Source organism: Synechococcus sp. CS-1329 (genome assembly GCF_025128055.1).
Taxonomy (GTDB): Bacteria; Cyanobacteriota; Cyanobacteriia; order PCC-6307; family Cyanobiaceae; genus Regnicoccus_A.
In genome coordinates, this window is record NZ_JAHLYS010000043.1 from 1 (window position 1) to 53,754 (window position 53,754).

General features: G+C 67.2%; 56 protein-coding genes and 1 tRNA gene. 33 read left to right on the forward strand and 24 right to left on the reverse strand.

Annotated features, from left to right (window positions below; all coding sequences use genetic code 11):
* Positions 1-96: 96 nt before the first annotated feature.
* Positions 97-168: transfer RNA gene (locus tag KQ304_RS11175), tRNA-Lys, on the reverse strand.
* Between the two features lie 119 nt (positions 169-287).
* Between KQ304_RS11175 and KQ304_RS11180 the strand changes: the two genes are divergently transcribed.
* From KQ304_RS11180 to KQ304_RS11210, 7 genes are all read left to right on the forward strand, one after another.
* Positions 288-791, forward strand: coding sequence for a gamma carbonic anhydrase family protein (locus tag KQ304_RS11180; RefSeq protein ID WP_259737160.1), 504 nt, complete (start codon positions 288-290; stop codon positions 789-791).
* A gap of 86 nt (positions 792-877) precedes the next feature.
* Positions 878-1,000 carry a photosystem II protein Y gene (locus tag KQ304_RS11185; protein WP_094555684.1) on the forward strand — a complete coding sequence of 41 codons (123 nt, stop codon included), beginning with the start codon at positions 878-880 and terminating at the stop codon, positions 998-1,000.
* The gene (gene trmFO, locus KQ304_RS11190; RefSeq protein WP_259737161.1) at positions 1,000-2,376 is read left to right on the forward strand and encodes an FADH(2)-oxidizing methylenetetrahydrofolate--tRNA-(uracil(54)-C(5))-methyltransferase TrmFO; all 1,377 of its coding nucleotides are present in this window, start codon (positions 1,000-1,002) and stop codon (positions 2,374-2,376) included. The genes KQ304_RS11185 and trmFO overlap by 1 nt, the downstream gene beginning before the upstream one ends.
* Positions 2,377-2,491: 115 nt before the next feature.
* Entirely contained in the window at positions 2,492-3,559 is a 1,068-nt protein-coding gene (locus tag KQ304_RS11195) for a choloylglycine hydrolase family protein (RefSeq protein WP_259737162.1), read from the forward strand.
* 73 nt (positions 3,560-3,632) lie between these two features.
* Positions 3,633-5,153 (forward strand): carotenoid isomerase, encoded by a 1,521-nt coding sequence (gene crtH, locus KQ304_RS11200; RefSeq protein ID WP_259737163.1) that lies wholly within the window; start codon positions 3,633-3,635, stop codon positions 5,151-5,153.
* Between the two features lie 80 nt (positions 5,154-5,233).
* Positions 5,234-5,467 (forward strand): hypothetical protein, encoded by a 234-nt coding sequence (locus KQ304_RS11205; RefSeq protein ID WP_259737164.1) that lies wholly within the window; start codon positions 5,234-5,236, stop codon positions 5,465-5,467.
* A gap of 5 nt (positions 5,468-5,472) precedes the next feature.
* Positions 5,473-6,021: a hypothetical protein gene (locus KQ304_RS11210; protein WP_259737165.1), complete on the forward strand. Its 549-nt coding sequence runs from the start codon at positions 5,473-5,475 to the stop codon at positions 6,019-6,021.
* Here the strand turns inward: KQ304_RS11210 and KQ304_RS11215 are convergent.
* Positions 6,000-6,737 carry a response regulator transcription factor gene (locus tag KQ304_RS11215; RefSeq protein WP_259737209.1) on the reverse strand — a complete coding sequence of 246 codons (738 nt, stop codon included), beginning with the start codon at positions 6,735-6,737 and terminating at the stop codon, positions 6,000-6,002. The genes KQ304_RS11210 and KQ304_RS11215 overlap by 22 nt on opposite strands.
* Positions 6,738-6,912: 175 nt before the next feature.
* Between KQ304_RS11215 and KQ304_RS11220 the strand changes: the two genes are divergently transcribed.
* Positions 6,913-7,179 (forward strand): DUF6761 family protein, encoded by a 267-nt coding sequence (locus KQ304_RS11220; RefSeq protein ID WP_259737166.1) that lies wholly within the window; start codon positions 6,913-6,915, stop codon positions 7,177-7,179.
* A gap of 56 nt (positions 7,180-7,235) precedes the next feature.
* Here KQ304_RS11220 and grxD read toward each other — a convergent pair whose 3' ends face one another.
* From grxD to KQ304_RS11240, 4 genes are read right to left on the reverse strand one after another with little or no spacing between them, the layout of a single operon-like run.
* Positions 7,236-7,559: a Grx4 family monothiol glutaredoxin gene (grxD, locus tag KQ304_RS11225; RefSeq protein ID WP_259737167.1), complete on the reverse strand. Its 324-nt coding sequence runs from the start codon at positions 7,557-7,559 to the stop codon at positions 7,236-7,238.
* A gap of 42 nt (positions 7,560-7,601) precedes the next feature.
* The gene (locus KQ304_RS11230; protein ID WP_259737168.1) at positions 7,602-7,844 is read right to left on the reverse strand and encodes a BolA family protein; all 243 of its coding nucleotides are present in this window, start codon (positions 7,842-7,844) and stop codon (positions 7,602-7,604) included.
* A gap of 55 nt (positions 7,845-7,899) precedes the next feature.
* The gene (locus tag KQ304_RS11235; protein ID WP_259737169.1) at positions 7,900-8,436 is read right to left on the reverse strand and encodes a hypothetical protein; all 537 of its coding nucleotides are present in this window, start codon (positions 8,434-8,436) and stop codon (positions 7,900-7,902) included.
* Between the two features lie 28 nt (positions 8,437-8,464).
* Complete coding sequence (locus KQ304_RS11240) at positions 8,465-9,235, reverse strand: 1-acyl-sn-glycerol-3-phosphate acyltransferase (protein WP_259737170.1); 771 nt, start codon at positions 9,233-9,235, stop codon at positions 8,465-8,467.
* A gap of 162 nt (positions 9,236-9,397) precedes the next feature.
* Here KQ304_RS11240 and KQ304_RS11245 point away from each other — a divergent pair, with 162 nt between their 5' ends.
* Both KQ304_RS11245 and KQ304_RS11250 read left to right on the forward strand, forming a co-directional pair.
* Positions 9,398-10,147 (forward strand): pyridoxine 5'-phosphate synthase, encoded by a 750-nt coding sequence (locus tag KQ304_RS11245; protein ID WP_259737171.1) that lies wholly within the window; start codon positions 9,398-9,400, stop codon positions 10,145-10,147.
* Positions 10,144-10,482, forward strand: coding sequence for an MgPME-cyclase complex family protein (locus KQ304_RS11250; RefSeq protein WP_259737172.1), 339 nt, complete (start codon positions 10,144-10,146; stop codon positions 10,480-10,482). The genes KQ304_RS11245 and KQ304_RS11250 overlap by 4 nt, the downstream gene beginning before the upstream one ends.
* 6 nt (positions 10,483-10,488) lie before the next feature.
* Here KQ304_RS11250 and KQ304_RS11255 read toward each other — a convergent pair whose 3' ends face one another.
* Positions 10,489-10,644: a hypothetical protein gene (locus KQ304_RS11255; protein WP_259737173.1), complete on the reverse strand. Its 156-nt coding sequence runs from the start codon at positions 10,642-10,644 to the stop codon at positions 10,489-10,491.
* A gap of 136 nt (positions 10,645-10,780) precedes the next feature.
* Entirely contained in the window at positions 10,781-11,122 is a 342-nt protein-coding gene (locus tag KQ304_RS11260; RefSeq protein ID WP_259737174.1) for a hypothetical protein, read from the reverse strand.
* 102 nt (positions 11,123-11,224) lie between these two features.
* Here KQ304_RS11260 and KQ304_RS11265 point away from each other — a divergent pair, with 102 nt between their 5' ends.
* From KQ304_RS11265 to KQ304_RS11280, 4 genes are read left to right on the forward strand one after another with little or no spacing between them, the layout of a single operon-like run.
* Positions 11,225-11,905 (forward strand): metallophosphoesterase, encoded by a 681-nt coding sequence (locus KQ304_RS11265; RefSeq protein WP_259737175.1) that lies wholly within the window; start codon positions 11,225-11,227, stop codon positions 11,903-11,905.
* Between the two features lie 10 nt (positions 11,906-11,915).
* Positions 11,916-15,290 (forward strand): exodeoxyribonuclease V subunit gamma, encoded by a 3,375-nt coding sequence (locus KQ304_RS11270; protein ID WP_259737176.1) that lies wholly within the window; start codon positions 11,916-11,918, stop codon positions 15,288-15,290.
* Complete coding sequence (locus tag KQ304_RS11275) at positions 15,287-19,174, forward strand: UvrD-helicase domain-containing protein (protein WP_259737177.1); 3,888 nt, start codon at positions 15,287-15,289, stop codon at positions 19,172-19,174. The genes KQ304_RS11270 and KQ304_RS11275 overlap by 4 nt, the downstream gene beginning before the upstream one ends.
* Positions 19,171-20,874: an ATP-dependent RecD-like DNA helicase gene (locus KQ304_RS11280; protein WP_259737178.1), complete on the forward strand. Its 1,704-nt coding sequence runs from the start codon at positions 19,171-19,173 to the stop codon at positions 20,872-20,874. Before KQ304_RS11275 ends, KQ304_RS11280 begins: the two co-directional genes overlap by 4 nt.
* On the opposite strand, the gene KQ304_RS11285 is transcribed toward KQ304_RS11280, so the two are convergent.
* A complete protein-coding gene (locus KQ304_RS11285) occupies positions 20,864-23,032 on the reverse strand; it encodes a glutamine synthetase III (protein WP_259737179.1) in 2,169 nt (722 codons plus the stop codon). The genes KQ304_RS11280 and KQ304_RS11285 overlap by 11 nt on opposite strands.
* A 131-nt stretch (positions 23,033-23,163) precedes the next feature.
* Between KQ304_RS11285 and KQ304_RS11290 the strand changes: the two genes are divergently transcribed.
* Together KQ304_RS11290 and KQ304_RS11295 are read left to right on the forward strand one after the other, a co-directional pair.
* Positions 23,164-23,421: a hypothetical protein gene (locus tag KQ304_RS11290; protein WP_259737180.1), complete on the forward strand. Its 258-nt coding sequence runs from the start codon at positions 23,164-23,166 to the stop codon at positions 23,419-23,421.
* A gap of 6 nt (positions 23,422-23,427) precedes the next feature.
* Complete coding sequence (locus KQ304_RS11295) at positions 23,428-23,793, forward strand: phosphomannose isomerase type II C-terminal cupin domain (RefSeq protein WP_259737181.1); 366 nt, start codon at positions 23,428-23,430, stop codon at positions 23,791-23,793.
* Positions 23,794-23,958: 165 nt separating this feature from the next.
* On the opposite strand, the gene KQ304_RS11300 is transcribed toward KQ304_RS11295, so the two are convergent.
* Positions 23,959-24,153: a hypothetical protein gene (locus tag KQ304_RS11300; RefSeq protein ID WP_259737182.1), complete on the reverse strand. Its 195-nt coding sequence runs from the start codon at positions 24,151-24,153 to the stop codon at positions 23,959-23,961.
* On the opposite strand from KQ304_RS11300, the gene KQ304_RS11305 reads away from it, so the two are divergent.
* On the forward strand, positions 24,065-25,942 hold the full coding sequence (locus tag KQ304_RS11305) for a DEAD/DEAH box helicase (RefSeq protein ID WP_399229244.1): 1,878 nt from the start codon (positions 24,065-24,067) through the stop codon (positions 25,940-25,942). The two genes, KQ304_RS11300 and KQ304_RS11305, sit on opposite strands and share 89 nt — an antisense overlap.
* Before the next feature lie 41 nt (positions 25,943-25,983).
* The gene (locus tag KQ304_RS11310) at positions 25,984-26,346 is read left to right on the forward strand and encodes a hypothetical protein (protein ID WP_259737184.1); all 363 of its coding nucleotides are present in this window, start codon (positions 25,984-25,986) and stop codon (positions 26,344-26,346) included.
* Between the two features lie 64 nt (positions 26,347-26,410).
* Here the strand turns inward: KQ304_RS11310 and KQ304_RS11315 are convergent, their stop codons facing one another.
* Complete coding sequence (locus tag KQ304_RS11315) at positions 26,411-26,611, reverse strand: hypothetical protein (protein ID WP_259737185.1); 201 nt, start codon at positions 26,609-26,611, stop codon at positions 26,411-26,413.
* A 341-nt stretch (positions 26,612-26,952) separates the two neighbouring features.
* Here KQ304_RS11315 and KQ304_RS11320 point away from each other — a divergent pair, with 341 nt between their 5' ends.
* The 3 genes from KQ304_RS11320 (at position 26,953) to KQ304_RS11330 (ending at position 30,586) form a co-directional block, all read left to right on the forward strand.
* Entirely contained in the window at positions 26,953-28,749 is a 1,797-nt protein-coding gene (locus KQ304_RS11320; RefSeq protein WP_259737186.1) for an ABC transporter ATP-binding protein, read from the forward strand.
* A 58-nt stretch (positions 28,750-28,807) separates the two neighbouring features.
* Positions 28,808-29,449 carry a ParB/Srx family N-terminal domain-containing protein gene (locus KQ304_RS11325; RefSeq protein WP_259737187.1) on the forward strand — a complete coding sequence of 214 codons (642 nt, stop codon included), beginning with the start codon at positions 28,808-28,810 and terminating at the stop codon, positions 29,447-29,449.
* A 267-nt stretch (positions 29,450-29,716) separates the two neighbouring features.
* The gene (locus KQ304_RS11330; RefSeq protein ID WP_259737210.1) at positions 29,717-30,586 is read left to right on the forward strand and encodes an LCP family protein; all 870 of its coding nucleotides are present in this window, start codon (positions 29,717-29,719) and stop codon (positions 30,584-30,586) included.
* 3 nt (positions 30,587-30,589) lie between these two features.
* On the opposite strand, the gene KQ304_RS11335 is transcribed toward KQ304_RS11330, so the two are convergent.
* Both KQ304_RS11335 and psbP read right to left on the reverse strand, forming a co-directional pair.
* On the reverse strand, positions 30,590-31,723 hold the full coding sequence (locus KQ304_RS11335) for an FAD-binding oxidoreductase (protein WP_259737211.1): 1,134 nt from the start codon (positions 31,721-31,723) through the stop codon (positions 30,590-30,592).
* A gap of 12 nt (positions 31,724-31,735) precedes the next feature.
* Positions 31,736-32,320, reverse strand: coding sequence for a photosystem II reaction center PsbP (gene psbP / locus KQ304_RS11340; protein WP_259737188.1), 585 nt, complete (start codon positions 32,318-32,320; stop codon positions 31,736-31,738).
* A 124-nt stretch (positions 32,321-32,444) separates the two neighbouring features.
* Between psbP and recR the strand changes: the two genes are divergently transcribed.
* Positions 32,445-33,014: a recombination mediator RecR gene (gene recR, locus KQ304_RS11345; protein WP_259737212.1), complete on the forward strand. Its 570-nt coding sequence runs from the start codon at positions 32,445-32,447 to the stop codon at positions 33,012-33,014.
* A 17-nt stretch (positions 33,015-33,031) separates the two neighbouring features.
* On the forward strand, positions 33,032-33,934 hold the full coding sequence (gene lipA / locus KQ304_RS11350) for a lipoyl synthase (protein ID WP_259737213.1): 903 nt from the start codon (positions 33,032-33,034) through the stop codon (positions 33,932-33,934).
* Here lipA and KQ304_RS11355 read toward each other — a convergent pair whose 3' ends face one another.
* Positions 33,935-34,231, reverse strand: a complete 297-nt coding sequence (locus KQ304_RS11355) for a hypothetical protein (protein WP_259737189.1) — start codon at positions 34,229-34,231, stop codon at positions 33,935-33,937.
* 325 nt (positions 34,232-34,556) lie between these two features.
* On the opposite strand from KQ304_RS11355, the gene KQ304_RS11360 reads away from it, so the two are divergent.
* Both KQ304_RS11360 and KQ304_RS11365 read left to right on the forward strand, forming a co-directional pair.
* On the forward strand, positions 34,557-35,492 hold the full coding sequence (locus tag KQ304_RS11360) for a phycobilisome rod-core linker polypeptide (RefSeq protein ID WP_259737190.1): 936 nt from the start codon (positions 34,557-34,559) through the stop codon (positions 35,490-35,492).
* A 151-nt stretch (positions 35,493-35,643) separates the two neighbouring features.
* Positions 35,644-35,994: a hypothetical protein gene (locus tag KQ304_RS11365; RefSeq protein WP_259737191.1), complete on the forward strand. Its 351-nt coding sequence runs from the start codon at positions 35,644-35,646 to the stop codon at positions 35,992-35,994.
* Here KQ304_RS11365 and KQ304_RS11370 read toward each other — a convergent pair.
* Positions 35,924-37,096 (reverse strand): fatty acid desaturase, encoded by a 1,173-nt coding sequence (locus KQ304_RS11370; RefSeq protein ID WP_259737192.1) that lies wholly within the window; start codon positions 37,094-37,096, stop codon positions 35,924-35,926. The two genes, KQ304_RS11365 and KQ304_RS11370, sit on opposite strands and share 71 nt — an antisense overlap.
* Before the next feature lie 107 nt (positions 37,097-37,203).
* On the opposite strand from KQ304_RS11370, the gene KQ304_RS11375 reads away from it, so the two are divergent.
* Positions 37,204-37,452 carry a hypothetical protein gene (locus KQ304_RS11375; protein ID WP_399229230.1) on the forward strand — a complete coding sequence of 83 codons (249 nt, stop codon included), beginning with the start codon at positions 37,204-37,206 and terminating at the stop codon, positions 37,450-37,452.
* Positions 37,453-37,473: 21 nt separating this feature from the next.
* Here KQ304_RS11375 and KQ304_RS11380 read toward each other — a convergent pair whose 3' ends face one another.
* Positions 37,474-38,124 (reverse strand): HAD family phosphatase, encoded by a 651-nt coding sequence (locus tag KQ304_RS11380; protein ID WP_259737193.1) that lies wholly within the window; start codon positions 38,122-38,124, stop codon positions 37,474-37,476.
* A 47-nt stretch (positions 38,125-38,171) separates the two neighbouring features.
* Here KQ304_RS11380 and acs point away from each other — a divergent pair, with 47 nt between their 5' ends.
* A complete protein-coding gene (acs, locus tag KQ304_RS11385) occupies positions 38,172-40,139 on the forward strand; it encodes an acetate--CoA ligase (protein WP_259737194.1) in 1,968 nt (655 codons plus the stop codon).
* A 30-nt stretch (positions 40,140-40,169) separates the two neighbouring features.
* Here acs and KQ304_RS11390 read toward each other — a convergent pair whose 3' ends face one another.
* The 6 genes from KQ304_RS11390 to KQ304_RS11415 all read right to left on the reverse strand — a co-directional run bounded on the left by KQ304_RS11390 (position 40,170) and on the right by KQ304_RS11415 (position 44,695).
* Entirely contained in the window at positions 40,170-40,472 is a 303-nt protein-coding gene (locus KQ304_RS11390; RefSeq protein WP_259737195.1) for a DUF805 domain-containing protein, read from the reverse strand.
* Between the two features lie 81 nt (positions 40,473-40,553).
* Complete coding sequence (locus KQ304_RS11395; RefSeq protein WP_259737196.1) at positions 40,554-41,327, reverse strand: DUF1350 family protein; 774 nt, start codon at positions 41,325-41,327, stop codon at positions 40,554-40,556.
* A gap of 5 nt (positions 41,328-41,332) precedes the next feature.
* Positions 41,333-41,803 (reverse strand): peroxiredoxin, encoded by a 471-nt coding sequence (locus KQ304_RS11400; protein WP_259737197.1) that lies wholly within the window; start codon positions 41,801-41,803, stop codon positions 41,333-41,335.
* A 29-nt stretch (positions 41,804-41,832) separates the two neighbouring features.
* Positions 41,833-43,518, reverse strand: coding sequence for a glutamate synthase-related protein (locus KQ304_RS11405; protein ID WP_259737198.1), 1,686 nt, complete (start codon positions 43,516-43,518; stop codon positions 41,833-41,835).
* 54 nt (positions 43,519-43,572) lie between these two features.
* A complete protein-coding gene (locus KQ304_RS11410; RefSeq protein WP_259737199.1) occupies positions 43,573-44,250 on the reverse strand; it encodes a fructokinase in 678 nt (225 codons plus the stop codon).
* A gap of 70 nt (positions 44,251-44,320) precedes the next feature.
* Positions 44,321-44,695, reverse strand: a complete 375-nt coding sequence (locus KQ304_RS11415) for a hypothetical protein (RefSeq protein WP_259737200.1) — start codon at positions 44,693-44,695, stop codon at positions 44,321-44,323.
* Positions 44,696-45,196: 501 nt separating this feature from the next.
* Between KQ304_RS11415 and KQ304_RS11420 the strand changes: the two genes are divergently transcribed.
* The 6 genes from KQ304_RS11420 (at position 45,197) to KQ304_RS11445 (ending at position 49,814) form a co-directional block, all read left to right on the forward strand.
* On the forward strand, positions 45,197-46,117 hold the full coding sequence (locus KQ304_RS11420; protein WP_259737201.1) for a 3'-5' exonuclease: 921 nt from the start codon (positions 45,197-45,199) through the stop codon (positions 46,115-46,117).
* A 111-nt stretch (positions 46,118-46,228) separates the two neighbouring features.
* Positions 46,229-46,486, forward strand: coding sequence for a hypothetical protein (locus KQ304_RS11425; RefSeq protein ID WP_259737202.1), 258 nt, complete (start codon positions 46,229-46,231; stop codon positions 46,484-46,486).
* A gap of 2 nt (positions 46,487-46,488) precedes the next feature.
* Positions 46,489-48,117, forward strand: a complete 1,629-nt coding sequence (locus tag KQ304_RS11430) for a Na/Pi cotransporter family protein (RefSeq protein WP_259737203.1) — start codon at positions 46,489-46,491, stop codon at positions 48,115-48,117.
* Positions 48,118-48,169: 52 nt separating this feature from the next.
* Positions 48,170-48,322: a hypothetical protein gene (locus tag KQ304_RS11435; protein ID WP_259737204.1), complete on the forward strand. Its 153-nt coding sequence runs from the start codon at positions 48,170-48,172 to the stop codon at positions 48,320-48,322.
* Positions 48,319-49,422: a magnesium/cobalt transporter CorA gene (gene corA, locus KQ304_RS11440; RefSeq protein WP_259737205.1), complete on the forward strand. Its 1,104-nt coding sequence runs from the start codon at positions 48,319-48,321 to the stop codon at positions 49,420-49,422. Before KQ304_RS11435 ends, corA begins: the two co-directional genes overlap by 4 nt.
* Before the next feature lie 119 nt (positions 49,423-49,541).
* Positions 49,542-49,814 (forward strand): Nif11-like leader peptide family natural product precursor, encoded by a 273-nt coding sequence (locus KQ304_RS11445; protein WP_259737206.1) that lies wholly within the window; start codon positions 49,542-49,544, stop codon positions 49,812-49,814.
* A gap of 26 nt (positions 49,815-49,840) precedes the next feature.
* Here the strand turns inward: KQ304_RS11445 and KQ304_RS11450 are convergent, their stop codons facing one another.
* Both KQ304_RS11450 and KQ304_RS11455 read right to left on the reverse strand, forming a co-directional pair.
* Positions 49,841-53,038, reverse strand: coding sequence for a cyclic nucleotide-binding domain-containing protein (locus KQ304_RS11450; protein ID WP_259737207.1), 3,198 nt, complete (start codon positions 53,036-53,038; stop codon positions 49,841-49,843).
* 85 nt (positions 53,039-53,123) lie between these two features.
* On the reverse strand, positions 53,124-53,540 hold the full coding sequence (locus tag KQ304_RS11455) for a hypothetical protein (protein ID WP_259737208.1): 417 nt from the start codon (positions 53,538-53,540) through the stop codon (positions 53,124-53,126).
* Positions 53,541-53,754: the final 214 nt, after the last annotated feature.

Here is a 53,754-nt window from a genome sequence, read left to right on the forward strand (position 1 = left end):
AACTTTCGGCTGAGCCTGGCTCTTGGCCAAGTTCCCAGCCGCGCAAGCAGTTTGATCCGAAAAAAAGCTGGCAACTGAATGGGTCGCCTGACTGAATGGGTCGCCTGAGATTCGAACTCAGGACCAATCGGTTAAAAGCCGAGTGCTCTACCGCTGAGCTAGCGACCCGCCCTGATGGGCTGCCCTTGCGGACACCCTTGGAACGTATCACCCAGGGGGCACCTCCTCCAAGGGAGCATGGTCGGGTCATCAGGGGGCGCTGATCCCCCGGTTGCCCCCACGCCGCCATGTCCTCCGCACCCTGGCCCGAACCCAGCGTTCACCCCGAGGCCTGGGTGTCCCCCTCGGCGGTGGTGATCGGCGATGTGAGCCTCGGCGCCGGCGCAAGCCTCTGGCCGATGGCAGTCGCCCGGGGCGACCTCTGCAGCATCCGCATCGGGGCCAACAGCAACGTCCAGGACGGCGCCGTGCTGCACGGCGATCCCGGCCAGCCGGTGCTGATCGGCGAGGGGGTGACCATCGGCCATCGGGCCGTGGTCCATGGCGCCACCCTGGGTGACGGCTGCCTGATCGGCATCGGCGCCATCGTTCTCAATGGGGTGCGGGTCGGTGAGGGGGCTTTGGTGGCCGCTGGGGCGGTGGTGACCCGCGATGTGCCCCCTCGCACCCTGGTGGCGGGCATCCCGGCACAGGCCCGGCGCAGCCTGAGCGCAGAGGAGGCCGCCGAGCAGTTCCAGCACGCCCTGCGCTACAGCCAGCTGGCCGCCGTCCATGCCGGTCGCGCCGCCTGATTGCTGCGATTTGGATCAACAGCCCAGCTGCCCTTCGGGAGCGGCGGCTGCGGTCCGTAAGATCTGGATACCAAGACTCCCTGACGATGGACGCACGGCTGCTGCTGGTTACCGCCCCGATCCTGCTGGCCGTGGCCTGGGCTGTGTTCAACATCGGCCGTGCGGCTGTCGGTCAGCTGCAACTGATGCTCAAGCGTTCCCGCGCCTGATGGTGCTGGTGATCGGTGCCGGCCTCGCCGGCACTGAAGCGGCCTGGCAGATCGCCCAGGCGGGCCTGCCGGTGCGGCTGGTGGAGATGCGCCCCGTGCGGCGCTCCCCCGCCCACCACAGCGCCGAATTCGCTGAGCTGGTGTGCAGCAACAGCTTCGGTGCCCTCTCCAGTGATCGGGCCGCTGGATTGCTGCAGGAGGAATTGCGCCAGCTGGGTTCACTGGTGATCGGCACCGCCGACGGCCACGCCGTTCCAGCCGGTGGTGCACTGGCTGTGGATCGCGGTCGCTTCAGTGCCGATCTCACCCGCATCCTTGAAACCCATCCCCTGATCCAGGTGGAGCGTGCCGAGCAGTTGCAGCTGCCGGGGCCGGAAGAGATCACCGTGCTGGCCACCGGCCCGCTCACCAGCGATGACCTGGCCGAGGATCTGCGCCGTTTCACCGGCCGCGGCGACTGTCATTTCTTCGACGCCGCCAGCCCGATCGTGGCGGGCGAGAGCATCGATCTGGAGGTGGCCTTCCGCGCCAGCCGCTACGACAAGGGCGATGCCGACTACATCAACTGCCCGATGGACCGGGAGCAGTACGAGCGGTTCCGGCAGGCCCTGCTGGAGGCCGAGCAGGCCGAACTCAAGGATTTCGAGCAGGAGAGCGCCAGCTTCTTCGAGGGCTGCCTGCCGATCGAAGAGCTGGCCCGCCGTGGCGAGGAAACCATGCGCTACGGCCCGCTCAAACCGATCGGCCTCTGGGATCCACGCTGGGGCGACCTCCACGACCGCGAGCTGCGTCGCGCCAAGCGGGCCCATGCCGTGGTGCAGCTGCGTCAGGAAGACCGCGACGGTCGCCTCTGGAACCTGGTGGGCTTCCAGACCAACCTGAAGTGGGGCGAACAGAAACGGGTGCTGCGGCTGATTCCAGGCCTGGAAAACGCCGAGTTCGTGCGCTTCGGGGTGATGCACCGCAACACCTTCCTTGAATCTCCCCAGCTGCTGGATCCCACCCTGCAGTTCCGGCAGCGGCCCACCCTGCTGGCAGCCGGACAGATCACCGGCACCGAGGGCTATGCCGCTGCGGTGGCCGGCGGCTGGCTGGCGGGCACCAACGCCGCCCGCCTCGCCCATGGCCAGAGCCCGATCGCCCTGCCACCCACCACCATGATCGGCGCCCTCACCCATTTCATCGCCGAGGCCCCCAGCGCCAGGTTCCAGCCGATGCCCCCCAACTTCGGCCTGATGCCCGAGCTCAGCGTGCGGGTGCGCGAGAAGCGGGCCCGCTATGGCGCCTACCGCGACCGGGCCCTGGCTGATCTCAGGCCCTTCTGCACCCAATCTGAGCTGGAGTCACAACAGCAACGCCGATTGCAGATGGCCTGATATTGAGGCCTGTGGCTTTTCACTTAGGCTTTGATTTCGCCACCAAATCTCTATGATCAGCCTTCAATCCACTTTCGTAGTTGCACTCTCGGGCACGGCACTGCTCTCCCTGAGCATGGGGCAACTGGCCAAAGCCTGCACCGGGGGAGCACTGACGGCCGCTGACGGAAGCGTGGTTGTGGGGCGCACGCTCGAGTTCGGCAAACCGCTCGACTCCCAGATTGCCGTGTGGCCAGCCGGCAGCAAGTTCGTCGGATCCAGCAATCGCGGCCAGGGATTGAGCTATCGCTCACGCCACGGATTCGTGGGAGCAACAGTAGCTCAATACTCCGACATGATCCTCGATGGTCTCAACGAGAAGGGGCTGAATGTTGGCCTGTTTTATTTCCCTGGCTTTGCCCAGTACACAACTGATGCCAAAGCAAGGCCAGCCCGGACCCTGGCACCGGCCCAGCTGGGCACTTGGCTGCTGGCCAACTTCGCCACGGTGGAGGAGGTCAGAGCCGGTCTCAACAATGTCGATGTCACCGCCCAGGTGATCAGCTTGCTGGGTGAGGTCCCCGATGTGCATTTCAAGGTGCAGGATGCCAGCGGCAAGAGCATCGTGATCGAACCCCGCGAGGGTCGTCTGCTTGTGCACGACAATCCCTCTCGGGTCCTGACCAATTCCCCCACCTTCCCCTGGCACATCACCAATCTCACCAACTATCTGACGACCAGCAGCGCCTACCCGGCGCCACTGACACTCGGGGCACCCGGTGCGGGCCAGACCAAACTGACCCCCTTCGGTATGGGTGCCGGTGGCTTTGGACTGCCCGGTGATTTCAGCCCGCCTTCCCGCTTCGTTCGGATGGTGTTCCTCACTCACAATGCCAAGCAGACACCAAACTCCAGAGCAGCGGTGTCCAGCTTGTTTCACATCCTCAACAACTTCGACATCCCGCTGGGAGCAGCCCAACCACCTGCTGGCACTGCAGAATCGAATCCCGATTTCACCACCTGGACATCTGTTTCCAACCTCAGAGATCTCACCTTCAACTGGAAAACCTTTGGTGATCAGCAGGTCAAAACCCTGAGCCTGCGTCAGGCCCTCGATGCCGCCAATGGTCAGCTGAAGCTGCTGCCGATGGGACCCCAGCAGCCGGATGCCGTCAGTCCCACACTGGAGGTTCGCGTGAACTGAGGGCGGCGCTGAGCGGGCGGGCACCAACGCTGGGCCCGGTCCTAGGGTCGCGCCCAACGGCTTCAGGTGAACGGTGGAAAGTCTGGCCTGGGACGCCGTGGTGATCGGCTCCGGCATCGGCGGCCTGGTGACGGCCACCCAGTTGGCGGCCAAGGGCGCCCGGGTGCTGGTGCTGGAGCGCTATTTGATTCCGGGCGGCAGCGGCGGCAGCTTCGAGCGGCAGGGCTACACCTTCGATGTGGGTGCCTCGATGATCTTCGGCTTCGGCGAGAAGGGGCACACCAACCTGCTCACCCGCGCCCTGGCGGATGTGGGCGAACGCCAGGAGACCATCCCCGATCCGGCCCAGCTTGACTACCACCTGCCCGGTGGGCTGAACGTGGCGGTGGATCGCGACTACGACAGCTTCATCCAGCGGCTCTCGGCCCTGTTTCCCCACGAGGCCAGCGGCATCCGCCGCTTCTACGACGCCTGCTGGAGCGTGTTCCGCTGCCTCGATGCGATGCCGCTGCTCTCGCTGGAGGATCCGGCCTACCTGGCGAAGGTGTTCGTGCGGGCGCCGCTGGCCTGCCTTGGCCTCGCCCGCTGGCTGCCGGTGAATGTGGGCGATGTGGCCCGCCGGCACATCAAGGATCCGGCGCTGCTGAAGTTCATCGACGTGGAGTGCTTCTGCTGGTCGGTGATGCCGGCGGATCGCACGCCGATGATCAATGCCGGCATGGTCTTCTCCGACCGCCATGCCGGTGGGATCAACTACCCCCGCGGCGGTGTGGGCTCGATTGCCCGCCACCTGGTGCAGGGCCTTGAGCACCATGGCGGCGCGATCCGCTACCGCTCCCGCGTCACCCGCGTGCTGATCGAGGACGGCAAGGCCGTGGGGGTGGAGCTGGCGGGCGGTGAAACGATCCGGGCCCGGCGGGTGATCTCCAACGCCACCCGCTGGGACACCTTCGGGGGTCTGGTGAAGGAGGCCCAGGTGCCGGCCGCCGAGCACACCTGGCGGCGGCGCTACAAGGCTTCGCCCTCGTTCCTCTCCCTGCATCTTGGGGTGAAGGCTGAGGTGATTCCCGCCGGCAGCCACTGTCACCACCTCGTGCTGGAGGAGTGGAGCGCCATGGAGGCGGAACAGGGCACGATCTTCGTCTCGATCCCCACCCTGCTGGATCCGGCCCTGGCGCCGCAGGGAAAGCACATCGTCCATGCCTTCACCCCCTCCAGCCTGGAGGCCTGGCAGGGGCTCTCCCCTGGCGACTACCGCGCCGAGAAGCAAGCGGCAGCGGATCGGCTGATCCAGCGCCTGGAGGCGATCCTGCCGGGCCTGGGGGCCGCCATCAGCCATCGGGAGGTGGGCACCCCCCGCAGTCACCGCCGTTTCCTCGGCCGCCACCAAGGCAGCTACGGACCGGTGCCGGCCCTGCGCCTGCCGGGGCTGCTGCCGATGCCCTTCAACCGCAGCGGCATCCCCGGCCTCTATCTGGTGGGTGATTCCTGCTTCCCCGGCCAGGGGCTCAATGCAGTGGCCTTCAGCGGGTTCGCCTGCGCCCACCGCGTCGGCGCCGACCTGGGCCTCAACCCCTGGGCGCTGCCTGAGTGAGCGGCCATCACGGCCAGGCCAGGCTCGCGCCCATCGTTCCCGCTCCATAGGCTGAGCTCCCTTTTGATGGTTCTCTCCCCATGGGCTCCGCTCCCGCTCCCAACCACGAGGATCTCGCCCGCTACCTGGAGCAGAACGACGCCCTCACCAAGCCCTGGCTGATGCTGCAACTGCGCCTGAGTCGGCTCAAAGAGGAGAAGGATTCCATGGGTGCCGACGAATACCTGCGCCGGGTGCAGGATGCCCACAGCGATCTGATGCGGCTGGGCAGCTTCTGGCGCGGCCGTGAAGCCGAACTGTTCGGCCACAGCTGAGCGCCATGGCCTCGAACCCACCAGGAGCCCCACCGGATCAGCCCCAGACCTACCCGGTGGCTCCGCTGATTCGCTTCACCCTGCTGGGGTTGTATCTGGCCCTGGTGTTGCCCCTGCCGCTGCTGGCCACCCCCAGCCTGAGGCCCTGGCTCACGGCCGCCCTGCCGCTGGGACTGGTGCTGGTGGCCGCCCTGCTCAGCGAGCGGGTGAGGCTGGATCAGGAGGGCATCACGGTGGGCCATCCCCGCTGGTGCGCCTGGCTGCTGCGCCGGGGCTGGCAGCTGCCCTGGCAGCAGCTGGAGGATGTCACCAGCGTCGGCACCAGCCAGGGTGGACGGGTCTATTACCTGCGGGCCCAGGATGGCCGCCGGCTGCTATTGCCCCAGCGGGTGGCCCGCTTCCCAGCCTTCCTGCTGCAGGTGCAACGCACCAGTGGCCTCGACCTCTCAGCTGTGGGCCGCATCTCACCCCCCTGGACCTACTGGGCCCTGGCGGGTCTTACTGGGGCCATGCTGCTGGGGGAACTGGCGGCTCAGTTGCTACTGGCGGCCTGAGACCGCACGCTGCCGGCCGGACTGAGCGAAGGCTCAGGCGCTTCAGGGAGGGTTTCAAGGCTGAAGCGATAGCCCTGCTGGCGCACGGTTTCGATGCCGCCACCTTCGCCAAGGCCGGCCAGCTCCAGCTTGCGGCGCAGGGTGAGCACCTGGGTGTCAACGGAGCGGGGACCGCCACTGAAGGGGGGCCAGGCCATGCGCAGCAGCTCCTGACGGCTGCGGACCATGCCCGGCGGCATCAGCAGGGCACAGAGCAGGGCAAATTCCCGCGGACTCAGCTCCACCGGTTGATCGCGCAGGGTGACCTGACGCAGCAGCAGATGCACCTCCAGCGGTCCAACGCAGACCCGCTCCTGCAGGCCGGTGCCACTGCGGCGCAACAGGCTGCGGCAGCGGGCCGCCAGCTCCTCGAGGCCGAAGGGTTTGCGCAGCACGTCGTCGGCACCGGCATCCAGCAGGGTCACCACCGGATCCGCGCCGCTGCGGGCCGTGAGCACCATCACCGGCGAGCGCAGATGGGCCGCCAGGCGCAGGGCTGAACTCTCTTCGAGCAGTTCAGCGCTCACCAGCAGATCGGGAGTCTGGTCGTCGCAGAGCTGCAGGGCTTCGGCCGCCGTGGCCACAGCCGCCGCCAGATAGCCATCCTGACGCAGCCGCTGGGCCAGCACCGTGCGCAAGGTGGGATGGGGATCAACCACCAGCACCCGCTTCAACATCGCAGCACCACCGGAACGGGGTTCCAGCGTCAGCTTGACGGGCGTGGGATCTCTGGAATCAGGCGTTGGTGTGAGCTCCACACGCGGCCACGGGTGAGTCCCTAGGCTACCCGATACACCCCGGGAGCAGTCGGTATCCATCGATGCCACCCCCGTCCAGACAGCCTGTGCCCCAATGACCGCGCTGCAGAATCCCGACTCCATTCGTCACTTTCAGTCGCTCTGTGACGCCTGCCAGGATCTGGCCAGCCGTTACCACAGCCCCTCCGAACTCAGGCTCTACGCGGATGGCTATCTGCATGCCCTGCGCCGCGGTTCAGTGCTGCAACCGCTGGATCAGCGCCGCCTCGAAGACCTGATCGAGCGCTGGATCATGGATCCCTCCAGCTTCATCGGCCCCGACGGCAACATCAGCACCCTGTTTGAAGCCAGTCGCCATTGAAGGCCCACCGATCGATGGGCCCCGGAAGGCGATGGAACTGCCGCTTGCTGGGATCTTCAGCTGGCCAGAGCCACCGAAAGCGTTTCGCGCAGCTCTCCGGAGTTGTACATCTCGATCAGGATATCTGAGCCACCGATGAACTCACCGTTCACATACACCTGGGGGATGGTGGGCCATTCCGAATACTCTTTGATGCCCTGACGCACTTCAGGATCAGAGAGCACATCGAAGGTTTCAAATGGCAGGCCCAGGGAGTTGAGGATCTGAACCACATTGTTGGAGAACCCGCACTGGGGCATCAGCTTCGAGCCCTTCATGAACACCACGATCGGGCTGCTGCTCAGGAGGCTGTCGATGCGTTGCTTGACGGCGCTGTCCATGGATGCCAGGGGTGAAAAAGTTGGAAGAATGAGGGGGGCGGATCAGCCCACGCTTAAGGGTGTGGTGGTCTGCAGGGCGAGGGCATGGATGGCCTCGCTGGCCAGCTCCCGGCGCAGGGCGGCATACACCAGCTGGTGCTGCTTGATCCTCGAGAGACCGGCGAAGGCGGTAGAGACCACTTTCACCTGAAGGTGATCGCCACCACCGGTGAGATCCTCCACCTCCACCTCGGCATCGGGGAGGCTGGCGCAGATCGCTTCTTTCACCTGCTCCGATTGCACCATGACCAGGAATCCATCCGCACAAACGCGAATCTAGAAGCCAGAGCGCTGGCCTGCCTTACGGGGTGGCCGGGACGTCACCGCCGCCGGTGTAGGGGATGGTGACGAAGCCCAGTTCCACCAGGGTCTGATAGGCGCGGCGCCCCTCCTCACGGGTGGGGGTCATCACCTTCACCACTTCCACCAACAGGGGCACAGCCACCTCCGGCTGGTTCTGGCGACGCAGCAGGGCCGCCAGGCGCAGGTTCGACTGGGCGAGCAGCTCCAGCGACTCCCGGCCCTTCTGGTCCATCTCGCGGGGGATGCGCGCATCGAGGCCCCGGAAGGAGCCGCTCAGGTCGCGGTAGAAACCCAGCAGACGCAGGCTGGCATCTCGGGCCTGGTCGTAGTCCTTGCGGGCAGAGGCCAGATCACCCCGGGCCACGGCCGCATCCCCGCGGCTGAGCAGATCCTTGACGGCCTGGAGGTTGAAGGTGCCCGTGGGACCCTCGAGCACCTTCGGGGGCTCACCCTGGGCCTGGACGGGAAGGGCCGGGGCGAGGGGGAGCAGAGCTGCCGCCAGGACAAGCCCGAGGGCAACGTGGGGCCTGCGCACGGAGTCAACACCGAATGTCGGTGGGACTCTACGGGGAACCGAAGGGACGGCCCACGGCAACGCGGGCCGCTTCCTCAGCTGATTGCATCGCCAGTGCCAGCCGCTCATTGAGGGCGCGAACCGCGGCGCGACCGCCTTCTCCTCCCACCCTCAAGGCAGGAGCAAAAGCCAGCGCGGCCCGGCCCCGGCAGCGCGGGGGGGCATGGCTGTAGCCGAGTCCCACCGGAACGACCCGCACGTCCACCCCCTGGCTGGCGGCCAGCACCGCCAGCCGCCCCAGGCCCTGGTGCAGGCGGATCGCTTCGTCCTGGCGGCGGATCTGACCTTCGGGAAACACGACCAACTGCTGCGAGGCGGCCAGCAGATCAACGGCGTAGCGCAGGGAGCTGGTGCCCGGCCGGCCCTGATCAATCGGGAAGCAGCCCAGGCGATCAAGGAACCAGCCCTGCAGTCCCCTCATCTCCGTGACGGTCACCATGAAGCGGCAATCGCGGCCACTGACCCGGCGGCCGGCGGCATGGGGCAGCAGCAGCGCATCCCAGCGAGCCCGATGGGTGGGGGCCAGCAGCACCGGACCCTCCAGGGGCAGGTGCTCGGATCCCAGCACCTCAATCGAGCTGAAGAATCCCTGCAGGGCGATGTCCTGGGTCACCAGCATCGCCAGCGGCGACAGCAACGGACTGATGCCCCGGCAGACGCTGCTCTCCCGGGCCACCAGGCTGGAGCCGCGCTTCGGATCAGGGCGCCTGGGCTCGGTCTTCGCTGGTCCCTCGATCACTTCCGTCGTCTCGGCCGTCACCTGAAGCCGCTGTCACCAATCGCTGCAAGTTAGAGGGCGCCGCCCTGCTTCGTTTCGGGCCACGGGCAGTTGCCTCTGCGGTCGAGCCAGCCCCCGCCGGGGCCCCTGAAGCCTCAGGACCGATCCATAGGATTAAAGACTCATCAAGCCCCAGAGCGAGCCATGGCCAGCCTTGGCGTGAACATCGATCACATCGCCAACGTGCGTCAGGCTCGCCGGGCCCTGGAACCGGATCCAGTCACCCTGGCCCTGCTGGCGGAGCTGGGCGGCGCCGATGGCATCACCGTGCACCTGCGCGAAGACCGGCGCCACATCCAGGAGCGCGACGTGGAGTTGCTGCGAGCCACGGTGCGCAGCCGCCTCAACCTGGAGATGGCCGCCACCCCTGAAATGGAGGCCATCGCCCTGCGGATTCGCCCGGACATGGTGACCCTGGTGCCGGAACAGCGTCAGGAGGTGACCACCGAAGGCGGCCTGGATGTGGTGAGCCAGCTCGGCAGCCTCCAGGCCCTGGTGAGCCGCCTGCAGGCTTCAGCCATTCCCGTGAGCCTGTTTGTGGATCCCGACGGCCATCAGCTGGAGGCCTGCCAGGCCAGCGGCGCCCGCTGGGTGGAGCTGCACACCGGCGCCTACGCCGAGGCCGCCTGGGCTGAGCAGCCGCGACAACTGGCGCGGCTGGAAGAGGGCAGTTTCGTGGCCCGCTCCCTGGGCCTGCGGGTCAACGCCGGCCATGGGCTCACGTATCAGAACGTGGAGCCGATCGCCGCGATCGAGGGCATGGAGGAGCTGAACATCGGCCACACGATCGTGGCTCGGGCCCTGGCAGTGGGGTTGCAGAGCGCCGTCAGGGAGATGCGCGCTCTGATTCAGAATCCCCGTCGCGACCCCCTGTTCAGCGGCAGCACCCCATGAGCGCCTCCCCAGCCACCACCTATCACTTCATCGCCGCCAGTGAGCAATTCCTGACGGTGGAGGAACCCCTGGAGGAGGTGCTGCGCGAGCGGGTGCGCAACTACGGCGAAGTGGGCAAGGAGATTGATTTCTGGCTGCTCAAGCGGCCCGCCTTCCTGAGTGCACCCGAGCTCTCAGCGCTGGCCACCACCGTGCCTAGCCCTGCGGCGGCCGTGGTTTCCACCGACCCCAAGTTCATCGAATTTCTCAAGCTACGACTGGAATTCGTGGCCAAGGGCAGCTTCCAGGCCCCCAGCTCCAGCATTGAAGATCCCCTGGCCCAACAGGCGATCTGAGCGGCCTCAGGCCAGCTGCTTCTGCTTGTTGATCACCCAGCCATCCAGCAGCTGGATCTGCATCGGATTGAGAGCGGCATCGGCGAGAAGCCGCTCCCTCAGACGCGCAAGATCGTCGGGATGCAGCTCTCCATTTTTTTGCCAGTGGAGATCCGTGGTCATCAAGGTGTTGAGCTGCTGACGTGCTGATCAATCCATCGTGTCAGCTCACCCCCACACAAACCGGACTCAAATCCGATGATTTCCTTGAGCTCTTGAAATCCTGAAGTGATCAGCTCAAACCGGGAGCCACACCCGCTCAGAACAGGCCAAGGAAGCGGCGACGGGGTTCCGGCTCAGCCCCACCGGTTTTGGGGGCACGGCCCTGGCCCCCGTCCTGCTGGTAGCGGGGAAGGTTGTCGCCGATGGTGAGCAGCGCCTCTTTGTTCTTCCACCAGATCCAGTCTCGGATCGGCGGGGTCCTGAGCAGATCCTGGCGGCTGAGCCCCAGGCCCAGCTTGCGGGAGGCGTCCACCAGCACCTCAATCATCTCGTCACCGTCTCGGCAGCGAGCCAGGGCCTCGTTGGTGCGTTTCGCTCCGTTCAGAGCCTTCACCAGAGCCTGCACTTTCTGGGACACCGGCAGAGAAGCAGGATTCATCGGACCCCAGCGGCATGGTCTGGACCGTACCAGTTGCTGACAGAAGTTGGGATCAGAGGTCACACTGGAGGGAGCGCACTTCAACTCCGGCGCATCCCTTGCATGGCGTCTCCACCGCAGTCCCCCCGTCACTGGGTGATCGGTGACGTCCATGGCTGCGCCACCGCTCTTCAGGATCTGATCAGCCGATTGCCCCCCAGCGACCGCCTGATCTTCTGCGGCGATCTGATCAACCGAGGCCCGCAGATCGAGCGCTCGATGATCCTGGCCTGGGATCTGGTGGCACAGGGGCGAGCCAGCTGGTTACGGGGCAACCACGAGCAGAACCTGCTCAAGGCCCTCAGCAAGCAACGCGGCTCCAGCCACCAGGCCCTGGCGGGTTGCGACACCTACCGGCAGCTGGGCAGTCGTCAGTGCCGCCTCTGGCGGGAGCGGCTGGAGAGCCTTCCCCTGGCCCACTGGGGCCAGGGCTGGGTGGCCACCCATGCCGGCTTCGATCCCGGCACCTGGCTGCCCCACCTCTCGATCCGCCAGCCCTTCTGGAAGAAGTACGACGGCAGATTCGGAGACGTGATCATCGGCCACACCCCCGTGGTCCGGGTGGAGCGCAGTGCCAACGGCATCGTCAAGATCGACACCGGTGCCTGCTACGGCGGTCGGCTCAGTGCCTACTGCCCTGAAACCGGCGAGGGGATCAGCGTGCCGGGCCTGCGCAGCATCGGCTCCCAGCTGCCGGCCCCGGGGCGCCGCCGCACTGTCCAATCGGCGGCCGGCTCCCCCTGACGACGAGCCGATGCTGACGGTGTATCGCAGCAACCGGGCCGATCTGCTGGCCCAGCTGCTGGGCCAGCACCTGCGTCTGGTCCCCCCAGACCCGTTCGAGACGGTGTCGGTGGTGGTGAACACCTGGCCCACCAGCCGCTGGCTGGGGGAGCAGTTGGCCCTGGAGCTGGGCGGCATCGCCGCCAACATCCGCTTCCCCTTTCCCGGCAGCCAGCTGCGCGCCATCGTCGAACAACTCCTGGGCGAGAGCGCCGAGGGCCCCGAGGTCAGCGGCGATCCCTGGCGGGCGGGCGACCTGGTCTGGCCGGTGCTGGAGTTGCTGCCCCAGCTGGTGGAAGCCCCGGAAGCGGCGCCACTGCGCCGCTGGCTGGAGCAGCGCAACAACAGCGGTGAGCTGGATGAGACCCTCTGGCAGCTGGCCCGGGCCATCGCCGATGGCCTCGATGACCTCAGCCTTTACCGGCCCGCCCTGGCTGCGGCCTGGTGGCAGGGCGGCTGTGGCGACAGTCGTGGCCATCCCCTGCCGGAGTCGCTGGCCTGGCAGCCCCTGCTGGTTCAGCGCCTGCGGGAGCGGCTGGGGCGGAAACCCTTCGGGCTCAGGACCCTGGACTTGATCGAGCGCCTGCGCCAGGGCCAGATCAGCGCCGAGGGGATCCCCTCCCCCCTGCGCCTGTTCGGCCTCAGCAGCGCGCCGCCGGTGCAGGTGCAGCTGCTCCAGGCCCTGGCCCTGGTGCTGCCCGTCGACATGTATCTGCTCACCCCCTGCGCCGACCTCTGGCAGCGCTGCGTGGAGCGCCGCCGTGAGCTCCAGGATGCCCTGGCCCTGGAGCAGCCCTTCGGCCTCGATTGGTTGCTGCAGACCCCAGGACTGGAGGCCCGCTTCGGTCGCCTCGGGGGCGAATTCCAGCAGCTGCTGGAGGGCACCGGCGAGTCGCAGCTGGGCAGTTCCCAGGAGCTGGATCTGTTCCTGCTGCCGGCCACAGCGGCGGCCGTCTCCGGCCGCCGGCCCAGCCTGCTGGAGCAGCTCCAGGAGCACCTGGCCCAGCCCTCGGACGCCGCTCCCCTGCAACGCTCCATCAACGACCACTCCCTGGAGTTCCACCCCTGTCCCGGTGGGCTGCGCCAGGTGCAGATCGTGCGTGATCGCCTGCTGCAGCTGCTGGCCGCTGACCCCAGCCTCGAGCCGCGCCACATCCTGGTGATGACTCCCCAGGTGGATCAGCTGGCGCCGCTGCTGGCCTCGGTCTTCTCCGACAGCGAGGCCACGGGGGTGGAGCTGCCCTGGCGGCTCACCGACCGCAGCCAGCTCGATGACGCCGGCATCGCCCAGTCGCTGCTGCAGCTGCTGCGCCTGGCGGGGGAGCGACTGACCGCCTCGGGCCTGGAGGGCCTGCTGGAGGGCGCCGCCCTGCAGGAGCACCATCAGCTGGAGCCCCGGGAGGCCGCCGCCATCACCCGGGCGCTGCAGGCCTGTGGCTTCCGCTGGGGCCTGGACGGGGCTGAGCGGGGTGGGGGTGGTGAGCGGGCCGGCGCCGAGCAGCACAGCCTGAGCTGGGCGATCGATCGACTGCTGCTGGGCCTGGTGCTCCCGAATGAACCAGGCCTGGCCATCGGCGACTGCGCCCCCCACCCGCTGGCCGGCACGCCCGAGAGCCAGGGCCGCTGGATCCTGTTGCTCAGCCGACTGCGGCGGGCGATCACCGAGCTGCGCCGCAGCCGCCGCGCCGAGGAGTGGGGGCCCTGCCTCAGGGCGCTGCTGGAGGAGCTCTTCGGCGACGGCGGCGAGCGGGCCTGGGAGCTGGCAACGATCCATCAGGCCATCGCCGAGTGGACCACCGGCGCCGCCGGCTGCCAGCTGACGATCCCGGCCACGGTGGTGGCGGCGGTGCTGCAGGAGCGGCTGAGCGCCGACAGCGGCCGCTTCGGCCACCGCAGCGGCGCCCTGACGATCAGCGCCCTGGAGCCGATGCGGGCCATCCCCTACCGGGTGATCGTGCTGATGGGCCTCGATGCGGAGGTGTTCCCGCGCCGTCGTCAGCGGCCCAGCTTCCATCCGATGGAGCACCAGCGCCTGCTGGGTGACCCCAATCCCGCCGACCAGGACCGCTATGTGCTGCTGGAGGCGCTGCTCTCGGCCCGCGATCACCTGCTGATCAGCTGGAGCAGCCGCGACGAGCGCCGGGGGGACCCCCTGCCACCGCCGGCGCCGGTGCGCCAGTGGCTGGATCAGCTGCGGGCCGAGCTGGGAGCCGAGGGCTTCGAGGGACTGGTGGTGGATCACGCCGTGAATCCGCTCGATCGCCGCAATTTTCTGCCGTCGGGCCTGAGGCCCCCCTCCAGCTGCGACCAGCGCCTGCGCCAGGCCCGCCAGCGCCTCGAAGATCCGTCCATGGCTGCCCAGCCGCTGCAACCCCTGGCCCTACGCCAGTCGCCCGAGCCGGCGGCCGCCCCCGGCGGCAGCACTGGGCCCCGGCCGGATCCAGGGGTTGATGCTTTTGAAGACCTGCGCCGCTGGCTGATGGCGCCCCAGGAGAGCTGGCTGCAGCAGCTGGGGCTGCGGCCGCGGGAGTGGGCCGATCCTGTGGAGGACCTCGAAGCCCTCAGCCTCGATGAGCTGCGCCGCTCACGGCTGCTGCGCGATCAGCTCGCCAGCGGCAGTGATGACCCCGCCCCTCCCAACTGGCTGCGGCTGTGGCGGGGCCGCGGCCTGGCCCCTCCCCTGACGGCGGGGGAGCTGGAGGGCGAGGCCCTCAGCCAGCGCTGGTCGTCATTGCAGCTGCTGCTGGAGCAGCTGGGGGAAGCCAGCCGGCGGCGGCATCAGTGGCAAGACCTGCAGGAGCGGCCGAACCAGCCGCTGGGCGTGAGCCTGGAGGCGGAGCTCGAATGGCGCCAGGATCAGCTGGTGCTGGTGCACACCGCCCGGGCCCGCCCGCCCCACCAGCTCGATCTCTGGCTGCGCCTGCTGCTGGCCTGCGCCAGTGGCCAGGCTCCGCGCCAGGCCGTGCTGATCGCCCGCGACCAGGATCGTTTCGTAGTGGTGCAGCGCCTGCAGGCCCTGGAGGCGCAAGCCGCGGCCGAGCTGCTGGAGCAGCTGCTCAGTTGGCGCCACAGCCATCACCAGTGCTGCTGGCCGGTGCCACCGGAAACCGGCTGGGCCTACGCCCGGGCCGAGCACAGCCGCCCCGGCAGCGGCTCCGCCAAGGCGCTGCAGTGCTGGGAAGGGACGCCCCCCTGGAGCGAGGGCGAACGGCAGCAGGACGCGATGGCCCTCTGCTTCGGCCGCGACTGCCCGGCGGACTCGCTCCTCCAGGGCGAGTTCGGACCGTTCGAGTCCCTGGCCATGGCCCTGCATGAACCGCTGCTGAAGCAGCAGCTGAAGCCATGAACAGCGCCCGAGCCCAGGCGCCGGTGGCGGCGGAGCTGGCGGCCAACGGCTTGTCCCTCGACCCTGGGGTACACCTGATCGAGGCCAGTGCCGGTACCGGCAAGACCTTCACCCTCGCCCACCTGGTACTGCGGCTCGTGGGCGAGCGGCAGTTGTCACTGGGGGCCTTGCTGGTGGTCACCTTCACCAAAGCCGCCGCCGCCGAACTGCGGGACCGGATCGGCCAGCGCCTGCAGCAGGCCCAGCAGCTGCTGCAGAGCCCTGATCCCGCGGGCCAGGAAGGTCTGGATCAGGAACTGCGGGAGTGGCTGGGGAGCCTCCCCACCGAGCACCACGAGCGAGTGCGCGCCCAGCTGCTGCTGGCCCTCGAAGAGCTCGATGCCGCCGACATCACCACGATCCACGGGTTCTGCCACCGCAGCCTGCAACGCCAGGCCCTGGAAGCCGGCCTGGCACCGGAGGTGGAGCTGGAGAACGACGGGGCGCTGCTGCAGGAACAGGTGGTGCACGACTACTGGCAGCAGCAGGTGCTGGCCCTGCCGGCCCATGCCCTGCGTGGACTGATCAGCCGGGGGGTCCAGATCGAGGCGCTGCAGAGTCTGCTGGCCGCCCTGGAGGGGGATCCGACCCTGGCCAGCCCGGAGCTGCCGCCGCACTGGGATCCTGAGCGGCCCCTCGCCCCCCAGTGGCTCGAGCAATGGGCCGCCGACTGGAATCGCTTCGAGGCCCTCTTTGAGCAGCAGGGGGAAGCCCTGGAGCAGGCGATCTGCGCTGCAGCGGCGGAGCGCAAGCAGGCCGGCCTCAAGAGCAAGGCGCCGTACAGCGCCAACCCCCGGCACAAACGCGTCCAATTGCTGGGTGCCTGGCTGCAGGCGCAGCCCCGCCCGGGCTCCTACGCCGAGCTGCTGAACGACAAAACCAGCTGGATTCCCGACTACTTCCACCCGGGGCCCATCAGCCAGGCCTTGGCCGCCCTGGAGGGCCCACGGCCGCAGCTGCCCCAGCCCCAGCTGCTGGCGGCGGCGGCGGCACTGGTGGACGGTCCGGCCGAAACGCTGCTCAGCCATTTCTGCCACTGGGCCCGCCTGGAGCTGGCACGACGGCGGCAGCGGGGGGGGCGGATGAGCTTCGGCGACCTGCTCACTGGCCTCGATCCCGGCAGTGCTGGCAGCCAGCGGGCGGCACTGATCGAGGCCCTCTCCCAGCGCTACGGGGCAGCGCTGATCGATGAGTTCCAGGACACCGATCCCCTGCAGTGGCGCATCCTGCAGCGGGCCTTCGCGCCGCCTGGAGCCCAGCCGCGCCAACTGCTGGTGCTGGTGGGTGATCCCAAGCAGGCGATCTACCGCTTCCGCGGCGGCGATCTCGACACCTACAGAGCCGCCAGCCGGGCCGCCAGCGCCAACCACCGGCTGGCACGCAACTTCCGCTCCTCACCGGCGCTGCTGGAGGCTCTCAACCAGCTGATGGCCCCGGGCCTGCCGCGCTCACAGCTGCCGGTAACCCCGCTGCGGCCCGCCCGAGCGGATGGGGGCGAGCCCCTGCTGCTGCCGGCGGATCAGCACCCCCTGCAACTGCTCTGGCTGGGAGACAAGAGCGGCGGCGCTGATGAACTCCCCAGCCGCAGCGAGCTGGAGGCTCGGGTGGGGGATCGGGTGGCGGCCCTGGTGCTGGATCTGCTGCTGCGGGGATGGCGCATGGGCGCTGGGCAGACGAGCCGGCCGCTGCAACCCTCCGACCTCTGCCTGCTGGTGGACCGACACCAGCAAGCCGAAGATCTGCGCGCGGCCCTGGAGCGCCGGGGAATCCCCAGCCGCCTGCTCAGCCAGGGGGATGTGTTCGCCGGCGAAGGAGCAGTCCTGCTGCAGCGCTTGCTCGATGCCCTGGCGGAGCCCGGCAGCGGCGACCGCCTGCGGCTGCTGGCCGCCTCCCCCCTGCTGGGCTGGAGCCCGCAACGCTTGGCGACCGCCGGCAGCCACGACTGGGATCGCCTCTCCGGCCAGTTGGCCCGCCTGGCAGAGCGGCTCCCCAACGATGGTCTGCTGGCCACCCTGGGACGGCTGCTGCGCAGTGAGGAGCTGGCTCGGCTCTCCCTGCACGGCCGCTGGCTGGCCGATCTGCAGCAGTGCGCCGAGCTGGTGCAGGAGCGGCTGCATCAGCAGCGGCTCGGGGCGGCCGCCGCCGCCGACTGGTTGCGACGACGGCGGCTGCATCCGCCCGAAACCGTGCCGGACCATCAGCAGCCCCACAGCGATGCGGTCAGCTCAGCGGTGGGAGTGGTGACGGTGCACCGCAGCAAGGGCCTGGAATTCCCCGTGGTGATCTGCCCCTACTTCTGGCAGGGGGTGGGCAGCCCCACCCGCCGGAGGGGCAGGAGCCTCGGGCGCCGCTGGAGCCCGACCAAGGCCAGCGGGCCCCAGCTGGATGTGCATCTCGATCCGCGCTGGGGTCTGGCTCAGGAGGCGGCGGAGCAGGAGCAGGCCGCCCTGGCGGCGGAGCGGGAACGGCTGGCCTACGTGGCCCTCACCCGGGCCAGGGAGCTGCTGGTGCTCGGTTACGCCCCAGCCCAGGGCCAGACCAGCAATCCCCTGCTGCCCTGGCTGTTCAGCGACGAGCCCCTGGCTGCGCTCGAGGCCGGCGACGAGACCTGCAGCGATCGCTCCGATCGCGACTGGCTGGAGCATCTGGACGCAGAGATCCAGCGGCGCTCCCTGCCGATCACCCTGATCAGCGGTGATCCCGAGCAGCCGGCCGCGCGGCGCTGGCAGGCGCCGGCGGCGGCCGGAGACCTGGGCACCGGACCGGTGCCCCGCTGGTCGCTGTTCTCAGGCTGGGGGCGCAGCAGCTATTCCAGCTGGACCCAGGGGGCCCACGCGGCCCCCCTGGCGCCGGAGGCGATCGAGGAAGGCCGCGAAACCGATGGCCTTGATCGCAGGGCCAGCGATGGGGAGAACCCGGTCCGTCCAGGCCCTCAGCACAACGGCCCCGCCGGCACGGAGTGGCAGCCCGAGGCCACGGCCCCGCGCAGCGGCCCCCTGGCGCTGTTTCCCCGCGGCGCCGCCGCCGGAGATGCCCTGCACCGCATCCTGGAGCGGGTCGATCACCGCCTGAGCGGTCATGACCCGCTGCATCGGGAGCTGGTGGAGCGGGAGCTGGAGCGCTCCGGACTCGACCTGGAGCACGTCCCGGCCACCCTGGAGTTCCTGGAGCAGCTGCGGCACACGCCGATGGGTGGGGCCCTGGGGGCGCTGGGCCTGGCCCAGCTGGATCCGCGGCGGCAGCTGCGCGAGATGCCCTTCGATCTGCCCCTGGCCCTGGGCACGGAGTGCTCAGCGCAGCACGCCCTGGTGCGGGCCCAGGGCTTGGCTGAGGTGTTCAGCGGCCACCCCGAAGGCAGCTTCCGCGAGGACTACGCCCAGCGGCTGGCGGAGCTGTCGGTGGCCAGCCGCGGCTTCCTCACCGGCTCGATCGATCTGGTGTTCATGGCGCCGGGACCCGACGGGCACGAGCGCTGGTGGGTGGCCGACTGGAAGAGCAACTGGCTGGGCCAGCGCGATCCCCAGGGCCAGCCGATCGCCTGCGGCCCCCTCGACTACGGCCGCGCCCAGATGGCCGCCGTGATGGAAAGCCACCACTACCCGCTCCAGGCCCACCTCTATCTGGTGGCCCTGCACCGCTACCTGGGCTGGCGCCTGCCGGGCTATAGCCCCGAGCGTGATCTCGGCGGCTACATCTATCTGTTTCTGCGGGGCGTCCCCGGAGCGATCCACCCACCAGCCGGCCTGACGATGGCGGAGCTTTCGGTGCCCGGCATGTTCGTGGAGCCAGCCCCACTGCAGCGGCTTGAGGCCCTCGATGCGCTGCTGCGGGAGGGCCAGCGATGAACCCACAGCCGCCCCTGACTCCCCTGGGCCCCGCCCTGGCCGAAGCCCTGCCCAGGCTCTACGGGATCGGAAGCGATCCGTTGCTCAGCGAGCTGATCGGCGCCCTGAGTGCGGCCCTGGTACGCGGTGAATTGCATCTGCCCCTGGAGGGGCCTGCCCCCGAGGGCATCGTCAGCGTTGAGCACTGGCCTGAGGGCCACCGCCAGGCCCTGGTGCGCTGCGGCTGGGCGCCCAGTGGCGATTGCGATTCCCCACCCCCCGTGATGCTGAGCGAGCGGGGTCTGGGCTGGCGGCGCTGGCTGCTGCAGCTGGAGGCCACGATGACCGAACTGCAGCGGCGGGCCGAGGCCAGCGTGCAGCCGCCCCTCAGTGCCGCCCGCCGGCAGGCCGCCGCCGAGCGGGCCCAGGGGCGGGGCGGGCTGGATTGCCGCCAGCAGGCGGCGGTGGTGGCCCTGCTGAGCCAGGGCCTGGTGCTGCTCGGGGGCGGACCCGGCACCGGCAAGACCAGCACGATCGTGCAGATGCTGGCGGCGGTGCTGGAGGAACGTCCCGGCTGGAGGCTGCACCTGGCGGCACCCACCGGCAAGGCCGCCGCCCGCCTGCGCCAGGCCATCGCCGCCGGGGGCTCCACCCTCCCTTCGCCGCTGGCCGCGCAGCTGGCGGCCAGCCCCTGCACCACCCTGCACCGGCTGCTGGAAAGCCGCGGCGACGGCTTCGGACGCCACCGCCATCGGCCCCTGGCCCTGGATCTGCTGGTGGTGGATGAGGTGTCAATGCTGGATCTGCCGCTGATGGCCGCCCTGCTGGAGGCCATGCCGGCCGAAGCCCAGCTCGTGCTGGTGGGCGATCCCGATCAACTGGCCCCGGTGGGCCCCGGGGCGGTGCTGCAGGAACTGCAGGTCCCAGCCAGGCGCCAGGCCCTGGGGGATGCGGCGATCGAGCTGATCACCACTTACCGCAATGACGGGGCGCTGGCCCTGGCGGCGGGCCACCTGCGGCGGGGTGACACCCCCGGGTTCCTGGAGCACCTGAGCGAGCTGAGCAGCTCAGACAACCTCAGCTGGTGGCGTTCTCCGGCGGGCCGGCTACCCGCCGAGTTGCTGCAGCGGCTCAGGGCCCATCAGCGGCAACTGGCTGAGCTGGCCACCCGCTGGAGCGTGGATCCTGAGGGCTGCAGCCGGGAGCTGCTGGAGGAGCTGGAGCACTGCGTGGTGCTGGCCCCCACCCGTCGCGGGAGCTGGGGGGTGGAGGCGCTGAACCAGCGGCTGCTGGGCGACGACTGGGGCCGGGGACCGGCGTTCTGGCCCCCCGGCACTCCGGTGCTGTGCCAGCGCAACCTGCCGGAGCAGGGGCTCGCCAATGGCGATGTGGGCGTGGTGGTGGACGCCGACGGCCAGCGCCGGCTGCTGTTCTGGGGAAGCCAGGACCCCGGCGTCGCCGGGGAGGAAACCAGGCTGGTCCACCCCAGCCGTATGGCCGCCGCAGAAGCGGCTTTCGCAATCACGATCCATAAATCACAGGGCAGCCAGTACCAGCAGGTGCTGGTACTGATGCCGGAGGCAGAGGGCCGCTGGGACCGGCGCCTCCTCTACACAGCCCTGACCCGGGCCCGGCAGCAGGCGATGCTGATCACTCCCCAAGGCCAGGGATGGCTGCCCGATGGAACCAAGGGCAGCCAGACGCTCAGGTTCAGCGGATGAACAGCATCTCCTGGTAGGTGGGCAGCGGCCAGGTGTTGTCGTCGACCAGGGTTTCAAGCCCATCGACGGCCTCACGGATCTTGTGCATCAGCGGCAGCAGGGTGTCGGCGCAGTGACGCATGTGGGCCACAGGTCCGTGGGGAGGATTCGGCAGGGCTGACTCCAAGGCTGTGCAGTTGGCCAGGAGCTCCTGGTTGAGGCTGGCGATGCGGCCGGCCATGGCGCGATCGGGGGGAAGGCCCAGATCTTCCTGGTAGCGCAGGGAATTGGCCAGGTTGCCGAGATACTCCATCACCGCGGGGTAGACCTGGGTGCGGGCGATCTGCAGGGCCAGCTTGGCCTCCACTTCCACCGCCAGCACGTACTGCTCGGCATAGACCTCGAAACGGCTCTGCAGCTCCACCGGGGTGAGCACTCCGGTGCGGGCGAACAGGTCCTTGATGGAATCGCGCTCGAGCACCATCAAGGCATCAGCCGTGGTGGGCAGGTTCTCCAGACCCCGCTCGTTGACAGCCATTTGGTGCCAGTTGCTGGAGTAGCCGTCGCCGCCGAAGACGACGTTGCCATGCAGCTCCATGATCGTCTTGAGCACGGCCGCAGCGGCCGCTTCAAGGCTGTCGCCGGAGGCCATCTTGGCCTCCATCTCGTCGCAGATGTACTGAAGCGAATCAGCCAGCATCGTGTTCATGGCCACCAGCGGACCCGCCACCGACTGGTTGGAGCCCACCGCCCTGAACTCGAAGCGGTTGCCGGTGAAGGCGAAGGGTGAGGTGCGGTTGCGGTCGCCGGGATCCTTGGGGAATTCCGGCAGGGTGTCGACACCCAGCTGCATCAGGCCGCCGTGGTCGGTGCTGCCGAGGTTGCCGTTCTTGATCATCGTGTACACCTCCTCCAGCTGGCTGCCGAGGTACACCGAGATGATCGCTGGAGGGGCTTCATTGGCACCGAGGCGGTGATCATTGCCCGCCGTGGCCACCACGGCACGCAGCAGTGGTCCGTAGAGATGAACACCACGGATCACCGCTCCGCAGAACAGCAGGAACTGCATGTTCTCCTCGGGGCTGCTGCCGGGATCCAGCAGGTTGCCATGGGTGGCATTGCCCACCGACCAGTTCACGTGCTTGCCGGAGCCGTTGATGCCCTCGAAGGGCTTCTCGTGCAGCAGGCAGTTCATGCCGTGCTTGCGCGCCGTGTTCTTGAGCAGCGTCATGGTCAGCTGCTGGTGGTCGGTGGCCACGTTGGCCGCCTCGAAGAAGGGGGCCAGCTCGAACTGACCGGGTGCCACTTCGTTGTGGCGGGTCTTGGCGGGAATGCCCAGCCGGTACATCTGATGCTCCACGTCCTGCATGAAGACCTGGACCCGCTGGGGGATGGCACCGAAGTAGTGATCGTCGAATTGCTGACCCTTGGGAGACGGGGCACCGAAAAGGGTGCGGCCGGAGAGCAGCAGGTCGGGGCGCAGGCTCACGAAGGCACTGTCCACCAGGAAATACTCCTGCTCAGCGCCGCAGCTGGAGTTCACCGGGGCCACTTCGGTGTTGCCCAGCAGCTTGAGCAGACGCTGGGCCTGCTTGTTCATGGCCGCATTGGAGCGCAGCAGCGGCGTTTTCTTGTCGAGGGCCTCGCCCGTCCATGACACGAAGACGGTGGGGATGCAGAGGGTGACGCCGTTGGGCGTCGCCATCAGGAAGGCCGGGCTGGTGATGTCCCAGGCGGTGTAGCCGCGTGCCTCAAAGGTGGTGCGGATGCCGCCGTTGGGGAAGGAGGAGCCGTCGGGTTCACCCTGCACCAGCACCTTGCCGGTGAATTCACAGATGGCGGAGCCATCGCTCTGGGTGGAGATGAAACCGTCGTGTTTTTCGGCGGTGGAGTTGGTGAGCGGATAGAAAACGTGGGCGTAGTAGAGAGCGCCGCGGCTCACAGCCCAGTCCTTCATCGCCTGGGCCACCACGTTGGCGACGGTGACGTCGAGTTTGCCGCCTTCCTTGACGGTCTTCTGAACCGACTTGAAGATGTCCTTGGGCAAGGACGATTTCATCTTCGAGAGGTTGAAGACGTCTGCAGCCCAGATCTCATCAAGAGAGGCGATGGGGGCGGTGACCGCCGCCGGACGTTCCTGGGTGCGCTGAATGGCAGCTAGGCGCTTGAGGCTGGGCATGTAAGACCATGTGTCTGGCACACATCCAAGTAGGCCGCCACCCCCTGAGGTGAATCCGTTGTTACAGAGGCGTCAGGCCCGCATGGTGAGCACAGGCTCCAGACCACAGCCGCGCTGACGTCTCTGCGGCCATGGGACAGACTGGTGTCATTCCCAGCCCGGTCCCCATGATCCGCTACTACCTGTTGCTGCCGGGACCCCAGGGAGGGGAGCCAACACTGGGCCGGATGCTGGATGACCGCAGCGAAGCCTGCTTCGACGCCAGCACCACACCCCCCACCTGGCAGGGATGCAGCAATCAGATTCAGCGTCGCCTGCACGCGCACGACAAAATCGCCGAAATCAGCCAGACCAGGGCCCAGGCCTGGAAACCTGCCGCCTTCGGCTGATCAGCCGTGACTGAACCTGGCGGGGGAGCCGCGCTCCGCAGCGAACGCCCCTGGGGCTGGTTCGAGACGCTCTCCCGCGGTGAGGGCTACCTGATCAAACGTCTGTGGCTCCAGCCCTCCAGCCGCATCAGCCTTCAACGCCACCATCACCGCAGCGAGCATTGGCTGGTGGTTGCCGGTGAAGGGGTTCTGGACTGTGCGGGTCAGCAGGTGATCGCCTCTTCAGGGGTCGCGCTGACCATCCCCAGCCACGCCGTTCACCGGGCGAGCGCAGGAGCCTCCGGGCTGATGATCGTGGAGGTGCAGCGGGGCAAGATCCTCAGCGACGACGACATTGAGCGCTTCGCTGACGACTACGGACGTCTGGGCTGAGCTTCAGTCTCCGGAAAGCCCTCCAGGCCGGTGGTTCGAGGCGGGGTGTTACGATACATACTCACCCTTTAATAAAGGGCAAGGCAGTCTTTTTTCAGGCCCTGTGGCCGTGAGATACGGGTACCTGCCGGCCTGCGTTGAAGGAACTCCCAGGCCAAGGCCCCATCAACTCATCGTGACCCAGTTCAACGCAAGCGAGAGCTTTGCGTGCTCCATCAACCTGAGCGCCCATCCCGCCCGAAACCCCATCCAACCCATCGCGAGCGATTCCATCACCACCACTCCTTCCATCCAGCCCGGCACCATCTCCAGCAGCGTCGACCTGAGCGCCCTTGAAGGGCAGCCCGCAACAGAAGTCATCGCAGCCACCGCCGTTGAATCAACCCTGATCGGTCCCATCGATCAACCCGAAGAAACGGCACAGCCTGCGCAAACAGCCCAAGCGGCCCAAGAGGTGCCAGCCGCTGGATTTGCGGGATTTGGTCTGGGGGCTGAGATCCTCGCCGCCGTGGTTGATTGCGGCTACAGCGATCCTTCTCCGATTCAAAAGGCCGCCATTCCCGAGCTGATGCTCGGCCGCGACCTGGTGGGTCAGGCCCAGACCGGCACCGGCAAAACCGCCGCCTTCGCCCTGCCCCTGCTGGCGCGCCTGGATCCCCAGCAGCGCACTCCCCAGGTGCTGGTGCTCACCCCCACCCGTGAACTGGCCCTTCAGGTGGCAGAGGCCTTCAGCGGCTACGCCGCCAAACTGCCCCAGGTGCGCGTGCTGCCGATCTACGGCGGTGCCGATTTCCGCGACCAGATCGTTCGCCTCAAGCGAGGCGTGCAGATCGTGGTGGGCACCCCAGGCCGGGTGATGGACCACATGCGCCAGGGAACCCTCGATCTCTCCGGCCTGCGCTGCCTCGTGCTCGATGAAGCCGACGAGATGCTGCGCATGGGCTTCATCGACGATGTCGAGTGGGTGCTGGAGCAACTGCCCGAGCAGCGCCAGGTGGTGCTCTTCTCGGCCACCATGCCCTCGGAGATCCGTCGGCTCTCGCGCAAATACCTGCAGAACCCGGCTGAAGTCACCATCCAACAGAAGGGTGCCGGCAACAGCACGATTCGCCAGCGCCACCTGGTGGTGCATGGCGCCCAGAAACTGGAGGCTCTCACCCGCGTGCTCGAGGCCGAGACCAGCGGCGGTGTGATCATCTTTGCCCGCACCAAGGCGATCACCCTCAACGTTTCCGAAGCGCTGGAACAACAGGGTTATGACGTGGCTGTGCTCAACGGCGACGTGCCCCAGAACCAACGGGAACGCACGGTGGAGCGGCTGCGCAGCGGCCAGGTGAACGTGCTCGTGGCCACCGATGTGGCCGCCCGGGGACTGGACGTGGACCGGATCACGCTGGTGATCAACTACGACATCCCCTTTGACAGCGAGGCCTATGTGCACCGCATCGGCCGCACCGGCCGGGCAGGTCGCCAGGGCGACGCGATCCTCTTCCTCACCCCCCGTGAACGCCGCTTCCTTGGGGGCCTGGAGCGGGCTGTGGGCAAACCCATCACACCGATGGACGTGCCCAGCAACGCCGACATCAACCAGAGCCGGCTCGACCGCCTGCGCGAGCGCCTCACCGCCCTGGTGGGAACCCCCCGCTCCGACGATCAGGAACTGGCCCTGCTCAGCGAAATTCTGCAGCGGGTGGGCAGCGAAATCACCGCCAGCCCTGAGCAGCTGGCCCTGGCCGCCCTGCAACTGGCCGTGGGTGAGCGCCCCTTGCTGATGCAGGGCACCGAAACCTGGCGCCAACCGGCCCCCAGCCGCGAGCGTCAGCGCAGCGGCGACGACGATCGCCGCGGTGAGCGTCGCTCCTCATCCCGTGCTGGCGGCAGCCGGCTGGAAGCCTCCACTCCTCCGGACGCCGACATGGAGCGTTTCCGGATTGAGGTGGGCTGGCAGGACCGGGTCAAGCCTGGCAATATTGTCGGCGCCATTGCCAACGAAGCCGGCCTGAACGGCCGCAGCATCGGCCGCATCCAGATCTTCGACACCCACAGCACTGTGGATCTTCCCAGCGGAATGCCTGAAGATGTCTTCGACGCCCTGCGGCGTTTGCGGGTGATGAACAAAGAGCTTCAGATCACCCGGCACAGCTCCTGAGTCAGCCCCGCACGTCGATCCGGCGTTCCTACTGCCCCTCCATGTCAATCCTCTCCAGCCTTGTCGAGGCCAGCGGCCAGCGCACTCTCCAGACCCCAAGGTCTGTGACACTGCGCCTGGCCACGGTGGCCCTGGCGGGCCTGGTGGATCTGACCATGGCCGGGGCCGTGGAGGCGGAGGTTCTGCTCAAGGCCTCCGCCAGCGGCAACCAGAAGGATGAGCAGGTCAGCAAATTCTGTCTCGCCACCGTCAGTGCGGCCTTCCAGGCTGCACGCAAGGTTCAGCCGCCAGGCCTGGGCTCCTACGCCTGCTCCTGTTTCGTGGATCAGGTGAATCGGGGGGCTGGTCTGGATGTGGCTCAGACCACCTGCCGCCAGCGCACCATGGCCCGCTACAGCCTCTGAGCCCTCCTGCTGGGGCCTTGGCCTGAGATCAGGATCTAGAGGAGGGGGAGAGTGGGGTTGGGCGTCAGGCGCACATCCCCGTGACATCGTCGGTGTGCAACACACTCACCTGCCGCAGGCAGAGTGTTTCCAGGGCGGAGATCATGTTGACCTGGACCTCAGAGGTCTCGCAGAGCACCAGGGTCTGCAGGAGATCAAAGCGATCCTGGGGGGCGAGTTCGCCGTCCTCACACCAGTCGAGGCTCCAGGGGACAGGGGCAGCCATGGCTTCGGGATCAATGCGTCTTGGTTTCATGACATTGGAGCATCCCGCGGCGGCGGCGTCCATTCCTTGGATTTGCTTCCAATCTGCTTCACGCTTCGTCATCAAAGCTCGCGAGGCTTCCCGCCAGGCCAGAAGAGCTGCAGCGCAAGCCCCTGGCTCCATCTCAGCAGCCAGCAAGGCTGGCAGAAACGCTCAGCTGGGCTTTTCACCCTGTATTATCTCGGCCATTTTGGGCGGCCTTCCCTGCCGATCGATTGCTCTCGACTGAACTCGCTCCCACGGCAGCTGGCCCCTTTTAATGACCTCTGGCCTTTCCGGCCAATGCCCAGACGCCTGATTTCATGGCCCACCCGAGCGCGCGTACACCGATCAGCCGGTTGCTGGGGGCCCTGAGGCCCCACCGCCGGCTGGTCTGGCTGGCCTCGATCTGCTCGGTGCTGAACAAGCTGTTCGATCTGGCCCCACCGGTGCTGATCGGTCTGGCCGTCGATGTGGTGGTGCGTCAGCAGACGTCCTGGCTGGCGAACCTGGGGCTGAGCAGCGTCCCCTCCCAGCTCACGGCCCTGGCGGTGGCCTCCTTTGTGATCTGGAGCGCCGAATCCCTGTTCGAGTACCTCTACGGAGTGCTCTGGCGCAACCTCGCGCAGACCATGCAACACGAGCTCCGGCTGGAGGCCTACGGCCACCTGCAGCAGCTGGAGATGGCCTTCTTCGAAGCCGGCAGCAGCGGCCGGCTGATGGCGATCCTCAACGACGACATCAATCAACTCGAGCGTTTTCTCGACCACGGCGCCAACGAGCTGCTGCAGCTGGCAACCACCGTGCTGGCCGTCGGAGCCGTGATGGCGGCCATCTCCCCCGGCGTGGCCGGGGTGGCTTTTCTGCCCATCCCAGTGATCCTCTGGGGCTCGATCCGGTTCCAGAAACGACTGGCTCCTCGCTACCGCGACGTGCGTGATCGGGCCAGCGATCTCAACAGCAGCCTCTCCAACAATCTCGGTGGGATGCTCACGATCAAGAGCTATGCCGCCGAGGCCTGGGAACTCGAACGCATCAGCGAACAGAGCGAGTCGTACCGACGCAGCAATCGGCGCGCGATTCGCCTCTCGGCTGCGTTCATTCCCCTGATTCGCTTTGCCATTCTCTTCGCCTTCCTGGCGATCCTGGTGATCGGTGGGCTGCAGGCCTGGCAGGGCACGATCGCTGTGGGCTCCTACAGCTTCCTGGTGTTCATCACCCAGCGGCTGCTGTGGCCGCTCACCACCCTGGGCCGCACCCTCGACGACTACCAGCGGGCCATGGCCTCAAGCAACCGGGTGCTGGATCTGCTCGACACTCCGATCGCGATCCCTGGCGGGGAGCGGGCCCTGCCCCTGGGCGGCGTGCGTGGGGCCATCGAATTCCGTTCAGTCAGCTTCGGCTACGCCGGCAGGGAGCCCCTGCTGGTCGACTTCTCCCTGGCGGTTCCAGCCGGGCACACGGTGGGCATCGTGGGGGCCACAGGCTCCGGCAAAAGCACCCTGGTGAAACTGCTGCTGCGGCTCTATGCCGTGGATCGCGGCGAGATCCTGCTCGACGACCAGCCGATTCAGGACCTGCAACTGGGCGACCTGCGCCATGCCATCGGTCTGGTGAGCCAGGAGGTGTTTCTCTTCCACGGCAGCGTGGGCGAGAACATCGCCTACGGAACTTTTGACGCCAGCCCCACCGCGATCCAGCGGGCGGCGACCCTGGCCGAAGCCAGTGGCTTCATCGAAGAGCTTCCCGAGGGATACGACACCGTGGTGGGGGAGCGGGGTCAGCGTCTCTCGGGCGGCCAGCGCCAGCGCATCGCCCTGGCCCGGGCGATTCTCAAGAATCCGCCGGTGCTGATCCTCGATGAGGCCACAGCGGCTGTCGACAACGAAACGGAGGCTGCGATCCAGCGCTCACTGGAGCTGATCACCGCCGAGCGCACCACCCTGGTGATTGCCCATCGGCTCAGCACCGTGCGCCATGCCGATCGGATCGTGGTGCTGGAGCAGGGCCAGATCGTCGAGCAGGGCCGCCACGACGACCTGCTCCGCCGTGGTGGGGCCTACGCCAGGCTCTGGCGGGTGCAGGCCGGCCTGCGCGCAGACGAAGCACTTCTGGCCTGAATGCAGCAGCATGGGAGGCATCTGATTCCAGGTCCCCAGCGGCGGTGGGCCCTCGCCCATGGCCCAGACATCCGGTCCTTTTGAGCTGCCTCCCCTGGGCCAACAGGACCTGCTGGAGTTGCCCATCAGCCGTCTGCAACCCACCCAGCTCTGCCTGGGGCTGGCGGAGGTGCGCTCCCGGGCCAGAGACTTCTCCCTGGAAACCGCGGCAGAGAGGCGACGCTATCTGCGCACCAGGCCGGTGCCGGTGGCGGTGAGCAGCGCCGGGGAGCACTGGATGATCGACCGCCACCACCGGCTGCGGGCCCTGATGGAAGTGGACGCAGAGGCCACAGCCTTCTGCTCGGTCGTGTTGCTGCTGGTGGGAGCCAGCCGTGCCCACTGCCTGGAGGAACTGAACCGCCGAGGTTGGCTCTACCTGCGCGACAGCGAAGGCCGGGGGCCGCTGCCGCCGGAGCGGCTGCCGATGAATCTGGGCAGCCTGGGCGACGACCCCTTCCGCAGCCTGGTCTGGAAGCTGAAGCAGGAAGGACTGATCCGCGCCCAGCCCCAGGTGCCCTTCCTGGAGTTCCATTGGGCCAGCTGGTTGCGTCGCCGCAAGCTGCCCGCCTTTGACTCGATGGACCTCAGCCCCGCCTTGCCCGAAGCCAGGAGGCTCCTGCGCGGTCCGCTGGGCCATGGCGCTCCGCCCGCCACCTGAGCAGTCCAGCCAGGGAACTGGAACAGATCCGTCTGGGGCGGGGGGAGCTGAATCAGCCTTGATGAAATAAGGTTTCATCAACGTGACAAAGGGACAGATTCCCTCTCACCGCTCCTCAATGCTCATCTCCAGCGCTTCAGGCCCAGAGGTCAACCTGCTCCCCGTCGCCGCCATGACCTTGGCGATGTTCGGATTTTGAAGCGCCAACGCCCCCCAGCGCCGCTGCCCCCCAGCCATCGATCCCGCCCGCTGCCCATCGTGCTGGCGATGCTGATGGGGCTGGCCGGCGGGCTCGCCCTCTCCGGCCCCCTGGCTTCATTGATGCCTCCTGAGCTGGCCTCCCAGACCGCCAGGATCACCGGCCAGCTCAGCAATCCCTTTTCAGCCTGGGGTGCCAATGGCCGCGATGTGCTGGTCCTGGGCACTGACGTGGGCGGCGGCAACACCGATGTGATGTTCTCGATTCGCATCGAGGATGGTGTCACCCGTGTCACCCAGGTGCCCAGGGACACCTACATCGATTCCGCCCGCTACGGCGGCATCAAGGCCAACGCGCTCTATGCCTACGGCGGAGCCGACGCCGTCAAGCAGGAGCTCTCCGAACGGCTGGGCCGTCCGATCGACCATCACCTGCTGGTGAACCTCGGGGCCATCCGTCGCATGGGTGACGTGCTCGGTGGTGTCGAGGTGAACGTGCCCAAGCGCATGTATTACGTCGACAACAGCCAGGGCCTCTACATCGACCTGCAGCCCGGCCTACAGACGCTCAAGGGCCGCGACCTGGAGGGGTTCCTGCGCTGGCGCCACGATGAGGAGGGCGACATCGGCCGGATCGATCGCCAGAAGCTGGTGCTCACGGCCCTGTTCAGCAAACTGACCCGACCGGAGAATCTGGTGCGGCTGCCCAGCCTGATCGCAGCGGCCGGCCAGGACCTCAACACGGATCTGGGGCCGATGGAAATCGGCGGACTGATCACAGCGATGGCCACCACCCGTTTTGATGCGGAGCGCCTCAGCGGCCGTCCCTTTGATCTCAACGGCATCAGCTACTGGGAGGCCGACTGGCCCCTGCGCGATGTGGAAGCCAACAACGCCACCACGGTGGAGACCAACGGCCGCGAACGCTTCCTCTTCTGAGGCTCAGCTCCAGCCGGCGCTGGCCTGCGCCCTGGCCCCCGGCAGCCGCTCCAGGGCCCACGGCTCACCGCCGATGGCTGCCGCCAGGATCGCGGCCAGGGCGGGGGCCAGGGCAAAGGGGCTGCTCAGACCCGCCAACAGCCAGAGGCCCGGAGCTTCTGCCACCGGACCCACCAGCGGCGGACCACTGCTGCAGAAGCTCACAGGCACCTGCACAAGACTGCCGGGCACCTGCCCGAGGCGGGGATCGATCCGCTCCAGGGCCTGGCGCAACTCCAGCTCCAGGGACGGAGCCTCGGGTGGAGTACCGCAGCAGCTGCCCGGCCTGACCAGGCTGCTCTGGCCCAGCAGCAGGCCCTCGCCCCAGGGGGCCAGGCCGGCATCAACGATCCACTGCGGTCGCTGCAGCTGATCTGCCCGTTGCTCCAGAGCCTGGCGCCGAGCCATCAGCGGCATGAGGATGTCATTGGGCTCACTGAGGGCAACGCCGCTCAGCAACTCGTGGCTGAGCGGGCCAGCGTCGAGGCGCAGCAGCCCGGCCCAGCTCACCCGCAGGCGATCGGGCAGTGCCGGCCAGAGGGCCCGGCAGCCGGCTCCTGCGGCCAGCACCACCTGCCGGGCCGGCAGGGCTTCGGCCTGCAGGGGGCCGCAGTGACCCCGGCGGCGGCGCACCCCGGCGCGCTCCAGGGCCAGCGGCAGAGCCAGGGCCAGCTGGCGACTGTCGACGCGCCCATAGCCCAGCCGCAGCAGCCGCCGCCCCCCTGAGGCCGGCGTGGGATCGAGCCGCTCCACCTGATCAGCACCCAGATGGCGCCGCGCCAGAGTCTCCACCTGAGCGAGGGTCTGCTCCAGGGCTGAGCTGCCGTCAGCGTCGGCATCGCTCCAGTGCAGGCGCAGGCTGCAGGGGCTCCAGCCCAGCGGCCCGTGGCGCTGCTCCAGCTCCCGCCAGGCCAGCGGAGCTGAGGCCATCAGCTCATTCATCGGGCCGGGAGCCCCCGCCCACCAGGGCACACCGCCGTAGCTCACAGCGGTGGCGCCATCGCCCTGGCCGGCATCCAGCAGCTCCACCGCAGCGCCGCGCCGGGCCAGCTCCAGGGCCACCAGGGAGCCGGCCAGACCGGCGCCGATCACCAGCACATCGGCCAAGTCTCAGATCTGCAGGGTGAAGGAGGTGATCACGTTGCGGAACAGATCCCTGACCTTCGGCCAGCGCAGTTCATTGGTGCTGGCCGCCAGGGTGTAGAGGCGGCCGCGGTCGACCACCACGGTGGCCAGCTCATGGCGGTCACGGTCGGAGAGATGCACCGCATACTCCAGGTCGTAGAAGGTGTGGCCGCCGTCCTGACGCTCACGGGCCTCCACCAGTTCGGCCTCGCGGCCACTGCCCTCCGGAGCAATCACGATGCGGCCCAGCTTTTCACCCACCGCCACGGCACTCCCCAGGGACTCCAGGTCGTTGGTGGGGTTCACCTCCGTGATCACCAGGCTGAGGGTTTCATCGCTGTTGATCAGATCGTGGAAGACCACCTGGGGCCCATTGCTCACCGCCACCCGACTCCAGCCGGTGGGATAGAGAAAGGCATAGCGCCCGTCAGGGCTCTGGAAGGAATTCAGCCCGGCGGCCGCCGCGCTGCAACCGCTGAGGCCCCCCAGCAGCAGCAGGCTGCCCAGCAGCAGGCCGAGCACGCCCCGGCACAGGGAGACAAGCCAGGGAAACGAAGGGCGCTGCGCCATGGGGTATCGAGCAAGCGGGAGGGGTGGGAGATCACACCGTCACCATTGTTGCCGGTGGCCTCACTCCTAGATTGACGCCAGTTGCGGCGGATTTCTGAGCGGCTTCACCAGGCCCCTGGCGCGGCTGATCGACCAGTTCGAGCGCCTGCCTGGGATCGGTCCGCGCACCGCCCAGCGCCTGGCCCTGCACCTGCTGCGCCAGCCCGAGGGACAGGTGCAGGCCTTCGCCGATGCCCTGCTCGCCGCCCGCCGCCAGGTGGGTCAGTGCAGGCGCTGCTTCCACCTTTCGGCCGATCCGCTCTGCGACATCTGCCGGAATGAGGATCGGCGCAATGGCCAGCTCTGCGTGGTCTCTGATTCCCGCGACCTGCTGGCCCTGGAGCGCACCCGCGAATACAAAGGGAGCTACCACGTGCTGGGCGGACTGATCTCACCCATGGATGGCATCGGACCTGAACTGCTGCAGATCCAGCCCCTGGTGAACCGGGTGGATCAGGAGGCGATGACGGAGGTGATCCTGGCCCTGCCACCCAGCGTGGAAGGGGACACCACCAGCCTCTACCTGGCCCGGCTGCTGCGGCCGTTCTGTCTGGTGAGCCGCATCGCCTACGGACTGCCGGTGGGCAGTGAGCTGGAGTATGCCGATGAGGTGACCCTGGCGAGGGCCCTTGAAGGTCGCCGCCGGATGGAGTGAGCAGCGTGGTTCGTTTGATCAGCCGATACAGCTCCATGGCTCCCACCGAGCGGTTGCCCGCCTGGTTGCGCCGCCCGATCGGCAGCGCCTCGGCCCTGGAAACCGTGCAGACCGTGGTCAAGGGGCAGCGGCTTCACACCATCTGCGAGGAGGGTCGCTGTCCCAACCGAGGGGAGTGCTACGCCGCCGGCACCGCCACCTTCCTGCTGGGTGGGCCGATCTGCACCCGCAGCTGCGCCTTCTGCCAGGTGGAGAAGGGTCGTGCGCCTGTGCCCTTTGATGCCGGGGAAGCCGAGCGGGTGGCGGAAGCGGTGGAGCAGCTGGGCCTGCGCTACGTGGTGCTCACCGCGGTGGCCCGCGATGATCTGGCCGACCACGGCGCCGGGCTGTTCACCGGCACCATGGCTGCGATCCGGCGCCGCAACCCCCTGGTGGCCATGGAGGTGCTCACCCCTGATTTCTGGGGGGGGCATGCCCTCCGCCCTGAGGGAGAAGCCGCCCAGCGGCAGCGGCTGGCGACCGTGCTGGCCGCAGGCCCGGTCTGCTTCAACCACAACCTCGAAACGGTGCAGCGGCTGCAGGGGGAGGTGCGTCGCGGCGCCACCTACGAACGCTCGCTGGCCTTGCTGGCGGCGGCCCGGGAGCAGGCCCCGCAGATCCCGACGAAATCAGGGCTGATGCTGGGGCTGGGCGAAACCCTCGAGGAGGTGGTGGCCGCCCTGGAGGATCTGCGCCGGGCCGACTGCCAGCGCCTCACCCTGGGTCAGTACATGCGTCCGTCCCTCGCCCACCTGCCGGTGGCTCGCTACTGGCACCCCGACGACTTCGAGCGCCTCGGGATGATCGCCCGTGAGCTCGGCTTCCAGCAGGTGCGCAGTGGCCCCCTGGTGCGCAGCAGCTATCACGCCGCAGACGCGTGATCACCAGGCGATCGAATCCAGCACCGTGGAGCAGAGCCGGTACAGACGCTCCCCACCCACGGATTCCTTGCCTTTGGCTTTGAAGCCGGGCAGCACCGTCTGAATCGAGCGGATCACGACACTGGGTTTCTCGCCAGAGGCATAGAGCAGGCAACTCCAGTGCAACCTGTGCTCAGCTGTGCGGATCCAGAGCTGAGCCCCAGCGCTCAGGGCAATCACCACCAGGCTGGACGCCACCGTGATCTGGCATGGCCTGGAGAGCATCAGCAGCGGAAAACGGCGCCACCACAATGCCATGGGCGAACCGAAAGCCAGTTTCTAACGGCAAAAATCGTGGGTCTTGAATACGCATCAACCCATGATTTTACATTTATATTCAGGCTGCTCGCTCCAGCGAAAATCCAACAAGAATTGGACGGAAATTCAATTCAATATCATGAAGAGATCTTGCGTTGATTGAAGGCTTGTGCAGAAATGCGCGGAAACGCTCACTCAGCCTAGAGTCTGGCTGGCACCAAGAGCTATTGGCTCGTCATCAGGCCTCGATTCTCAGCACCTCTTCTGGTTTCGATCTCTTCCGGTCGCCCCTCTTCTCCCTCCCGTCCCATCTGAATTCCTACCCATGGCACTGGTCCAAGCGCCCGCTTTAGGCATTGATCGCTTTGCCAATGATCGCAACCGGGAAAGCTGGTCGAACAGCACCGAACAGGACACCAAGAAGATCATTCGGGCCGTTTATCAACAGGTGCTCGGCCAGCAGTATGTGATGGCCAGTGAGCGTCTCAATGGGGCTGAGTCCCTGTTCCGCAACGGTGTTCTGAACGTGCGGGAGCTGGTGCGCACCGTGGCCAAGAGTGGTCTCTATCGCTCCAGATTCTTCGAAAACTGCAATCCCTATCGCTTCATTGAGCTGAACCACAAGCATCTGCTGGGGCGGGCCCCTCAGAACAAGGCGGAGATGCTGCATCACTTCACGATCCTGCAGGAGCAGGGTTTCGATGCAGAGATCGATTCCTACATCGACAGCGACGAATACCAGGAACGCTTCGGCCTGGACAGCGTGCCCTACCTGCACGGCTGGGATTACTCCAAAGGCCATGAGGGACGTCAGTTCTCCTGGCTGATGCAACTCGCCCGCGGAGCTGCGGCTTCCGTGAAGGGAGACGCCAGCGGCACCCAGTTCCGCTTGGGCAAGGCCCTGCACCAGAACAAGGCGATGCCGGTGCGCGGTGCCGGTGGCCGGGTGGTGATCGTTTCCACCGAAGGACCCTTCAAGGTGCTGGTGAGCACCGAGTCGGGGATCTCCTCCGAGTTCGCCCATCAAGCGCCACTGCGGGCCCCGTCGCAGGAGCACCGGGTGGAAGCCCTGCGGGTGACGGCCGGCGAGAGCAGCAGCGGCAGCGGCCGGATGGTCACCATCTCCGCCACGGGCCTGGTCAATAACGACTACGTGCGCAGCGGCGCCTACGTGATGCGTGTGCCCTTCAGCCGCATGAACGAGGCCCTGCAACGGGTCAACCGTCTCGGCGGACGGGTGACCAACGTGGTGGTGAGCTGAGGCTCGGCTTCGGGTTCCCCCAGGCCATCAATCTTCAGAAAGATGGAAATCCCGGGGGAACCTCCGCACGCCCATCCCATAGTCGGGATGAGGCGCCCAGATCAATGGAGTGGTGTATCGCCTGCCGGTTGGCTGCTGAACAAGGACGTCCATGGCTGTGAGGATCGATCGTGAAACCTTCCTGCAGAGGGCGCTGGAACGCTTTGGCCATCGCTACAGCTACGAGGAGATCGATTACCGCAGCTATCGCTCTCCGGTGAAGATCCGCTGTCTGGATCATCCCGTGCGCCTGATCGTGATCACGCCGGAACGTCACCTGCAGACCACCGGTGGCTGTAAATACTGCCTGCGCCGCTATCGCCAGCAGGCCATGGAAGCCTCGGTGACCGTGGCGGCGATCACCGAGGCCCCGGCCACCGAACTGGATCGCGTCACCGAGCTGGATCGCTCGCAGCCGCAGGAGTCTGGTAGTAGAAGCCGCCCCCCGGGTGCTGCTGGCTGACCACGGCACAGCGGGTGGCAATGCGCCACAACGCCCTGTGGATGGGCGTGGGATCAAAGCGCACCAACTCGGGGTAGCGGGCGCGCAGCAGCTCGTTGCCGCGCCAGGCGTTGTAGTGGGGAATCCTGGGATTCACGTGGTGGCAGACGTGGGTGGAGCCAATGCCGTGGTGCAGCAGGTTGAGCAGGGGTCCGTAGGGCCGATCAACCGTCTGCAGAGCCCCTTTGGCCCAGGTCCAATCGGCCGTGGCGAAGTGGGGAATCGAGGTGTCGGTGTGCTGCAGCCAGGTGTATCCCACCAGCCAGGCGTTGATCACCAGATAGGGCAGGCCGTAGACAGCCAGCACCCGTGCCAGGGAGGTGGAAGAGGCCGCCAGGATCAGGGCCAGCAGCATCAGCACCAGGCCGACATTGGAGCGCAGCATCAAGCGACGCGTGGAGTCGGGGAAGAGGGGGCGACGGCCGTTGCGGAAGGGGGCGCCATGCCAGAAATGGGAGGTGAGAGCGCCGTGGTCTTCACCGCCGGCCACACCGAAGAAGAGATAGAGCGGCCAGCCCAGCAGCAGATGGCTCACCGTCGAGAACAGCCCATAGGCCACGGGGCCCACGCCGCTGACCAGACGCTGCACCGACTGCCCGGCGGCTGAGCTCGCCCGGGGCGGCACATGGGTTTCACCCCCCTCGAGGTGGTTGCAGTTGGCATGGTGCACGGCGTGGCTGTGCTGCCAGCTGAAGTACGGCACCAGCAGCAGGCTGTGCAGAACGAATCCCACCGTTGCCTCCACCCGGCGATTGGGGTGGAAAGCGTGGTGCCCGCATTCGTGGGCAATCACCCAGCAGCCGCCGGCCACCGTGCCGGTGACGAGGGCATAGAGCAGCCAAAGCGGTGCTGCGATCGGCTGAAGAGGGATCTGGGTTCCCACGCCGTAGGCCAGAACAGAAAGCCCGAGGGAGAGGGCGAGGCTGCCCCAGGCTTTGGTGGTGTCGATCTTGAGCAGGTCAGCCGGCAGGCAGGCCAGCAGCTCGGATTTGGAGGGATAGTTCGGCTCTTGCGGGGAGACCGTCTCCTGGGGACGGGGCCGGAGGGGAGTGGAACGAATCAAGGACGCTGACGCATGAGAGGTGAGAACGATCCGTGGAGGCTGGAATCGGCGCGACCCTAACCAGATCGGCCCTGTCCACCGGCCGACGAGCGGGCGGGCACAGGAGAATGACGATGATGCTCCGCAACGCGGCGATGACCGGCAACCTTCAGGCCATTGGCTTCATGATCAGCTGGGTGCTGGGTTGGGGGATCGGCGGTTCGCTGATCGACGCCGGCTTCATCCAGGCCGGGGTGTACTCGATCGAGACCAACCAGCTGGGCACCCTGGCCACCTTCACGGTCTGGACATTGCTGTGGGGCGGGCTGGGCTTTCGGCTCTACCAGCGCTTCACCAGCTCCAACCAGGAGAGCTGAGGGCCAGACCTGAGCCTTCGCTCAGAGCTCGAGCTCAGTCAGGGAATGCAGGCAGAGCACCTGCTGGGGGTAGTGGTCTCGCCCGAGGCCCTCGGGGAGCAGCACATGCACCAGGGCTCCCGAGGCCAGGGCGGCTTCGGCGCCGGCACGGGAATCCTCAAAGGCCCAGCAGTCGCTGGCGGCCACCCCCAGCCGCCGGGCCGCCAGCACAAAGATGTCGGGAGCGGGCTTGCCTTCCCCCAGCTCGGGGTCATCCCCGCAGACAATCAGCTCGATCAGCTCCAGCCAGGGGTGGGGGGCGCACTTGATCCCCACGGAGTCGTGGCTGCTGCTGGTGGCCAGGGCCATCGGAATCGCCAGCTCCCGGCAGCGCCGCACCAGCTCAGGTGCTCCAGGCATCGCCCGCGCCCCGGGCAGCAGCGCTCGAGCGATCGGCTGCCGCACCGCCAGCAACTGCTCGGCGCTGGGGGGCTGGTGGCCCGCCGCTGCGATCCAGGCGATCACACGGCTGGCATTGTCCGGCCGCCGGCGACCGCGCAGCTTCAACAGCTGCTGATCACTGAGTTCAAGGCCGAACTCCCGGGCCGCCTGCCGCCAGGCCTGGCCGTGCAGGGGCTCAGTGTCGAGCAGCAGACCATCAAGGTCGAACAGACAGGCCGCGGGGCTGTTCATTCCCGCATCCTCTCAGTCCACAATGACCGGGTGTCGCTCCCGACCCGATGAGCCAGGTCACGATCGAATCGGTGCTGCAGGAGGGCCGGGTGTTCGAGCCGCCGGCGGAGCTGGCGGCGGGGGCCCGCATCGGCAGCATGGACGCCTACCGGGAACTGGTGGCGCGCGTCGAGGCCGATCCCGACGCCTTCTGGGGCCAGCAGGCCCGGGAGCAGCTGCACTGGTTCGAGCCCTTCCACACCGTGCTCGATTGGAGCAATCCGCCCTTCGCCCGCTGGTTCGAGGGCGGCAGCACCAACCTGGCCTACAACTGCCTCGACCGCCATCTGCAGGGCCCCAGGGCCGAGAAGACCGCCCTGATCTGGGAAGGGGAGCCCGGCGATAGCCGTCGCTTCAGCTACCGCGACCTGCACACTCAGGTCTGCAAGGCCGCCAATGCCCTCAAGGCCCTCGGCATCGGCAAGGGGGATCTGGTGGCCCTGTACATGCCGATGGTGCCGGAAGCGGCCATCGCCATGCTGGCCTGCGCCCGCATCGGCGCCCCCCACTCGGTGGTGTTCGGCGGCTTCTCCGCCGAGGCCCTGCGCGACCGCTTGATCGATGGGGGCGTCAAGGCCGTGATCACCGCCGATGGCGGCTTCCGCAAGGACAAGGCGGTGGCGCTCAAACCCGCGGTGGATCAGGCCCTCGCCGATGGCGCCTGCCCCACGGTGGAGCAGGTGCTGGTGGTGCGCCGCACCGAGCAGCCCACGGCGATGCTGGAGGGCCGCGACCGCTGGTGGCATGAGCTGGTGGAGGCCCAGAGCGCCGATTGCCCGGCGGAGCCGATGGCCAGCGAAGACCGTCTGTTCGTGCTCTACACCTCAGGCTCCACTGGCAAACCCAAGGGGGTGGTGCACACCACCGCCGGCTACAACCTCTGGGCCCACCTCACCTTCCAGTGGATCTTCGACATCCGCGACGATGACGTGCACTGGTGCACCGCCGATGTGGGCTGGATCACCGGCCACAGCTACATCGTCTATGGCCCGCTCTCCAATGGCGCCACCACGGTGATGTACGAGGGGGCGCCGCGGCCGTCGAAACCCGGTGCTTTCTGGGAGGTGATTGAGAAGCACAAGGTGAGCCTGTTCTATACCGCACCCACGGCAATCCGGGCCTTCATGAAGAGCGGCCGCGAGGTGCCCGATCAGTACGACATGAGCAGCCTGCGCATCCTGGGCACGGTGGGGGAGCCCATCAATCCCGAAGCCTGGATGTGGTACAGGCAGGTGATCGGTCACGACCGCTGCCCGGTGATCGACACCTGGTGGCAGACCGAAACCGGCGGCGTGATGATCAGCCCCCTGCCCGGGGCCACCCCCACCAAGCCGGGATCGGCCACCCTGCCTCTGCCCGGCATCGCCGCCGACATCGTCGACAACGAAGGCCGCAGCGTCGGGATCGACGAGGGCGGATACTTGGCGGTGCGGCGGCCCTGGCCGGGGATGATGCGCACAGTGCACGGAGATCCTGAGCGCTTCCGCAAGAGCTACTGGGAGCACATCATTGGCGCCGATGGCAGGCCCCTCTACTTCGCCGGCGATGGTGCCCGCCGCGATGCCGACGGCTACTACTGGGTGATGGGCCGCGTCGATGACGTGATCAGCGTGTCGGGCCACCGGCTGGGCTCCATGGAGATCGAATCGGCGCTGGTGAGCCATCCGGCGGTGGCCGAAGCCGCCGTGGTGGGCCGGCCTGATCCGCTCAAGGGCGAGGGCATCGTCGCCTTCGTGACCCTGCAGGCGGGCCTAAGCGGCGACGACACCCTGGGCAGCGAACTGCGCCGGCATGTGGGCAGCGAGATCGGTCCGATCGCCAGGCCCGATGAGATCCGCTTCAGCGATGCCCTGCCCAAAACCCGCAGCGGCAAGATCATGCGGCGCATCCTGCGGGCACTGGCGGCCGGCGAGGAAGTGAGCGGTGATACCAGCACCCTCGAAGACCGCTCGGTCCTCGACGCCCTGCGGGGCTGACGGCGGATGGCGACAGCTGCTTGCCCTGGATCAACCAGGCACAGACGGCATCACCAGCAGCACGATCAACCAGATCGCGCCGATGATCGGCACCAGACCGATGAAGATCCAGGGCCAGTTCTTACCGGCATCGCGGAGGCGGCGCACGCAGAGGGGGATGCCTGGAACGATCGCCGCGATGGCATAGAGGTTCTGCAGCACGCTCAGCTGACTGATCAGCTTGGCAAGCAGTCCCAGCACAAGAGCCACGATGATGTTGGCCAGGAAAAACCACCAGTAGTCGCCACGCTTGGATCGACCGCTGTAATCAAAGGCCCGTGTCCAGCCGGACATGTAGGCATCGAGCATGATCTGGCCCTCCTGATTGAGTGATTCGATCGCACAAAGAGTGTCTGTAATTTGCGGCGGTGTCAATCAAATGGCGGGAACCGTTGCCTTTCCCGTTTCACGATTTCCGGGTTCTCCCAGGCGCCACCAACCGTCGATCGCGGCGGCCAGGCGATCGATCTGGCGCTGGCGTTGGGGGTCATCCGCCCAGGCCCCCAGCAGGTTCTGGCGCAGGCCGGCGCTGGCGGGGGTGAGGTGGTCGCCGCCCAGCTGCAGCAGGGAGCTGTCGTCACCCGGGCGCTGCTGCAGCGTCGCCAGCAGGGGGGGGCTCTGGTCGAGGGCATCGCTGCCGAAGCGGATCAGCAGGTTCCGGGGAATGCCGTAGAGCTGGCCCACCAGGCGCAGGGTTTCCTGTGGTGACGGGCTGAATTCCGTGCGCACCCCCAGCCGGGGGGCCAGGTCGGCCAGCAGGGGGATCGAGCGATCGGCGGAGAAGTTGTTGAAGCTCATGGCCGCCAGGGCCGTGCTGCCCCGGCCCCCATCCGGGGCCAGCAGATGCAGCTTGCAGCCGAGGCTATGGCCCAGGCGCAGCACCGGCAGCGCCGAGGCTCCGGCCGCTGAGCCCTGCCGCGCCCCGCGAAAGGCGCGCCAGGCCTCGGTGGCCTGGGCCTGATGGTCGAACCCCGGCACATAACTCCAGGCCCGCAGGCTGAGCCCACGCCGGCACAGGGCCTCCAGCAGCCTGCGGTAGCTGATCTGTGGGGTGGCGGCCAGCACACTGCCACCGATGAACTCGATCACACCCGATGACTCGGGCGGATCCAGACACCAGAGAGTCCCCTGCTGACGCCAGCGACTCACGGCGCTCAGGCCTGGGGAGCCAGCCGCTGCAGGGCGGCCATGGCCTCACGGGCATGGGCCGGCCCATCCAGCAGGTTGCTGAAGACGTGGCGCACCACGCCCTCGCCATCGATGACATAGGTGACACGGCCCGGCAGCAGGTTGAGCAGGGCGCCAGGCACGCCGAAGGCCTGGCGCAGGCTGTTGCCCTGGTCCACCAGCAGCGGATAAGGAAGCTGGTGCCGCTGGGAGAAGCGCCCGTGGCTGGCACCGTCATCGCCGCTCACGCCCCAGACCTCAGCGCCGAGGGCCTGCAGTGCGGCGTAATTGTCGCGGAAGGCGCAGGCCTCCATCGTGCAGCCGGGGGTGTCGTCTTTGGGATAGAAGAACAGCACCAGGGGGTGGCCGGCGAGCTGATCACTGCGGCGGGCGCTGCCGTTCTGATCCTTCAGATCGATCAGGGGAGCCTTCTCACCAACCTGGATGGCCTTGCCCACAGGTGCATCAAATCAACGGTGCAGGCACCCTAGGAGTTTGTTCCCAGGCCCCGTTCCGGCTCAGCTCCACACCAGGCGATGCCGGCCAGCTGCGCCAGGTCTCGATGCCAGCTGGTCAGGTCGTTTCTGTTGAAGCCCTGGAGCGTGGTGTGGCCGCAGGCACGGGCCATGACCTGCATCAGCGCCACCGTGGCCTCGAAGAAACGGGCCAGGCGATCGGCGGCATGGTCGATGTTCAGTTTCCGCCGAAGCTCCGCATCCTGGGTGGCGATACCGGCCGGACAGTTGTTCGTGTGACAGAGGCGGGCACCGACGCAGCCGATCGCCTGGATCGAGGCATTCGCCAGGGCGATCCCATCGGCGCCCAGGGCCATGGCCTTGATGCAATCGGCGGGGGTGCGAAGACCACCCGTGATGATCAGGGTCACCCGGCCGCTGGCCTCGCGGCGGTCCAGGTGGCGGCGTGCCCGTGCCAGGGCAGGAATGGTGGGAACCGAGATGTGATCGCGGAACAGCAGGGGCGCCGCCCCCGTGCCGCCACCCCGTCCATCGAGAATGATGTAATCGGCTCCGGCGTCGATGGCGAAATCCAGATCAGCTTCGATGTGCTGGGCGCTGATCTTGAAGCCCACGGGGATCCCGCCACTGATCTCCCGCACGTGGTCTGCGAACCGCCGGAAATCATCAACCGTGCTCAAGTCCGTGAAGGTGGACGGCGAGATCACGGGCTCGCCCACAGAAACACCGCGCAACGCCGCAATCCGAGCCGTGGTCTTGATGCCGGGGAAGTGACCCCCGGCTCCGGTCTTAGCCGCCTGCCCACCCTTGAAGTGGAACGCCTGAACCTGCTGGAGCAGCTCGGGGCGGTAGCCGAATCGCCCGGGGGCCAGCTCATAGAGATAGCGGCTGTTGGCCGCCTGCTCCTCGGGCAGCAGGCCCCCCTCCCCGGAGCAGATGCCGGTTCCGGCCTGTTCGGCCCCGCGGGCCAGGGCCAGCTTCGCTTCTTCAGAGAGGGCTCCGAAACTCATGTCGGACACGAAGATCGGAATCCGCAGGCGGAGGGGCCTGGCCGCCTGCGGGCCCAGCACCAGTTCCGTGGCCACCGCTGCATCGTCCGGGAGGGGTTGGCGGGCCAGCTGGGCCACCAGAATCTGGAGATGATCCCAGCTGGGCAATTCGCTGCGCGGAACTCCCATCGCCGCGATGGGTCCATGGGGGCCCAGCTGATCCAGCCCATGCTCAGCGAGTTCATGGATGAGGCTGAGCGTGGGCTCTTCCGCCGTGGGACGCGGTTCCGGCATCGGTGCCCGCTCAGGCTCCTGTTGTTGCTCAGGCCCCGTCGGGCCTGGTTCCTCAGGTTCGTCTGAAACCTCTGAATCATCTGAATCCTGAGGCGATTCGGACTCCCGGGCGAGTGAAAAGCTTTGCCCCACCCGCTCACCTGGAACCTGGGCATGGCTGCCATCGCAATAAGGGGGAGTCCCCGTCTGCTTGCAGCGGCAGAGCCAGGCTTCCCCATCGGAGTCGGCCGTGAAGGTCTGGGGCGTGAACCCACTGCCCCGGTGGGAGCCGTCGCAGAAGGGTTGATCCTTGGAGCGGCCGCAGCTGCAATAGAGGTAGGCCTTTCCCTGCTTCAGTTCAACGGCAATGGGTTCGTTGGCGGCCACGATCGGCTTGTCCATCAAAAGCCTCTGCAGGGGGGGACGGGGGACCACTCTGATCGCAGGATGAAGATTTCAAACGTGGAGAGTGGAGATTGCGGGGCTGATTCAGCCTTGCCCTGAGGAGCATTGGGTTGGCGGTGCGGCAGCCAGGAGTAACTGTTTAGCGAGAAGATCTGGGTCGGCAATCGCATCGATCCCTGGTCCGGCATTCCCCAGCAACTGGGGATGGGAGCACAGCCTGTCGAGCAATCGGACCAGAAAGGTGTCGTTGTCTTCCAGCAGTCCGGGATTCATCCTTCCCTTGCGGCCACCGATGCTCCACTGCAGGCCGCCGGCTGGACCGGCCACCAGCACGGCCGGCAGCTGCGGCAGGCGCTGTTGAATCACGGCCGGATCAGCCGTGGAGAAGAAGGCTTCCGCCTCATCGACATCGCAACGGATCAGTTGGGCGGCCTCGGCCAAGGGGCGGAATCGGCGCAGCACCTCTGGGGTCGGCGCAGCAGTGGCTGGCAGCCCCCAGCGCTCAGGTGTCCAGCTCACCTCAAGGGCCATGGAGACACCACTGGGAAGAGCACGCTCAAGGATCATGTTCAAAACCCGGGCATCACTGGCCTGGATCAGAGCATTGCTATTGACGAGCAACCAGAACGACTCAGTGATACCGGGTAGAAGTGCTTCTATGCATCCGGCAGTGTTCGAAGACTCTGTTTCACTCAGGGCCTGAGAAAAGTCCACCAGGGTGGTGTTTGCACCTTGGGTTTGATCAGTGCTTGTGGAAGTCATTGTTATACTAAGTTAAATACAAGTGAATCGATTAGATAGAGCCGATGAACTGCCCAAGGAAGCGGCCAGCTCAGCTCTGAGCGTCGGCGAAGGCATGGAAGCGCGCAGCCAGGTCCTGGAACAACTCATCGCTTTGTTGGAGGATAGAAGCCCAGGTTTCCTGAGTGGAGCTCTGAAGTCGAACCAGCTGCTCGCTGGCTTGATCGCGGGCCTCGGTGAGATCAGCCACACGTTTTTCAGTTTCGTTGCGCACCGTGGCAGCCGCATCCTGCAGGCCCGCCCGCAACGTCTCGATTTGCTTTGACCAGGCCTCAACCTGGGCTTGCTTCTTATCAAGGATCGCGGCCCTGAGTTGTTCGTTCACCTGGCTTTGGTCAACGTCACTCCTGGTATTAGTCGTGTTCATGGATTTCATCTCCAATATATCAACAACGGAAGCACTCACTCGCACAGCGCAGAGACGTCTCTGTGAACCACAAAGTGGTCACCACTCAGACCATGTAGGTCAGTGGAGTTGCTTGTCTAAGCAAAACTTGAGCCAGTCAGATTTGCGCGACATCGAGCGGCGAAGCAGAAAAAACAAACGAAGGGCAAGCGCGCCATCAGTTTGAATAATCCGCCGAAGCGATGTGCAACCGATATCTGGATCTTATCACGAAGCTCACTCCTGTCAACATCTTGTTGCTGCATCTGCCACGGTTCGAGCCTCTTCATTCTGCGCAGATCCCTTGATCTCACTGACATCCGAGCGACTGAGGCCAATTCTTTGCCAACCAGGCATCAACTGACTGGTTCAGCGACTGTCTGAGCCTCTGAATCCCATCCTGAGGGACCCCTCAAAGGTGATCATCGATCTGGCGAAGAAAACGCACGCCCACCACCCCACCCCCATCCGCTCCCCGGAGCTGGGATCATGGGACGCAACCACGCTGGGGGGAGCCGGCCCATGGCAGCACCGTCGGGATCCGCGCAGCCCCTCGATCCAGCCGGCCGGGAGGCCAGCCGCTGGCAGCAGACCAGCCTGCTCAGCCTCGTGCCAGCCGCAGCTGAAGAGTGCCCAGCCCAAGCCGATCCGGCTGAGCCGGTGGCTCTGGCCCCCATGCCCCTGCGGACTCCTGTGCAGACTGCTCCAGCCCAGGCCGCCGTCTCCGAACCGGCCTGCCCCCAGCGGCTGCTGATTCTCGACACCGAGACCACCGGCCTGGATCCCGAGCGCGACCACTGCATCGAAGTGGGGGCGGTGCTGTTTCATGTGGCCAGCCGCGCTGTGCTCAGCCAGCTGTCGCTGCTGCTGCCCTGCCAGAGCAACGCTGCCGAGGAGATCAACGGCATCGATGCCAGCGTGAGCCGATTGGAGCAGCCCTGGCAGGCGGGGCTGCACTATTTCCAGGAGCTGGTGGCCAGCGCGGATGTGATCGTGGCCCACAACGTTGCCTTTGACCGGCCCTGGTTCGGCCGGGGTCCGCTGCCTGTGATCGAGAAACCCTGGCTCTGCAGCATGGAGGACCTGCGCTGGCCCAGCGAGCGCCGCCTCAAGGCCACCCCATCAGTGCGGGACCTGGCCCTGGCCTACGGCATCCCGGTCTGGGCCGCCCACCGGGCCCTCACCGACTGCATTTACCTGGCCCAGGTCTTTGAGCGCTGCGAAGCCCTGGACTCCCTGTTGCTGGCGGGACTGGAGCCGCGGCGGCTCTACCGGGCCGAGCTGCCCTACGACCAGCGCCACCGGGCCCGGGCTGCGGGATTCCGCTGGAACGAGCCGGTGGCCAAGGCCTGGAGCCGGCGCCTGAGCGAGCGGGAAGCGCGGGAGCTGGATTTCTGCGTGAAACCGGTGGAGCAGGAGCCAGACGCTCGAGAGGCCGCCTGAGGCCCGTCAGGGCTCGATTGCATCCATTCACGACTTGATTGTTGAGACGGGCTGTCAAGTGCGGCCTCCAGACACAAGCTGTGGTCAATAGCGCAAGTTTTGAGGTCAGCCATGGCGATGGAGCAGCGGGCAGAACAGGCCCCGCCCCAGAGGCGCCGCCATCAGCAGCAGTTGCGTCGCTGGCAGAAAGCACGCACCTGGGCACGCCTGATCCGCGAAGCGGAGGCGCTCTGGCGGGTGAACGTGCGCGATCTGCGCCGGCTGGGAGCCCTTGAGCTCGACCAGTTGCTGCAGGAGGTCCCCCCCTCGATCCGCCCTCGGGTGAACCGCTGGCTGGCGGGGTACGGAGCGCTCACCAGGTTGGCCTGAGCATGGGTGGCGGTGCCGCCATCAGCGCCCTCGGGGGGCTCGGTCTGTTCCTGATGGGCATGACCGTGATGAGCGAAGCCCTGCGTGAGCTGGCCGGCAGCCGCCTGCGGGCCTGGTTGCTGCGCTTCACGCGCACCCCGTGGTCGGGCGCCCTGATCGGTGCCGCCACCACGGCGGCCCTGCAGTCGTCGTCGGCCACCACCGTGGCCACGGTGGGATTCGTTCAGGCCGGGCTGATCAGCTTCCCCAGCTCCCTGGGGATCATCTTCGGGGCGAACGTGGGCAGCACCGGCCTGGGCTGGCTGGTGGCGGTGCTGGGTCTGAAGCTGAACCTGGCTGCACTGATGCCGCCTCTGATCGCCGCCGGCACCTGCCTGCGGCTGCTGGGGCGCGGGCGGTGGGCCCAGGTCGGTTTCGCCCTGGCGGGCTTCGGCGTGCTGTTCCTCGGGATCAGCACCCTGCAGGAGGCCATGGCCGGCCATGGGCTGCTGCTGCAACCGCAGCGCTTCGATGGAGCCAGCGTGGGCGGACGCTTTCAGCTGCTGCTGCTGGGCCTGCTGACCACCGTGATCACCCAGTCGTCAGGGGCGGGGGTGGCCACAGCACTCACAGCACTCACCGCCGGAGCGATCGATCTGAGCCAGGCCGCCGCCCTGGTGATCGGCATGGACGTGGGCACCACGATCACCGCCCAGATCGCGGCCTTCGGAGCCAACCTCAGTGCCCGCCGCACCGCCGCGGCCCATCTGGTCTTCAACCTGGCCACGGCGGTGATGGCCTTCCTGCTGCTGCCGGCCTACCTGAGCCTGGGCCAGCGCTGGCTGGCGGGGCCGATCGCCGCGGATCCCGAATTCGCCCTCACCGCCTTCCACACCGGCTTCAACCTGCTGGGCGTGGCCCTGCTGCTGCCCTTCACCCAGCCGTTCGCACGCCTGATCCAGACCCTCCTGCCCGCTCCGGAGGGGCGAGCGGCCGATGATCTCGATGAGCCCCCCAGCGCCGACACCCGCCGGGCCCTGGACCTGGCCCAGGCCGCCCAGCAGCGGGCACTGCTGGAGCTGATGCGTCATCTGCGCCAGTCCCTGGGCGCCAGCAGCGACCGGCACCGGGCAATGGCGCTCGACGAGCTGGAGGCCGATCTGGTCCGGATCGAGCAGTTCCTCGATCAGATCCACCTGCGCCGGCTGGAGGAACCCGACGCCCAGCGGCTCCTGCACCTGCTGCACAGCCTCGACCACCTGCAACGCCTGCAGGAACGCTGTGAGGAGGAGCCGGAGCGGGCCAGCACCGTGCGCCAGAGCGGCGCCCTGCAGAAGGAACGCCACGAGCTGCTGGTAACCCTTGAGCAGCTGGGGCCGCTGGTGGAGACGCGGCAGTGGCAAGAGGTGGCCCGGTGCAGCTTGGCCACCAGCCAGAGCCTGCACCGGCGGGTGAAGCCCCTGCGCCAGGGGGTGATGGCGCAGGTGGCCAGCGGCGAGGTGGAGGTGGAGGAGGCCAGCCAGCGGCTGGAGGCGATCCGCTGGCTGCGGCGGGTGAGCCAGCACCTGGGTCGCATCAGCAGCCATCTCGAAGCCGCGGCCAGGGGCGGCGCCTCCGGTGTTCCCCCACGCCCCGTGATGTCGCCCGCTTAGCAGCGGGGTGGGGGCAGGTGGTCTCAACTGCAGTGCCCCTTCCACTGATGTCATGACGGGCCTGCTCTGGGAACGCCGCGCACAGATCGGCTGCTGCCTGCTGCTGCAGGGCACCCTGCTGGCCTCGGGCCTGGCCCTGGAGCACCTGCTTCAGCGCAGCACCCCCTCCCCAGGGGGTGCAAAGGTCGCCACACTCCGTGGATGAGACGAATTGATCCGGGCAGCCTTCGCTCCAGGCGACTGACGGAGAGGCCCGGCGATCTCCCCAGCCAGCTGTTCATCCATGGGGGCAGGGCGCCGACGCGGCTCTCGGTGCTCTGTTTTCAGCCCTCGGGAATCGAGGAACTGGAGCTGGCGGGCGCCCGGGATCTTGAGCCACTGCTCAGTGGTGGGCTTCCGCTCTGGGTGCGCCTGCAGGGTCTGGCCGACACGACTCTGATCCGCACGGTGCTCGACACCCTCGGGGTTCCGGCCCACATGCAGGCTCCTCTGCTAGAGCATCCCCAGCGCCCCCGGGTTGATTCGATCGGTGATGCGGTGCTGACTGTGCTGCACCGCCTCAGCTTCTCCGAAACACCCGACCGCCTGATCGCCGAGCAGGTGGGATTCCTGCTGATGCCCGACCTGCTGATCAGCCTCGAGGAGGTGCCCAGCGCCGGGTCTTTTCCGCAGCTCACCCAGTGGCTCTGGTGCCTGGATCCGGCCCCGACGCGGGACGATCTGGATGACATCCTCCACTTCCTGATCGACGAGCTGCTCGACGGTCTCTTTCCACTGCTGGAACATCTGGCGGAGCTGCTGGAGCAGCTGGAGGAGGCGGCCCTGCTGCGGCCCAAACCTCGACTACTAAGCCGCACGTACCAGATCCGCAGCAGCCTGAGGGACATCCGGGGCCAAGTGTGGCCGCTGCGCCATCAGCTGATGGTGCTGCTGCGCCAGACCCAACGGCTGCTAGGCCCCGACGCCCTGCATGGCTTCCAGGACATGGAGCAGCGGGTGATCCTGATCTTTGAGGCCTGTGAACTCATCCGCCATCAGTGCGATTCAGTGACCGAGGCCTACATGGCCAGCATCAGCAACCGCATGAACCAGGTGATGAAGACGCTCACGATCGTCTCTACCATCTTTGCGCCGCTCACCTTCATCGCCGGCATCTATGGCATGAATTTCTTGAACATGCCGGAACTGCACCTGAAGTATGGCTATGGCATCGTTCTGGTGTTCATGGTGCTGGTCGCCCTGGTTCAGAGTTACTGGCTGTGGCGCCGCGGCTGGTTCCAGGACTGGACGGCGCCCCGGCACTGAGGATCGCAAGGATCGCCCAGGTCAGTCTGCGACGGGCTGGTGTGATCGACTCGCCTGAGGGGGAAGTGGGCCAACAAATGAGTTAGATTAAGCAGGTATTAACTGAGCACTCAGGAGCCATGGCAGCAGACGATTCCATCCACCAGTTCGTGGAGTGCCTGCGCAGCGACGAAGATCTGCAACGCAGCATCAAATTGGCCACTAGTGCCGATGAGGTGGTTGAGGCGGCTGCCTCCAGGGGCATCGAGTTCTCGAGCGCTTCGCTGGTGAGGTGCTTCGCCCGCACTCTGATGGAAGGATCCGATGAGGCTGTGGTGAAGAAGTTCGACGAACTGGGCTGGGATGCCGGCGAAATCCTCTGGTTTCTCAAATCACTCGGATCAGGATCCTGACCTAGGCGTCGTCCTCAGCGCCGGCGTCAGTGTGCTCGGGCTGCGGCCCCAGGCTCGCTGACGCCTTCCCGCTGGTTGCTCCGGCGGATCCTTCGCGCCAACTCGCGAATCACCCCTCGGACGATCTCCGGTTGATCCGTCATCAGATCCAGCAGTGTTTCCTGCTCGATGCGGAACAGGCGGCTGGGCACAAGCGCGCTCACCGAGGCCGAGCGGGGCTCAGGATCCAGCGCCGCCAACTCGCCGACGATCTCCCGTTCGCCCAGCTCCACGATGGTCTGGTCGTCGATGTGAACGCGCATGCGTCCCTCCACGATCACGTACATCGCCGTGCCGATGTCGCCAAGGCTGAACAGGGTGTCCCCAGCCGCCAAGCACACCTCATCGATGGCCTGGGCCAGTTGCACGAGCACATCACTGGGCGTGGACGAGAAGATTCCTACCGACGTGAGCAGCAGCACCTTCTCGATCGTCAGAGATGTCTTGGTCATGACGGCAAAGCCTGAATTCGGGAGAAGGGATCGGGCGGTGTAGCGAGCGGTCTCCGCCACCACCGGATTGGCCGAAGTTTGCGCCACCGCGATGGCCTCTAGGACCCGATCATTGGAGTGGACCGCCTGCGGATGGAACGCCAGGCTGTAGAGGGCGCAGGTCAGCAACCAACCGTCGCCGGGGAGCCCATGGCCACCTCCCATGATCGCCAGCAACCAGCCGCACGACTCCGGCGACACGGTGGGACGGTACTTCTCGTGCAGCAGGGCCAGGGCCTCCGCGGGTGAGTGCCGATCCAGCAAGGGCATGGTGGGGTCCAGATGCTGTCGAGGGATCGTCGACTCCAGCAGTTCCAGGGCCAAGGCCTGCTCCCGCGTCGAGCCGGTCCAGTAGCGCAGTCTCACCTGGCGGAGGGCACGACCGGGATGCAGGAAGCTCAACAGCAGCAGCAACCTCTGGCGAACACGATCCAGCTCCTGGCCGAAGGCCGAGGACAGCACTGGATGCAGCGGTCGCTCCTCGAGATCCGCCAGGGCCGCCAGCAACCAGGCGCCGAAGCGCACCTCCTCCTGCAGGCGACCCTCCACCAGCCGCCGCTCTGGCTGAGCGACCTGATAGCCCGAGGTGGCCAGGGCAGCCAGGGCCGCATGACGCAGCGCCGGATCCCGCTCCGCCATCCGTTGCACCAGCACCGACCAGGCGCCGGGGTGGCGGAACCGCCCCAGCACCCCGAGGATCAGCTTCTCCGTCCCGCTTCCGGGGGGAAGGGTTTGGAGTTCCTCGATCAGCCGCGCTAACCCTTCCTCCCCGGCCGCCAGCAGGGCCCGGGTCGCGGCGCCACGGCATCCCGGATCGCCGAGCAGATCGATCACGTGGGGCAGCAGGCGGCGGTTGATCAGCGTTGCCGCGGCCTCGAGCGCCGCCGTGCGCACCCTGCGGTCCGGATCGTTCAGCAGCGTGACCAGGGGGCGGTAGAGATTTCCGCCGCCCACGTCCGCCAGCACCCGCGCGGCCTGGACACGGCAGAGGGGATCGACGCTCTGCAGGAGGTCGTTGAGGGCTCGGGCCGCGAGCAGCAGCCCCTCCAGGCTTCCGTGTCGCAGCAGACCGACGATCATCCCCGTGCGCTCCGGAGCCGAACGGCCGGCCAGAATCGAGCCATAGACCTCGAGAATCCGCTCTTCGTCGTGGGCTGCCAGCACCCGCAGCGCCGCTCCGCGCACCTCGCCATCGGAATCCGAGTTGGCCAGACGCTCGATCAGCTCGATGGGGGCGTCATCGCTGGCTTCCTCCAGCCTCACAAGAACCGCATGGCGCACTTCCGCCGCCGGATGGAGCAGCAGGCTGTCGGCGCGCTCGATGATGAACTCCGGGTCCGAATGGCCCAGCTGCTCGATGGCCTGGAGCACCGAAGCAGCTGAGGGCCACTGGAGGGCCTTGATCAGCACATCCCGGCTGGCTGGCTCCTGGATCGACACCAAGCCCCCGGCCAGGCTGCGCCCCTGTAACGCCCCGGCCAGCACCAGCGGATACTGCTGGCGCAGCAGCTGGGCCAGCAGCAACCAGAGCAGCAGCAGGCCCAGCATCAGAGCTGGCAGAACCCCCAGCTGGTTCGGCCAGATCCGGCCGATGGCCAGCAGCAGCAAACCGGCCAGTCCAGCCCCCAGGGGACTGACGACCCCCTCCGCCAGGGTCTGGACCCGCACCCGTTGCAGCGCCCCGAGGGGTTGAAACAGCAGCAGGACTGCGGAGCGATCGATCGACAGGCGCAGGGAGCGATCGAAGAATTTCGTCCCCACGATCGCCGGGAACAGCAAGGCACCCGGAAGCGCCCCCAGGGCGGATCCGACAGCTACCAGTACTGCCGAGCCGAGGCTGGCCGGCAGGATCGTCAGGCCGCCCCCGAGGCCGAAGCGGGCGAGCCATGGAGCCGTGACTCCGCCGCGAAGCACCAGGGTGGCCACACCCGCGCAGGCGTAGAACACCCCGAGAAAGGCGGTGAGCTGATTGGCGCTGGTGAAGCGTGAGTGGGCCACCACGAGAAAGCTCTGATCCACGAGATAGCGCATCAGCACCGAGGCCAGAAAGAGGCCGAACACCAGCGGAACGAAGGGGCTCGGGGCCCGGGTCGCGGCGGATGGCAGGGGCGAATCCACCGAGGGGGTGGCGATGACGTCGGGCTCCGCCGATCGGGCCTGCCGCTGGATCCAGCCGAGAAGGGGGAGACAGAGGGCGCTGGCACCAGCGGCCAGCAGGATGATGTTGTCGCTGCCGATCCAGGACACCAGCAGCGGCAGGGTGAAGCCACCGACAACCAGGGCCACCACTTCCCCTGAGCCGATCAGGCCGTACAACCGTTTGGCCTGACGCACGTGGAGCAAGGAGGCCGCCAGGCCCCAGAACTCCAGATTGAGCAGGATCTCGGCCAGCCGGTACCAGACCAGCAGGGCAAAGGCCGCCGTGGCCTGATCCCCCCAGGCCAGAAGCCAGCGCAGCGCCAGCGGCACCAGGGTCACCACCAGAAGCTGCAGGCGCCAAGTACGGCGCTGGGAGAGCCGCCGCCCCAGACTCAGCACGGCGGCGCTGCTGAGCGGCCCGACCACCGCCACCGCCAAGTAGACGTAGGCGAGGCCGGAGGGGCCGACCGTGGAGACGAACAGGGCATTCGCCGCGGAGAGCGTGAAGATCAGCACCGCCCCCACCAGCAGGGAGTGCAGCAGAAGCCCAGCCACCAGGGCTCGCTCTCCCGGCCGCAGATCAAGCCTGGGCTGACCGTGATCCCGCGTCCCCACGACCGACGTCAACAGCCGCCGGACCCTAGCACCGTCGCCGCTCCCGGCTGGCCCGCGCACGGCAGCGATTGGAGCAGTAGCGGGTATCCCTTCGCCTGGCCAGGAAGGACTGGCCGCAGCAGACGCAGGCCCGGGCCGACTGCCGCTGCCTTGGCTGGGATGGGAAGCCGCCCACCAGCAGCGACTCCAGCGATCGCACTCCCTCCGCCAGCACCAGATCAAGGCCATAGCCCTGCCGCAGCAGGCTTTCGCCGTCGGCATAGCCAAGGCCCTCGGCCAGTTCCGGCGCCTCCTGCAGGAAGCGCTGCAACATCCGCACCAGCGGGTAGCCCTCCCCCCAGAACCAGCGGCGCCGCTGACGCACCAGCTCAGCCCACTGCTCCGGCGGTTGATCACCCAGCCGGTCGTCGAAGGCGGGCTCGCCATTGCAGCCAGGATCCATTGGCCTCAACGTTCGAACGCCGTGGCAGGCAGCCTATGGGTTGTGGCGATCACAACCCAGCCCTAACCCCGCATTAAGAGTTTGCTGAAAAACGAGCCCACGAGCCAGTTTTCCACAGGCATCAGTGGATTTCCGGCTCAAAAAGTCGGATCGGCGGCTATCAGAGCCGCAAACTGCCCGATTTCGGCATCGTTGGCCTCTCTGCAAGACATTG

Excerpts from the sequence above, each read along its gene's own strand:
- KQ304_RS11180 (WP_259737160.1), top strand. The coding sequence starts at position 288 with ATGTCCTCCGCACCCTGGCCCGAACCCAGCGTTCACCCCGAGGCCTGG.
- KQ304_RS11185 (WP_094555684.1), top strand. The coding sequence starts at position 878 with ATGGACGCACGGCTGCTGCTGGTTACCGCCCCGATCCTGCTGGCCGTG.
- trmFO (WP_259737161.1), top strand. The coding sequence starts at position 1,000 with ATGGTGCTGGTGATCGGTGCCGGCCTCGCCGGCACTGAAGCGGCCTGG.
- KQ304_RS11195 (WP_259737162.1), top strand. The coding sequence starts at position 2,492 with ATGGGGCAACTGGCCAAAGCCTGCACCGGGGGAGCACTGACGGCCGCT.
- KQ304_RS11205 (WP_259737164.1), top strand. The coding sequence starts at position 5,234 with ATGGGCTCCGCTCCCGCTCCCAACCACGAGGATCTCGCCCGCTACCTG.
- KQ304_RS11210 (WP_259737165.1), top strand. The coding sequence starts at position 5,473 with ATGGCCTCGAACCCACCAGGAGCCCCACCGGATCAGCCCCAGACCTAC.
- KQ304_RS11215 (WP_259737209.1), bottom strand. The coding sequence starts at position 6,737 with ATGTTGAAGCGGGTGCTGGTGGTTGATCCCCATCCCACCTTGCGCACG.
- KQ304_RS11220 (WP_259737166.1), top strand. The coding sequence starts at position 6,913 with ATGACCGCGCTGCAGAATCCCGACTCCATTCGTCACTTTCAGTCGCTC.
- grxD (WP_259737167.1), bottom strand. The coding sequence starts at position 7,559 with ATGGACAGCGCCGTCAAGCAACGCATCGACAGCCTCCTGAGCAGCAGC.
- KQ304_RS11230 (WP_259737168.1), bottom strand. The coding sequence starts at position 7,844 with ATGGTGCAATCGGAGCAGGTGAAAGAAGCGATCTGCGCCAGCCTCCCC.
- KQ304_RS11245 (WP_259737171.1), top strand. The coding sequence starts at position 9,398 with ATGGCCAGCCTTGGCGTGAACATCGATCACATCGCCAACGTGCGTCAG.
- KQ304_RS11250 (WP_259737172.1), top strand. The coding sequence starts at position 10,144 with ATGAGCGCCTCCCCAGCCACCACCTATCACTTCATCGCCGCCAGTGAG.
- KQ304_RS11255 (WP_259737173.1), bottom strand. The coding sequence starts at position 10,644 with ATGACCACGGATCTCCACTGGCAAAAAAATGGAGAGCTGCATCCCGAC.
- KQ304_RS11260 (WP_259737174.1), bottom strand. The coding sequence starts at position 11,122 with ATGAATCCTGCTTCTCTGCCGGTGTCCCAGAAAGTGCAGGCTCTGGTG.
- KQ304_RS11265 (WP_259737175.1), top strand. The coding sequence starts at position 11,225 with ATGGCGTCTCCACCGCAGTCCCCCCGTCACTGGGTGATCGGTGACGTC.
- KQ304_RS11270 (WP_259737176.1), top strand. The coding sequence starts at position 11,916 with ATGCTGACGGTGTATCGCAGCAACCGGGCCGATCTGCTGGCCCAGCTG.
- KQ304_RS11275 (WP_259737177.1), top strand. The coding sequence starts at position 15,287 with ATGAACAGCGCCCGAGCCCAGGCGCCGGTGGCGGCGGAGCTGGCGGCC.
- KQ304_RS11280 (WP_259737178.1), top strand. The coding sequence starts at position 19,171 with ATGAACCCACAGCCGCCCCTGACTCCCCTGGGCCCCGCCCTGGCCGAA.
- KQ304_RS11285 (WP_259737179.1), bottom strand. The coding sequence starts at position 23,032 with ATGCCCAGCCTCAAGCGCCTAGCTGCCATTCAGCGCACCCAGGAACGT.
- KQ304_RS11290 (WP_259737180.1), top strand. The coding sequence starts at position 23,164 with ATGGGACAGACTGGTGTCATTCCCAGCCCGGTCCCCATGATCCGCTAC.
- KQ304_RS11300 (WP_259737182.1), bottom strand. The coding sequence starts at position 24,153 with ATGACTTCTGTTGCGGGCTGCCCTTCAAGGGCGCTCAGGTCGACGCTG.
- KQ304_RS11310 (WP_259737184.1), top strand. The coding sequence starts at position 25,984 with ATGTCAATCCTCTCCAGCCTTGTCGAGGCCAGCGGCCAGCGCACTCTC.
- KQ304_RS11315 (WP_259737185.1), bottom strand. The coding sequence starts at position 26,611 with ATGGCTGCCCCTGTCCCCTGGAGCCTCGACTGGTGTGAGGACGGCGAA.
- KQ304_RS11320 (WP_259737186.1), top strand. The coding sequence starts at position 26,953 with ATGGCCCACCCGAGCGCGCGTACACCGATCAGCCGGTTGCTGGGGGCC.
- KQ304_RS11325 (WP_259737187.1), top strand. The coding sequence starts at position 28,808 with ATGGCCCAGACATCCGGTCCTTTTGAGCTGCCTCCCCTGGGCCAACAG.
- KQ304_RS11330 (WP_259737210.1), top strand. The coding sequence starts at position 29,717 with ATGCTGATGGGGCTGGCCGGCGGGCTCGCCCTCTCCGGCCCCCTGGCT.
- psbP (WP_259737188.1), bottom strand. The coding sequence starts at position 32,320 with ATGGCGCAGCGCCCTTCGTTTCCCTGGCTTGTCTCCCTGTGCCGGGGC.
- KQ304_RS11355 (WP_259737189.1), bottom strand. The coding sequence starts at position 34,231 with ATGGCATTGTGGTGGCGCCGTTTTCCGCTGCTGATGCTCTCCAGGCCA.
- KQ304_RS11360 (WP_259737190.1), top strand. The coding sequence starts at position 34,557 with ATGGCACTGGTCCAAGCGCCCGCTTTAGGCATTGATCGCTTTGCCAAT.
- KQ304_RS11365 (WP_259737191.1), top strand. The coding sequence starts at position 35,644 with ATGGCTGTGAGGATCGATCGTGAAACCTTCCTGCAGAGGGCGCTGGAA.
- KQ304_RS11375 (WP_399229230.1), top strand. The coding sequence starts at position 37,204 with ATGACGATGATGCTCCGCAACGCGGCGATGACCGGCAACCTTCAGGCC.
- KQ304_RS11380 (WP_259737193.1), bottom strand. The coding sequence starts at position 38,124 with ATGAACAGCCCCGCGGCCTGTCTGTTCGACCTTGATGGTCTGCTGCTC.
- acs (WP_259737194.1), top strand. The coding sequence starts at position 38,172 with ATGAGCCAGGTCACGATCGAATCGGTGCTGCAGGAGGGCCGGGTGTTC.
- KQ304_RS11390 (WP_259737195.1), bottom strand. The coding sequence starts at position 40,472 with ATGTCCGGCTGGACACGGGCCTTTGATTACAGCGGTCGATCCAAGCGT.
- KQ304_RS11410 (WP_259737199.1), bottom strand. The coding sequence starts at position 44,250 with ATGACTTCCACAAGCACTGATCAAACCCAAGGTGCAAACACCACCCTG.
- KQ304_RS11420 (WP_259737201.1), top strand. The coding sequence starts at position 45,197 with ATGGCAGCACCGTCGGGATCCGCGCAGCCCCTCGATCCAGCCGGCCGG.
- KQ304_RS11425 (WP_259737202.1), top strand. The coding sequence starts at position 46,229 with ATGGCGATGGAGCAGCGGGCAGAACAGGCCCCGCCCCAGAGGCGCCGC.
- KQ304_RS11430 (WP_259737203.1), top strand. The coding sequence starts at position 46,489 with ATGGGTGGCGGTGCCGCCATCAGCGCCCTCGGGGGGCTCGGTCTGTTC.
- KQ304_RS11435 (WP_259737204.1), top strand. The coding sequence starts at position 48,170 with ATGACGGGCCTGCTCTGGGAACGCCGCGCACAGATCGGCTGCTGCCTG.
- corA (WP_259737205.1), top strand. The coding sequence starts at position 48,319 with ATGAGACGAATTGATCCGGGCAGCCTTCGCTCCAGGCGACTGACGGAG.
- KQ304_RS11445 (WP_259737206.1), top strand. The coding sequence starts at position 49,542 with ATGGCAGCAGACGATTCCATCCACCAGTTCGTGGAGTGCCTGCGCAGC.
- KQ304_RS11455 (WP_259737208.1), bottom strand. The coding sequence starts at position 53,540 with ATGGATCCTGGCTGCAATGGCGAGCCCGCCTTCGACGACCGGCTGGGT.